The organism is Enterobacter sp. 50793107, from assembly GCF_001463365.1.
GTDB lineage: Bacteria > Pseudomonadota > Gammaproteobacteria > Enterobacterales > Enterobacteriaceae > Enterobacter > Enterobacter cloacae.
This window is the reverse complement of sequence record NZ_LNII01000021.1, coordinates 56086-98399: the sequence shown is the minus strand read 5'-3', so window position 1 is coordinate 98399 and position 42314 is coordinate 56086. Positions and strand designations below refer to the sequence as shown.

Here is a 42314-nt window from a genome sequence, read left to right as displayed (position 1 = left end):
TACTCGGCGGGTGCGATAAACCCAAAATTGATTCTTCAACTGATGCTGCAATGAAATCCTCGATAGCCAAAGTCAGAGATTCACTTCCGGAAAATAAACGGGAGGAATTCGATAACGCCTTAAAGGTTGTGGCATTCAGTAACATCAATATGGCTGACCTGATGCGTTCCACTTCAAATAATGATAACGAAGAGATAAGCAAAAAGATGCGCGAAAGCCTGTCTGGTAAGACGGGTGAAGAAATAATCTCTTACGCACAGCAAGTCACTGCTGAGAGAGAGATGAAGTTAAAAGAAAAGATGACTCAGGAAATCAAAGCGCTGGAACAGAAAAAAGCTGACGCCGACGTGGCTAAAAAAGAGTTAATGAAAATCCAGGTTTTATCATCCAGATTTACCATGGAGCCTGAGCAAGACGGTAAGCCACAACCCGTAATTAGACTGGTTGTTAAAAATAATACTGATACCGTTATCTCCAGAGCGTACCTGCACGGAGTGATGGCAAGCGAGGGATACTCAGTACCATGGCTGGTAAGTAATTTTTTCTATGATATTCCTGAGGGGCTTAAGCCAAATGAAGAAGCCACATGGGCTATTGCCCCCCCTAAGAATTCTGAATGGGGTGTACTTTATGCCCCAAAAGACGCTGTTTTGACTGTGACACTCGTAAGAGTGGACGGTACTGATAATCAGATGTTGTATGATGCAACAATTTTCACTGAGGAAGATAACAGCAGGCTTGAAGAGTTGAAGAGAAAAATCTCTGATCTTTAAAGACTAACCGACCCGCCAACCGGCGGGTTTTTTATGCGTTGAGGAAAGGTGGCGTTGCAAACGGCGCATCGGTGTGGGCATCGGCTTCGCTGATAACTATGACTTTATGTTTCCGAGGGGCATAAAATCGTTTTAAACAGCCTAATTAAAGATATCTATTTTTTTTGACTTGAACACAAACACAATATTCATCAGTTTCGCTAACCCCTTATTAAACATTCTTATTATTGCAAAAACGAGTAAAATAAAGAATGACGCGCGGGATTTAACGGGTTATAAACTTTACCTCTCTTAACACTTTTGTAACGTCATTGAGGTAAACCCGTGAAGCAGGTTGGCATTGTTGGTTGGCGCGGTATGGTTGGGTCAGTATTGCTGCAACGCATGGTCGAAGAAAATGATTTTAATGATATTGCAGCCAGTTTTTTTAGTACGTCTTCTGTTGGGGCACCTGGGCCTGTCATTAATGGTGTCCGTTCGGTACTTAAAGATGCGTATTCCCTGGATGCGCTGGCGGAAATGGATATCATCATTACCTGCCAGGGCGGTGAATATACAAAATCGATGTATCAATCATTAATTGATCATGGTTGGGAAGGTTACTGGATCGATGCCGCATCAGCGCTGCGAATGGACGAAAGAGCCTGTATCATCCTGGATCCTGTGAACCGTGAAAATATCGATGATTCCATCAAAAAGGGCGGTAAACTTTTTGTAGGCGGAAACTGTTCAATCACCTTAAGCCTGATGGGGCTCGCCGGTTTGATCAAGGCCGATCTCATTGAATGGATGAGCGTGATGACCTATCAGTCAGCTTCGGGGGCGGGTGCAAAGCATGTCCGCGAGTTGATCGCCCAAAGTGCATTTGTCACCCGAAATTTAACCCCCGATGAGCTGGAAAACGCAGGCTCGGTGCTTCCTCTGGTCAATAAAGTCAGCGAACTGATTAACAGCAGTGACTTGCCTGTTGAGAATTTTGGCGCGCCGCTGATGGGGAGCATCATTCCCTGGATTGATAGCGACCTGGGAGATGGCAATAGCCGCGAAGAGTGGAAGGGTGAAGCAGAAACAAATAAAATCCTTGGCCTGAAAAAAGGCACCATCCCGGTTAATGGTCTGTGCATTCGTGTTGGTGTAATCAGGTGCCATAGTGCGGCCATTACAATGAAACTCAAACGCGAAGTGGATGAAGTTGAATTTGCTAAAAGGGTAAGTGACGCTCATCCCTGGGTAAAATACGTCCCTAATAATAAAGAGGCCAGCGTCAGCCAGCTTACTCCCGCACATATTAGCGGCACGCTTAAGGTTGGCGTAGGGCGTTATAAAAAAATGGCGCTAAATAATGAACCTGTTTATTCGGTATTGACCGTTGGGGATCAACTATTATGGGGGGCAGCGGAACCATTACGCCGCATGCTTAATATTTTGCTTAACAGAATATAATGGGTTTAGACCTGTTATTCATTATTAGCTGAAAACAGAACCGGGCGGGCAGTCCGGTTTTTTATGCGCGTTAATGCGGAATAATTTGATCTGGGTTAAAAAAATAAACAATGTTTTGCTTAAGGAGGCTTCGCTATAAAAATTTGTGTTTTTTTGCCGATAACTGTGGATAGCACAAAAATGACGTAATAGCAGTTAAGAAGGCGAAGAATGACCATACCTCAGAAGACCCCTGGCTTTACGGATAGCGAGCATTCTAAAGGACTGATAAATAAAACGTTTACCTATATTGTTACCTTGTTGATAGGTATTTTTATCGCAGCGATAGTGTCATTGCTGATCATTAAAAACAATGTTAATAAAATCAGCGATAAACATGACGAGTTTTTGTTAAGGCAAGCATTAGACGCCCGCCAGGAAAACATGCGCAGCCATTTGAAAGACAATGCTGAGTGGGGAGATGCTTACAAACATCTTCATCAAAAAACTGACCTGAACTGGGCATGGGATAAGCAGAATCTGGGCAAGTCTCTGTATGATAACTTTGGCTACGAAGGCGTGTTTGTGCTGTCCCCGGAGGAAACCACCCGTTACAGCGTGCTTGACGGGAAACTGAAGCACGAAGAGCTGGAACGCTGGTTAGATCAATCCACCATAGACCATTTACTCAGTGAGACGGGCAGTAAAAATGGACTGCCGGTCTCCATGCTCACGCTTATCCATTCCGTCCCCGCCATAGTTTCTGCGGCATGGATAACGACGGGAGATGATACCAGCGTGCAGCCGTTGCCCGGTAAGCCATCAACCATGTTGTTTATCGACACCTTAACGGCTAAGAAACTGCTTGCGATTGGGCACGATGCAGGGATCGAAAACGTCCGCGCGGTCTCTTCTGACGCCCTTGTTGAGACAGACAGTCTGACAGCATTAACGTTACGTACCCAGAATGGCCCAGTCCACATTGTCTGGGACACAGAAAACCCTGGCCAGGCATTGATCATTTATTTTTTACCCTTGCTCATTCTGTCTGTCCTTCTGACCCTCGTGCTGACGGTGATCCTGATGCGTCATATTTTGCATAAGGCAAAAATTCATGACGAAAATATCTTTCTCCTTGAGCAGGCTCGGTTAAATCTGATTACCAGTGAAAAACGCTTCAGGGATGTCAGTGAAACAACCAGTGACTGGTTCTGGGAAACGGATTTATCGTTAACGATCACCTGGCTATCAGGGCGTTTTACGACTGTCACGGGCTATGACGAGAGTCAATGGCTGGGACGCAAGCTGGATGCGCTTTTTCCTTCGACAAACGGTTTATTAAATACGTGCGTCAGGCGGCGTGAGTTATCGGGGCGCTTTGAATTTAAGAACTGCCCGTACACTAACGCTCAACGGTCAACCTCGTACTGCACACTTCTGGCAAAATTCTCTGCTCAGCCTGATGGCACGGTGGTTTTACGGGGGGCGGCATCGGATGTTTCTCTGGAAGTGGAAGCCACCAAACGTGTTGAATTTCTGTCACGCCATGACGAATTAACGGGCCTTCCCAACCGGTATCATATTAAGGAGTTCCTCACAGGACAGTTGGCTAAAGAGGATATCCACAATTCTCCCTTTGCCATGATTTGCCTTGATTTGGACAAGTTTAAACCCGTGAATGATATTTTCGGCCACTCAACGGGCGATGCCCTGCTTGGCGAGGTTGCCTTACGGCTTAAACAATGTGTTCGTCGCGGTGATTTTGTCGCACGACAGGGCGGGGACGAATTTATGCTGCTTCTCGACAACACCCGGCACCTGGACCACATAGAAGAAGTGTGTTATCGCATCGTGCAAGAACTCAACCGCCCGTTCACCATTGATGGCAATGATGTGACCATCGGCGTCAGCATGGGCATTGCTCTGGCTCCCCAGGACAGTACCAGTGCAAACGACCTTTTACGCTATGCTGATATTGCGCTTTATCAGGCTAAACAATCCGGTCGAAACCGATGGGTCTATTATCGTCAGGATATGTCGGAAAAGCTGACCGAGCGCAGAAAGCTGGAATTAGCGCTGAAGACCGCAATTCGGGAAGACCAGCTCTATCTGGTTTATCAGCCGCGTTATAACCTCAGACATTCACGCATCGACGCCGTAGAAGCCCTGGTTCGCTGGCAGCATCCTGAACGCGGAAACATGATGCCCGATAAGTTTATTCCACTCGCTGAAGAAACGGGGCTCATCATCAACCTCAGCAACTGGGTCATTCGTAAGGCCTGTACAGAGACGCATGAAAAACTGCCGGGGCTTTCGGTTTCAGTCAATATTTCAGCCATTGAATTCCAGGCAAGCGATCTCGCCGAAAGAATAAAAGCTATTCTTGATGAAACCGGGCTTGAGCCTACCCGGCTGGAAATAGAGGTGACTGAAAATGTCACGCTCTCTAATCCAGAGAAAACGTTGCAGACCATGATGGCCCTGAAAAAAATGGGGGTGCGTATTCTGATTGATGATTTCGGTACCGGCTATGCCTCTCTGAGCTATCTGCGGAAGTTCCAGTTTGATGGCTTAAAGCTCGATAAAAGCTTTATTTTTTCTTTAGGGGATTCGACACAGAACCAGTCGGTGGTCGAGAAGATCATCGATCTGGGTAAAGCCTATTCCATGGAGGTCACCGCAGAAGGTGTCGAAACCGTAGAACAATTGTCGTTCCTGAAGAAAAATAAGTGTGACGAAGTCCAGGGATATTTACTCGGCAAACCGGCGGCGATTGCAGATTTAAATCTAAAAACCAACCACGTAATTTATTAAGGGTACATGCTGCTTGCCTGGGCCTGCTGATCCGGTAGGCCGGGTAAGCGCAGCGTTACCCGGCGTGCCTATAATCAAATCGCGTAGTTTTCGCTCTGACGTCTGGCTGATAAACTCGGCTCAACGTTTTGATTTCCGGGCGAACTTGAGATTCAGGCCGCCGCTAACCGAGCCAGCCATCCCGACAAAAGGCAGGAAGTATGTCTCTTCGTTCACTGCGGGCGTTGTGCCTGACGAGTTTTTTTATCGCTGACGTCCGTGACGGTCTCGGTCCTTTTCTCGGTATCTTCCTGACGCAGCGGCACTGGACGCCGGATGACATCGGCTTGCTGATGACCGCCGGAGGTCTGGCAGGACTTCTGGCCACGCTGCCGGCGGGGTTCATCACCGACACCACCAAAAACAAACGTTCCGTTCTGGCGCTGCTCTGTTTACTGATCACCCTGAGTACGCTGCTGCTCTGGTTTAGCCAGCAGAGTGGCGTTGTCGCGCTCTCGCAAATTGTCACCGGGATCTGCGCGGCGTTCGTGGGGCCACTTATCACCGGGATCACTCTGGGGCTGACGGGGCAGAGCGGGTTTAGCGCGCAGATGGGCAAAAATGAGGCGTTCAATCACGGTGGGAATTTCCTCACGGCACTGATCGCCGGGGGCATTGCGTGGTACTGGGGCATTGGGGGCATCTTCCTGCTGATGACCTGTACAACGCTGTTAACGCTCTGTTCGCTGCTGGCGATACGCAACAAGGATATCGACAACGAGGCGGCGCGTGGCCTGAACGCGTCAGAACATCAGCCGGTGCCGGGTTTTGCGGTACTGATGAAAAACAGAGCCCTGTTCGTGACCGGGCTGACGCTGCTGTTGTTCCATCTGGCGAATGCGGCCCTGTTGCCGATGCTCAGCATGCGGGTCGCTGCCGCACCGGCCAGCGTTAATCCCGGCGTGTTTGCTGCGGCGACGGTGATTATTTCGCAGGCGGTGATGATCCCGGTGGCTATCCTGGCCTCCAGGCGAATCGAACGCGATGGTTACTGGCGTTTAATCATGCTGGCGCTGTTAATCATGCCGGTACGCGCGGCGCTGGCTGCGTCTACCGATGCACCGTTTATGATGATCCCGGTACAAATTCTTGATGGTCTTGCCGCCGGGATCCTGGGCGTGGTGGTGCCGTCATTTATCGTGGTGCTTTTGCGTGGGAGCGGGCACGTTAATGCCGGGCAGAGCGTGGTCATGCTGATGCAGGGGGTTGGCGCATCGATGAGCCCTGCGTTAACCGGGACGATCGCCGGACACTACTCTTTTGCGACGGCCTTCAGTGTGCTGAGCGCCATTGCCCTGGCGGCGGTCCTGCTCTGGTGGCGTTTCCCGAACCGGACCGGGCAGACCGATAACGCCCCGGACGGGGCGTAGCGTATGTGCCGGGCGCAACCGCCACCCGGCATGCCAGGCTTAGACTATCTCGTTAGGACACGCTTCGCCGTTTTCCAGTTGCTGTAAATTCCCCAGCGTGGTTTCGGAAATGCTGATCAGCGCCTCTGCGGTCAGGAACGCCTGGTGCCCGGTAAACAGTACGTTATGGCAGGCTGACAGGCGACGGAACACGTCGTCCTGAATGACGTCGTTAGACTTGTCTTCAAAGAACAGATCGCGTTCGTTCTCATACACGTCCATCCCCAGCGCGCCAATTTTCTGGGTTTTCAGCGCTTCAATTGCCGCCTGAGAGTCAATCAGCCCGCCGCGGCTGGTGTTAATGATCATCACGCCGTCTTTCATCTGCTCAAACGCGGTCTGATTCAACAGGTGGTAGTTTTCCGGTGTGAGCGGGCAGTGCAGGGAGATCACGTCAGACTGGGAGAACAGGGTCGGGAGATCGACATATTCCACGCCCAGCTCCAGCGCGGCGGCGCTTGGGTACGGGTCAAACGCCAGCAGGCGCATACCAAAGCCTTTCAGAATGCGCAGGGCGGCCACGCCGATTTTACCGGTACCGATCACGCCTGCGGTTTTACCGTACATGGTAAAGCCGGTCAGTCCTTCCAGCGAGAAGTTCGCATCTCGGGTACGCTGATAAGCGCGGTGAATACGACGGTTCAGGGACATCATCATACCCACAGCATGTTCCGCGACCGCTTCCGGGGAGTAGGCCGGAACGCGAACCACCTTCAGCCCCAGCTCTTTCGCCGCATCAAGATCGACGTTATTGAAACCCGCGCAGCGCAGGGCGATATACTTTACGCCGTGCTTTTTCAGCTCTTCCAGTACCGGACGACTACCGTCATCGTTCACGAAGATGCAGACGCCTTCACAGCCGTGCGCCGTTTTAGCGGTTTTTTCGGTCAGCAGAAAGTCGAAAAATTCAAGATCGAACCCGTAAGCCTCGTTAACATGTTGCAGATACTTTTTGTCGTACTGCTTTGTGCTATATACCGCGAGTTTCATAAGACTTTCTCCAGTGATTTTACATCCACGTTAGCATGATTAAAATAATCTTACAATTTATAAAATATTATTTAAATCAATAAGTTCTATCAATTATTTTAGAACATGTGAGGTTGCTAACTCCATGATATTCTTACTCCCGGACGTTACTAGGGTAAATGTAGCCAGGGACAACCAAAGGAAAAATACATGGAGTTTGGCACTGCACACGATCGGGTCTTATGGATAAAGGATGGCAACAGGCTTCTAAAACAGCAATAACCCGTTGCAGTATGACAGGTTGGCAGATGTATCAGATAGCAGAAGGGAATTGATTATGTCGCAAGAATTTGAGTTGCCATTAACCCCACCCGTTTGGCCTGCCTTATGCTATTTCATTGTATCAATAGTCGTTTTCCTGTTGCTGTATGTGGGGAAGCTGAAGGTGAATGGACTTGGTAAATACCCACTGTTCATTGTTTATACGTTGTTCGTGATCGGCATGGCCGCAGTACAAATAAACATCTTTGCGAATGGTTATGAGTTTGTGCACGGATTTTTACGTATCGATTTTGATCCTTATCGGTATGACTCGGTCTACTGGGGTTCGCTGATTTTCTCGCTCCTGTATTTGCTGGCTCTGCCACGTAACCGCTACTAACAGGGTTCACTTACTCTGAAATTTTGTCTCGCCTGATGCGTAACCTCTTGAATCTCATTTGACTTCTTCAGGTTGCGCAAAATGAAAAATTTCCCCCAGCGGGGCAGTGCATCTATCCTTATATCGGGCATTTACTTCAACTCACTTGCTAAACATGCGACAATGATCGGCACTGTCGGCTTAATTCTCTCGCTAAATCAGGATATTAACTGCCCATGAAGGGTAAATACAAAGCCGCGATTGCGCTCTTATTGCTGTTGATTTTATTGCCGCTGACGCTGCTGATGACGCTCGCCCAGTGGGTACCGACCCTCGCGGGTATCTGGTTGCCTGTCGGTACACGTATCGCCTTTGAGGAAAGCCCCAAACTGACCCGTCACGCGCTGGTGATCCCCAATCTGCGCTATCTGGTTGAGGATTGCGAGATTGCCAGGGTTGAAAACGCCACGCTGTCGCACCCCAGCCGCTGGAATCTGGATATTGGTGCGCTTGAACTTAACACGGTGTGCCTCAGTAAAATTCCCCAGTCAGCCCCCTCAACCGTTGCGCCAAAAACCCTGGCACAGTGGCAGTCGGTGCTGCCTAATACCTGGCTCACTATCCGCCGTCTTACCCTGTCTCCCTGGCAACAGTGGGAAGGGGAACTGCATGCCTCACTGACGCCTGCGGTACAGGCGGTGACCTACAACGGCGAGCAGGTCAGTTTCAAAGGGCAGTTACGCGGCCAGACTCTCTCGGTCAGTCAGCTTGATGTACAACTCCCCGGCCAGGTGCCGCCCGTAAAGCTGGTGGGTGAGTTTACCCTGCCGCTGGTGCCGGATGGCGTGCCGGTGAAAGGCCATGCGGTCGCGACTTTTAACGTGCCACAGCTCACCTCGCTGGTCGATGCCGATCTGGACTGGGAGGAGAATCAGGGGCAACTGCTGGTGATGGCGCGGGATAACCCCGATCCGCTGCTCGATTTACCGTGGCAGATCACGGCACAACAGCTGAATATCAGCGACGGGCGCTGGAACTGGAACCTGTCCGGCATGCCGATGAGCGGCCGCGTGGGTCTCAGGGTGGATAACTGGCAGCAGGGGCTGGAAAAAGCCACCTTCACCGGACGCCTCAACGTTCTGACTCAGGGCGATGCCGGGAAAGGTAACGCCGTGCTGAATCTCGGGCCGGGCAGGCTCAGCCTGGAAAACAGCGACATGCCGCTTCACCTGAGCGGCGAGGCCAAACAGGACGATCTGGTGCTTTACGCCAGACTCCCGGCCAGACTGACCGGCAGCCTGAACGATCCGCAGCTTGCCTTTGAGCCGGGTGCGCTGCTGCGTTCGCGCGGGCGCATTATTGATTCGCTGGATATCGACGAAATTCGCTGGCCGCTGGCGGGCGTGAAGCTCACGCAAAAGGGCGTGGATGGTCGTCTGCAGGCGATTCTGCGCGCCCATGAGAACGAGATGGGGGATTTTGAACTCCACCTGGACGGCCAGGCCAACGACTTTTTACCCGATAACGGCCTCTGGCAGTGGCGTTACTGGGGCAAAGGTGGCTTTACGCCAATGAACGCGCGCTGGGATGTGGCCGGAAAAGGCGAATGGCGCGACAAACTCATCGAGCTGACCGCGCTCTCAACCGGCTTTGACAAGCTGCAGTACGGCACCATGGAAGTCAGTAAACCGCGTCTGGTACTGGATAAACCGGTACGCTGGGTTCGTGACCCTGTCACGCCGACATTTAGCGGTGCGCTGTCGCTCAATGCCGGAGAGACCCGTTTTGCGGGCGGCAGCGTGTTGCCCCCGTCGGTGCTGACCTTCAGCGTTGACGGAACAGACCCGACGATATTCCAGTTTAAAGGCGATCTGCATGCCGAGGCCATCGGCCCGGTGCAGGTCAACGGTCGCTGGGACGGGGAACGCCTTCGCGGTCAGGCCTGGTGGCCAAAACAATCCCTTACCGTGTTCCAGCCACTGATCCCGCCAGACTGGAAAATGACGCTGCGCGACGGTGAGCTTTATGCGCAGGTGGCCTTCTCTGCCGCTGCCGATCAGGGCTTTGAGGCTGGCGGCCACGGTGTACTGAAATCCGGTAGCGCCTGGATGCCAGACAACCAGATCAACGGTGTGGATTTTGTGCTGCCGTTCCGTTTTAGCGAGGGTACCTGGTCGTTGGGCACGCGCGGCCCCGTCACGCTGCGCATTGGCGAAGTGGAAAACCTGGTGACCGCGCGCAACATCACCGCAGACCTGCAGGGTGACTATCCGTGGAGCGAGGAAAACCCGCTGCTGCTGACCAACGTCAAGGTGGAGACCCTCGGCGGGAAAATCACCATGCAGCAGCTCAGAATGCCGCAGCATGACCCGGCGCTGCTGCGCGTGGACAATATCTCCTCCAGCGAGCTGATCAGCGCCATTAATCCTAAGCAGTTTGCCCTGTCTGGCCCGATAAGCGGGGCGCTACCGTTCTGGCTGGACAATGAAAAATGGATCATTAAAGATGGCTGGCTAACCAACCCGGGGCCGATGACGCTGCGTATTGATAAAGACACCGCTGATGCCATCGTTAACGATAATATGGTTGCAGGGGCAGCGATTAACTGGCTCCGCTATATGGAAATTTCACAGTCGTGGACAAGACTCAATTTAGATAATCTGGGTGAATTAACCATGCAGGCGACCCTCAAAGGCACCAGCCGGGTTGATGGCAAAAGCAGTTCCGTAAATCTTAACTACACCCATGACGAGAACGTCTTTACTCTCTGGCGTAGCCTGCGCTTTGGAGACAATCTACAAACCTGGTTTGAGCAACACGCGGCGCTACCTGGTATCCGCAGTTCGACTGGCAAGGAAAGTGAGGAACAACAATGAAAATGAGGGCTGGTGTACTCACCGTCGCCGTTGCCGCGCTCTTGACCGGCTGTACGCCGCGCATTGAAGTCGCTGCGCCGAAGGAGCCGATCACCATCAATATGAACGTCAAAATCGAACATGAGATCCACATTAAAGTTGATAAAGACGTTGAAACCCTGCTGAAATCGCGCAGCGATCTATTCTGAGGACGCCATGAAACGATTAGCTCTGATGTTACTGGCGCTGGGCATGAACGTGCAGGCGGCAACCCTGACCTTAAACGAGGCCCGGGCGCAGGGGCGTGTCGGGGAAACCCTGAGCGGGTATCTTGCCCCGGTGAAACAAGACCCCGAAACGCTGGCGCTGGTGAGCCGCATCAACGCGGCGCGTACGGAAAGCTACCAGAAGCTGGCGGACAGCAATAACCTGCCGGTTGATGAAGTGGCGAAGATGGCCGGGCAAAAGCTGGTGGCCCGCGCGCAGCCGGGAGAATACGTGAAGGGCATTAACGGAAAATGGCTGAAGAAGTAATCAGCGAAAGCGCTTGCGGTACTCGCCCGGTGAGACGCCAAAACGCTGCTTAAACGCCGTTGAAAAATGGCTATGGTCGGCAAACCCCCAGCTGTAGCCAATTCCCGCCAGCTTTTCCTCGTCGCTGGCGGAGCGCAACACCTGCGCGCACAGATCCAGCCGACGATTTTTGATGTACTGCGCTACCACCAGCCCCTTATCGGCAAACATGCGGTACAGGCTGCGCACCGACATGCCGCTCTCTGCGGCAATCCATTCCGGACGCAGGGATTCCGACTGAATATGGTCATCAATCAGCGACAGAACGTTCCTGAACTGGCGCTCCTTACGCGGCTGCACCGCATCGCGCTGCTGAAACGCCGGGCGGAGCAGGCAGATCATCGCTTCCAGCGCGGCTTCGCTCTCCCGGTCGCTCAGGTTGGCATTTCCCATGCTCTCCAGTAGCAGGCGATGGCTTAGCTGTACGGTTGGCAACGAGCGGGAGAGCGCGAGGGCGCAGCTTACCTCCTGAAAACGACACTGCTGCTCAATAATCTGACGGGGAACCAGCAGGGAAATCTGACGGGATTTTTGCTGCCAGTTGATGGAGCAGGGACGAGCGGCATCAAGAAGCGTAATATCGCCGGCGTTCAGCACCGCGCGGCGATCGTCCTGCTCAATCTGCGCGCTGCCTTCAAGCTGGAACACGGTATAAAACCAGGCATCATTGCTCTGAGCGATCTCCTGACGGGAGCGGAACAGGTTAACCCCGCCTGCGGTGACGGTGCTTAACTTCAGGCTTCGGGCGTAGCTGGTTTCCAGCTCGCCGAAGAATTCCCCCTCTAAAGGACGCGCGTTAAAGCGCCCGCAGACATGGTTAATTTGCGCCAGCCACTGCTGATACCGTTCCTGTTCGCTTACACATGCCATCGTTTATCTCGCTGCGCCATCAATGTTTTCACATTGTTGCATTTGTGTTGCGTTTTGTCAGAGCCATGAGGCTGACTATAGGAAAGAACACTCACCGGTAACAGCGTTATAAGGCGGAATTATCACGAATTGCGGCACCTGTCACAGGTGGCAAAGCGAATGTCACACAGACAAAAGCGGGAATGCGAAAGGCCTCTTAGACTGCAGTAACACCCTGCGAATAATAACGAAGGAGTACCCTATGTCTGAATCACAGGTCGCCATCCAGCCAGGCGTACAGCAGTTTCTGGACCGACATCACGGGCTGTGGATTGAGGGGCGGCAGGCCGCGTCGGAGAGTGAAAAACGGTTGAATATTTATAACCCGGCCACCGGGGAGGTTATCGCCTCTACGGCAGATGCCAGCATCGATGATGTCGACCGCGCGGTGATGTCCGGCTGGCGAGCCTTTGTCGCCCGCACCTGGGCCGGGAAATTACCGGCAGAGCGCGAGCGCATCCTGCTGCGCTTTGCCGACCTGGTGGAGCAGCACAGCGAGGAGCTGGCCCAGATTGAAACGCTGGAGCAGGGGAAATCCATCAATATTTCCCGTCTCTTTGAAGTGGGTTGCACCCTGAACTGGATGCGCTATACCGCCGGGTTGACCACCAAAATAACCGGCAAAACGCTCGATCTCTCCATTCCCTTGCCGCAAGGCGCACGCTATCAGGCGTGGACGCGTAAAGAGCCGGTGGGCGTGGTGGCCGGGATTGTGCCGTGGAACTTCCCGCTGATGATCGGCATGTGGAAGGTGATGCCTGCGCTGGCAGCGGGTTGCTCTATCGTCATTAAGCCGTCAGAAACCACGCCGTTGACCATGCTGCGGGTGGCGGAACTGGCGAGCGAAGCCGGTATCCCTGACGGTGTGTTTAACGTGGTGACCGGAAGCGGCGCGGTGTGCGGTGCAGCGCTGACCTCGCATCCGCATATTGCCAAAGTGAGCTTCACCGGCTCCACGGCGACGGGGAAACAGATTGCCCGCGCGGCGGCGGACACGCTGACCGGCGTGACGCTGGAGCTGGGCGGCAAAAACCCGGCCATCGTGCTGAAAGACGCCGATCCGGCGTGGGTGATTGAGGGGCTGATGACCGGCAGCTTCCTTAATCAGGGCCAGGTCTGCGCCGCGAGCTCGCGTATCTATATAGAAGCGCCGCTTTTTGACACGCTGGTCAGCGGGTTTGAGCAGGCGGTGAAATCCCTGAGCGTGGGGCCGGGCATGTCGCCGGAGGCGTTTATCAACCCGCTGGTGTCCCGCGCTCACTGCGACAAGGTGCAGACCTTCCTGGATGAAGCAAAATCGCGCAATGCAGAGCTGATCACCGGTAACCGTGGCCCGGACGGAAAAGGGTATTACATCTCGCCGACGCTGGTGGTCAACCCGGATCCGGGACTCCGGCTGACCCGCGAAGAGGTATTCGGCCCGGTGGTCAACCTGGTACGCGTAGCCGATGGCGAAGAGGCGCTAACCCTTGCCAACGATACCGAATATGGCCTGACCGCCAGCGTCTGGACGCAGAATATCAGTAAGGCGCTGGAGTATACCGACAGATTGCAGGCGGGCACCGTCTGGGTGAACAGCCATACGCTGATTGACGCCAACCTGCCGTTCGGCGGCATGAAGCAATCCGGCACCGGACGCGACTTCGGCCCGGACTGGCTGGACGGCTGGTGTGAAACCAAATCGGTGTGCGTGCGCTATTAAAAACAAGCCGGGTGGCGCTGCGCTTACCCGGCCTACGGGATCGAGGAACAGGTCGGTTTTGTAGGTCGGGTAAGGCGTAGCCGCCACCCGACATTTACAACGACCACCGATCCCGCCCGGCCTCTTTCGCGCGGTACAGCGCCGCATCGGCGCGGGCGATCAGTTCCGGGCCCGCCAGGCCCGGTGCAATTCCTGCAATCCCCATGCTGACGGTCACATGCTCACTCACTTTGGATGCACCGTGCGGTATCGCCGCCGCGCGCAGGCCGTCCTGAATGCGGCGGGCAACCTGCTGTGCAACGTTCTCCGGGCAATTAAACAGGATCACCACAAATTCTTCTCCGCCGTAGCGTGACACCACATCGTCCGGGGTGCGCACGGCCTGCTTCAGCACCTGCGCCACGCGTGTCAGACAGTCGTCACCGGCCTGATGTCCGTAGGTATCGTTGTAAAGCTTGAAATAATCGATATCCAGCATGATCAGCGAGAAGGCTTTATTCTGCTCAACGGCATTCTCCAGCACCACTTCCATCATCCGGCGATTGGCGGTTTTGGTGAGGGGATCCTGGTGCGCCAGCGCATCGAGCCTGGAGATTAACAGCTGGTTTTGCTGATTCCGCCGCCAGGCCTCGTCAAACCAGCTTAACAGGATAAACCGCCCGCAAAGCATAATCAGCGTGAATACGCTCCAGATGGTGACAAAGCGAAGATTAAGGCCATCATTCAGCACCCAGCTGGCGATCGGCAGGGTGAGCCAGAGCGGGAGCACAAACGAGAGTAATCCCTCCGGGTAAAAATAGAGCGCCGTCAAACCGGAGAGCAATAAAATCACGCACAGCGGCCAGACGTGGGGAAGGTGCAGGGCGGTAATGAACCAGTAACTGCACATCGACCAGAAGGCACTGCAGACAAACAGCACTACGCTTATCCCGGCGATGCGGCGCCAGGCCATCAGGATTAATGCAGCGGACAGTATAATAATGCCCAGCATCGAGGCATCGACAATCCGGGTCAGGTGTTGTGAACCGGGGTACAGCACCGCGCTGTTTTCCAGCAGGATGTGGCGCAGCAGGATCATCAGGGCAAAGCTGACGTTTACAAAGGCCAGCCAGGGCAGGTTCATCGCCAGCCCGTGATGCACCATGGCCTGACGTGTAGGCCAGGTGGCTCGTTCGGGGGGGAGGTTTTTTCTTTTTTCCATTTATGATGTTTACCCCGTCCAGGGAGAAAGAGAAATAAAAGCGGGCGGGTAAACCGCCCGTAAATCCGCGATGTTACGGCGTCACAATATTAAACCAGAAATCAAATTTATCCATGTAGCCAAGCATGGCATCAAGTTTGGCACTGTCGCCGCTGATTTTGACATCGCCACTGTCCTGCGCCTGTTTCAGCGTGATCTCTTTGAGGATGATTTTGTTAAGCGTGTCCCGGTTCAGCGTGAGCGTCGCATCGGCGTCTTTCGCTTCGGCATTGGCCGTGTGATTCAACACGCCGTTTTCCAGCTCAAGCTTATATTTACCGCCATCGCTGCCAAGATCGATATTAAATACCGATTTTGCGTCCCCGGCTTTTTGACCATTAATATGCACGGCCAGATAGTCGAAGAACATTTCCGGCGTCATCGCCCGAACGGTATCAGGGCTTGCCGTGTTTGGCGTTGGGCCTTTCACGACGCCGTTACGCAGCTCCTGCGCACCGGTCAGGTAGAAGTTACGCCACGGCCCGGATTCAGCCTGGTAGCCGAGCTGCTCCAGCGCATCCGCTTCCAGGTTACGCGCGGCCTGGTTGTTCGGATCGGCAAAGACCACTTTACTGACCACCTGTGCCACCCAGCGGTAGTTGCCCTGGTCGTAGTCGGTTTTAGCTTTGCTCAGAATGGCGTCAGCGCCCCCCATGTACTCCACGAATTTTTTCGCGGCATCAACAGGAGGAAGCTCATCAAGCGTTGCCGGGTTGCCGTCAAACCAGCCCAGATAAAGGACATAGGTGGCTTTTACGTCGTGACTGACTGAACCATAGTAGCCCCGGTTAGCCCAGGTATGGGCCAGCGAGTCAGGGAGCGTGAAATTCGCGGCAATTTCATCGCGCGTCAGACCTTCGTTCGCCATGCGCAGCGTCTGATCGTTGATGTAACGGTAAAGATCGCGCTGGCTCTTCAGCAGCTTGACCACATTATCGTTGCCCCAGGTTGGCCAGTGGTGCTGTGCCATGATGATCTCTGCTTTGTCACCCCAGCGGACAATTGCCTGGTTGATATACTTCGACCAGGGCAGCGGCTCACGGATTTTTGCGCCGCGCAGCGAATAGGTATTATGCAGCGTGTGAGTGACATCCTCGGCAGATTCAATGACCTTTTTCTCTTCGATATACCAGAGCATCTCTGAAGGCGCTTCTGAGCCCGGTGCCAGCATAAAATCATAGGTCAGCCCGTCGATAACCTCTTTCTGACCATCTTTCTCAATGATGTTGGTCGGTGCGATCAGGGTAACGGTACCGGCAGAGGTCGTGGTACCCAGCCCCGCACCCACCTGTCCTTTGGCATCGGGTTTCAGCAGGTTGCCGTACATGTAACTGGCGCGACGGCTCATGACGTTGCCCGCCATGATATTTTCAGCCACAGCGGCTTCCATAAACCCGGACGGGGCATAGACTTTCACTTTTCCGGATTTCACGTCAGCTTCATCCACCACGCCGCGAACGCCGCCGTAATGATCCACATGGCTGTGGGTATAGATGATGGCGACCACCGGCTTTTTACCCCGGTTTTTGTAATACAGATCCATGCCGACTTTTGCGGTTTCTGCTGATACCAGCGGATCGACCACGGTAATTCCTTCTTTACCTTCGATAATCGTCATATTCGACAGATCGAGGTTGCGGATCTGATATACCCCGTCGGTCACTTCGAACAGACCACTGATATTAATCAGCTGAGATTGACGCCATAAACTGGGATTAACGGAATCCGGTGCTTTATCACCCTCTTTAATAAAGGCGTACTGTTGCGGATCCCAGATAACATTCCCTTGCTCCCCTTTGATAATCTCCTGCGGCAGTGGGGCAATAAACCCTTTATGTGCATTGGTGAAGTCGGTGTTATCGGAGAAAGGAAGTTGGTTGAAAAGGGCATTATTCGCCTGTTGCGTCGCCGCGGTCGCGTCCTTTGGGGCTTCGGCGGAATAAGAGGGACTGACGGAAACGAGAAGCCCAGCCAGAGCAAGACTTCTGACAATCAAATTCAATTTCATCTAAAACCTCTCAGAGAAAGTACTACGTTACGGTGATTAAACGTCGTGTCCTGGCTGAAAATGTTTGAAAAGATGTCATTAGAATGAGTGGTTAAATAACTATAATCAGGCTGAGAGATTCGGCAAATAAATGAATAAAAAACCGGGCATTACGCCCGGTCGGTGATTATTTCTGTTCGTCTTTTTTTCTGCCAAGCGTTGGCGTTTCGTCAAAGAAGTTCCACGGTTTAAGCAACGTATGCACCCATTCCGTTGGCATTATGGGCCACTCTTCCGCGCGGGCAACGTGCGTGGTTCCGGTGGTCATCCAGACCACATCGTCCTGATTAGTGAGTGACTCATTGTCTTTGCTGTACTGACCCAGCCCCGTATCGTGCGTGGAGCGGTTCGGGAATTTCCCTTCCGGGTACATTTCGTCAGGATGGTAACGCGTCACCCACAGCTGTTTATCCATAAAGCTCAGGCGATGGTAGATCCACTCGTCCGGTGCAAACTTCGCGCCCGTGGCTACCGGGTGCGTGCCACCCGCGTAAGGGATGATCTGGTACGAGACCGGGTTCCCCATACGGTTCTCTTTGCGGGTGTTGCTCAGCAGGCGAATGGTACCCGGATCGAATTTCTGCGCCGCCTGCTGTTCGCTATCGATATCGTACTGATTGACCTGCATGGTACTGGTACGCGGGCCGCCAGCCGTGTTCGGTTTCACCTGCGGATCCATCGCCACCAGTTTGTTGTTGATGCCATCCACATCCATATCGAGACGGAAGTTATAGATGTGCTGGTGGGTGGTACCGACGATGTTGTGATCGATTAAGGTGCCGTATCGGGTGTCGTCTTTGGCGCTGGCGTCATGCATCGTTTTGGCCTGCACGCCTTTCACGGCTTCAATCCCGGTGGCTCCGGCATCAATGCCGATGGTGCCGTTTTCGTGGAATACCCAGTCGAAGATGTAATCGTAGTTGCCAACGGTGCTTACCCAGCGCACCACCAGCTCGCGGCGTTCGGTGCTGACGTTTGGTTTGCCCATCTCCTGATGCTTATATTCAGGCCCGGCGTAGCGCTCGAAAATGGCGATGGCACGTGGGATCTCCATCGGCGTACCGGTGTAATCCGGGATGGTTTCATTGAGCATCACGGCGTTGGACGGCGCATCTTTGCCGCGCACCAGCGGGGAGGTCAGGGTGCCCATGCCGTAGTCGCCCGAATCGAGATAGGCTTTAAAGTACCAGCCCACATCCGGATCGCCGTAAGGGACGATCATCCCGCCCAGGGAGCCCTGATACATGACCTGGCGTTTCTTACCGTTGTCGTTGTACGTGACGGTCGAGATCATCGGCCCCACGCGGGAGTCCAGACTCAGGTGGAAATCCCAGTTCTGCCAGTGCACCATGTCGCCGGTAATGGTGTAGTTCTTGCCTTCCGGTTCGATGATCTCAAGCGGTTTTTTCGGCGTTTCGATGCGGTCACGGCCATCATACGGACGCGGAGTCATGGGCACCGGAACAACCGCGCCCTCTTCAATTTTCTGGATCTTCTTCTGTTCGAGATCAACCACCGCCACCAGATTCTCAATCGGGTGTGCCCAGTAGTTACCGTCGCCCACATCCAGATAGCTCACCACCTTCAGCAGACGGTCTTCCTGCTTCAGGCCGTCTTTGCCGTCAAAATAGCCGACGGTCAGCGGGGTCGTGATCACGTTCTTCGTATCGCTGATGCCGCGTTTTTTCAGCACCTCAGCAAATTCCGGGCTCTCGTTGATGATTTGCTGCACGGTGGCGAAATCATCCAGCAGCACCATGCCGTGCGCATCCTTTACGGCCTCCCAGCGCAGGATTTTCTTATCCTTCAGATCCACACGACTTTCGATGACGTGTTTGCCGTCCAGCATGGTGATATTCGCCTGACGCGGGGCATCCACCGCCGTTCCGTTCAGCACAAAGTCCCACACTTTGGCTTTCTCGGGCTCGGCCAGGGCAATCTGGGTGAAGCGGGTGTTCGGTTTAAACTCCTTTGAGGCTTTGACGATCGCCACGGCTTGCTTAATCTCATCCGCCGTTAATGCATTAAGCGGATGGGGGCGTTTCTCAACCTGGAACGTCTGGTCGAGGCCGGACTGGAAGACATCATTGATAAAGGTGTCCGAGATAAAGGCCTTGTTGTCTTTCATCACCACCGGCACCGACAGCGCAAGGGGTTTGCCATTAACGATGGCGGTGTTAGCGCCTGGCTTAACCTTTACGAACGCACCGTCTTTCGCAATGGTGAACATCTGTGCGTAATCATCCCATTGTACCTCTGCGCCAAAATCTGCCAGCGTTTTGTCCATTGGGACCATATGCGCCTCACTGCCGTGAGCGAAAACGGGAGATTGCCAGGCACAGCAGAGCGCAACGGCCAGAGCCAGTGCCGTTCTACGGGCAGAAAATGAAGAATTGCTTCTCATCGTAGACCTCATCTTGTTGTGTTTATTGTGTTGTGAGTCTTATCCTGACAGGCGCGTGAAAAAAGCGTTTGCCTGCATCTGCCAGGTTATTTGTCAGTCTTGCCAGGTTAAAAAAGTGCGGGGATAAATCACATCCCCGGTAAATAGCGTTGATGATCAGTAGGGTGATCTATCGAGATGTATATGTACGTCGTACCCAACCGTGTTGAACGAGTAAACATTGCCACGAACTTGGAGATAAATTTCACCGTCTTTTACGGTCGCGGTGGCTTTATCATCATTGGTGACCATAACAGGCTTAATGTCCTTAATATGAGACATAAACGCTTCGGGGCTTTTTCTCGCATCATAGAGATAAAAGTGAAACGTATCTTTGGATAATGAACTTGCCTCTACCCGCGTGATATACAAATTTAATTGCTCATTAACCCTCATTTTTCCCTGCAGGTTTTCATACACGGTGAAAAGATCGCGAAAAGGGTACAAGATGAAGCCCAGGAGAATGACAACCATCACCCCGACTCGCCAGTTAAAAACCCGACCGTCGCGCATAATCTATTCCTGCTCTTATCCATAATTGGTCAACCGGGTCATCACCATATGCAAAGGCATCCTGGTATTTGGCAAATTCTACCGGATCGCTTGTTCCAGCAAGGATCTGCGCAGCACCTGCACCCCTAAGTAACACACCATCAGGTATGCCCGCTGCCGCGCCCACGGCACCGAAATGGAAATTTCCAAAGTTGGCATACTGGGCACGGCCTTGCTTAAAATCCCATGGACCATGGTTTCTCACCATTTGATAAAACCATACGTAAGTCATCAATGAGGCACCGCCATGAAATCGGGCTATTACCATATGGCTTACAACATCAACCCCTGGTGGTGAAAAAGAAGAGATATCGTACGGCGTGGAATATAAAGGAGTACGCATAATTAACGCTCTGCCCAGCTATCTGCGAAACGCAAATTACCGTCGCAATACGTCCAGGTAATCTTGTCGTAGCGCAGCTCCACAACTTCAAGATGATTGTGTTTTTCTTTCGTTTGATCCTTCGTGTCATGCATTAAGGGCGTAACGGAAACGACGCGAATATTATCGAGATGCATATTGTAATATTCCACTTCCTGTCCGGCATCGTTTATGCGATACCATTTGAATTCCGCCGTTTTTAGTGTTTGCCCAGTCGCAACAGCTTTCATCAGATAAGGGGAAGAGGAATCAATCTCCTTTTGAAAAACGATGGGGGCATGGTTACGTTTACCGGTGATTTTTCCCGTTAAAGCATCTGTTGGCAGCCGGAGGTTATGCGTAAAGCCAGTAACTTCTATGCTCCCTTCACGATCATGAACATCTACCGAGCCGGTGATTTTTGCACCGCCGTCGTCAGTTAAGAAAAGATATACAGGAATTGCCATAGTCTACTCATCATCCATGTAATTTAGTTGGGGGAAAATTCCCGCAAGGGATAATAACCATGCTAAGTATGTGGTCAATTTTCTTAATGTTTCTGGATGTAAATTAGCCAGGCTATGCGGACTGGATGATGTGTTACCCAAAGCCATCCAGTCCGTGTTTTCCCCTCTTTTTTAGTGTGATTAACTGATTAAACCCGCACGGGTAACAGCCTTAAAAATCACCCTGCTGGCGAGCCACCAGCGTCAGAATGGAGTACAGCGCTACCGCCTGCTGGTGCTGATTGAAAATCTCAACCGCCCATTCGACCACGCCGGTGGGTTTTTCATCCGCCGTACGCTGTTTCTTCAGGGTTTTACGTTTGCAGGTCAGGCGCACCTGAATGGTATCGCCCGGTTTCACCGGCTCGATAAAGCGCAGGTTTTCCATGCCGTAGTTGGCGATCACCGGCCCCACACCTGCATCAACAAACAGCCCGGCGGCAGCGGAAATCAGGAAGTAACCGTGTACCACCCGCTCGCCAAAGATCGACTCCGCTGCGCCAATTTTGTCCATGTGAGCATAGAAATGATCCCCGCTCAGGCAGGCAAAGTTAACGATATCGGCTTCCGTCAGGGTTCGGCGCGGCGTCAGCAGGCTGTCGCCCGGCTGCAATTCCTCGAAGTATTTGCGGAACGGATGAACGCGATCTTCATGCACCGTCGCGCCGCGTACCCACTGTTTGCCGATGGCGGCCAGCATGGTCGGGCTGCCCTGAATGGCGGTGCGCTGCATATAGTGATTGACCGCACGCAGGCCACCCAGCTCCTCGCCGCCGCCTGCACGTCCGGGACCGCCGTGCACGAGCTGCGGAAGCGGAGAACCGTGGCCGGTAGACTCTTTTGCTGACTCTTCATTGAGGATCTGAATGCGACCGTGTGCCCGCGCTGCACCAGAAATAAACTGGCGGGCGAGCGCGGGATCCGCCGTGACCAGCGTCCCGGCCAGGCTACCGCCGCCCGCGCGGGCAAGCTGCATCGCATGGTCTGCGTGGCGATATGGCATAAGAGTCGCCACCGGCCCGAACGCTTCGGTGGCGTGCACCGCCGGGGTCTCATCCGGCTGCGGGCAAAAGAGCAGGGTTGGCGGGTAAAACGCTCCGGCGGCCTGCAGGTCGGCTTTTCCGCCCAGGCGAACCTGGCAGCCTGCGGCCACAAGCTGATCCACCTTCTCCTGCACGTCCGCACGCTGTTCGCTATTGACCAGGGAACCCATTTTCACGCCTTCCTGCGCCGGGTCGCCCACCACCACCTTTTCCAGCCGGGCGATCAGCGCCTGACTTACCGCGTCAATCTGGTGTTGCGGCACGATAATGCGGCGGATGGCGGTACATTTCTGTCCGGCCTTGGCGGTCATCTCACGTACAACCTCGCGAATGAACAGGGCGAACTCGGGCTGTTCCGGCGTCACGTCTTCTCCCAGCACGCAGCAGTTCAGGGAGTCGGCTTCCATGGTGAACGGGATCGCGTTTGCCACAATATTCGGGTGAACACGCAGGGTCTGGCCGGTGCTGGCGGAGCCGGTAAACGTCACCACATCCTGGCTGTCGAGATGGTCCAGCAGATCGCCCGCGCCGCCGCAGATCAGGCTGATGGCGCCGTCCGGCACCAGACCGCTCTCCACGATCGCTTTCACCATCGCCTGCGTCACCTGCGCGGTGGCGGTAGCGGGTTTGATGATCGCCGGCATCCCGGCAAGCCACGTGGGGGCGAGTTTTTCCAGCATTCCCCAGCAGGGGAAGTTGAAGGCGTTAATATGCACCGCCACGCCCGATTTCGACGTCAGCACATGGCGCGCCGCAAAGCCGCCTTCTTTCGACAGCGGGATCAGTTCGTCCTCGGGCCACAGCGTGTCGTCCGGTAATTCACGGCTCCCCAGACTGGCATAGGTGAACAGCGTGCCAATCCCACCTTCAATATCTACCCAGCTGTCGGCCTTTGTCGCGCCGGTCTGGGCTGAGAGAGCATAAAACGTCTCTTTCAGGCTGAGCAGGTGCTTCGCCACCGCTTTCAGCATCGCCGCGCGTTCGATAAAGGTCATGGCGTGGAGCGCTTCACCGCCATGCGTAATGGCATAGCGACGTGCCGCCGCCATGTCCAGCCCTTCGCTGGTCACGCTCCAGAGCGCTTCACCGCTGATGGCGTGATGAATAGTACGTTCGCGGCCCCGGCCAGACTGCCAGACACCGGACAAGAAACTGGCTAACTGCTGCATCTCTTATCTCCACATGTTTCGTTATTTCACTATCAATAGTTTGATCATGAATCATAAAAATCAAGCTGAGTTTTAATGAATTGTTAACAATGTGATCTCGGGGGAAGGTGTGCGGCGATTGCAGCCCTTATCTGGCGGCCTTTGCGCAAAAGCCCTGCGAGCGACATCACAAAATCAGGAAACATTTCTTGGGGGTATATTTAACCTTTGTGTAACTTTTAAAAAACAAAGTGATTCACAATTACGCTTTAAGTTGCAAACTAACGAATCATAAAGGTGATGACGTGACGCAAGAACAACGCTTTGAGCAGCGCATAGCGCAGGAGACGGCGATTGAGCCTCAGGACTGGATGCCGGAAGCCTATCGCAAGACGTTGATCCGCCAGATTGGTCAGCACGCCCACTCTGAAATTGTCGGCATGCTGCCGGAAGGGAACTGGATCACCCGCGCCCCGACGCTACGCCGCAAAGCGATCCTGCTGGCGAAAGTGCAGGACGAAGCCGGGCACGGGCTCTATCTCTACAGCGCGGCTGAAACGCTGGGCTGCGCGCGGGAAGACATCTACCAGAAAATGCTCGACGGCAAGATGAAATACTCCTCCATCTTTAACTATCCGACGCTGAGCTGGGCCGATATCGGCGTAATCGGCTGGCTGGTGGACGGTGCCGCCATCGTCAATCAGGTGGCGCTGTGCCGGACCTCTTACGGGCCGTACGCCCGCGCGATGGTGAAAATCTGTAAAGAAGAGAGCTTCCACCAGCGTCAGGGGTTTGAAGCCTGCATGGCGCTGGCGCAGGGAAGCGACGCCCAGCGGCAGATGCTGCAGGATGCCATCAACCGTTTCTGGTGGCCCGCCCTGATGATGTTCGGACCAAACGACGACAACTCGCCGAACAGCGCCCGCAGTCTCGCCTGGAAAATTAAACGCTTTGGCAATGACGAACTGCGTCAGCGCTTCGTCGACAACACCATCCCGCAGGTGGAGATGCTGGGGATGACGGTACCCGATCCCGACCTGCGCTTTGACGAGGAAACCGGCCACTACCGCTTCGGTGAGATTGACTGGCAGGAGTTTGACGAGGTGATCAACGGACGCGGGATCTGCAACCACGAACGCCTGGCCGCCAAGCGCAAAGCCTGGGAAGAGGGGGCGTGGGTGCGTGAAGCCGCACTGGCGCATGCAGAAAAACAACGCGCCCGTCAGGCCGCATAAGAGGAAATCACGATGAGCAATGTCTACTGGCCGCTGTACGAAGTTTTCGTACGCAGCAAACAAGGGTTATCCCACCGCCATGTTGGCAGTCTGCATGCCGCTGACGATCGCATGGCGCTGGAAAACGCGCGGGACGCCTATACCCGCCGCAGCGAAGGTTGCTCGATCTGGGTGGTGAAGGCGAGCGAGATCGTTGCCTCTCAGCCGGAAGAGAGCGGCGAGTTCTTCGACCCGGCGGAAAGCAAGGTCTATCGCCACCCGACGTTTTACACCATCCCTGATGGCATCGAGCATATGTGAGGTCAGGGATGAAAACAGTATCTGCATACGCCCTGCGTCTGGGCGACAACGGTCTGGTGCTCTCGCAGCGCCTGGGAGCCTGGTGCGGACACGCGCCGGAGCTGGAAATCGACCTTGCGCTCGCCAACATCGGTCTCGATCTGCTGGGGCAGGCGCGCAACTTCCTCGCCTGCGCGGCAGAGCGGGAAGGTCAGGGCGATGAAGACACCCTGGCCTTCGGCCGCGATGAGCGTCAGTTTCACAATTTACTGTTGGCAGAACAGCCGAACGGCAACTTCGCCGACACGATCGCCCGCCAGTATCTGATGGACGCGTGGAATGTTGCCCTCTACGAACGGCTGATCCACAGCAGCGACAGTCAGCTTGCCGCCATCGCCGCCAAGGCGATTAAAGAGGCGCGTTATCACCTGCGCTTTAGCCGCGGCTGGCTGGTGCGCCTGGGAGACGGCACCGAAATCTCGTCGCAAAAAATGCAGCAGGCCATCGACAACCTGTGGCGCTTTACGGCCGAGTTGTTCGAGGCGGATGACGTTGAGCTTGAACTGATTGAGTCCGGCGTTGCGGTTGATCCGCGCACCCTGCGCCAGCCGTGGGAACACGAAGTGTTTGCCGGACTGCGGGAAGCCACCCTGCGCGTGCCCGATGAGGCGGCCTATCGCACCGGCGGAAAACGCGGGCTGCATACCGAGCATCTGGGCCCGATGCTGGCAGAGATGCAGTATCTCCAGCGCGCGTATCCCGGTCAGCAGTGGTAAAGGAGAACGCCATGCAACGTCTTGTCGACATCGCACCCCCACAGGTTCCGCACATCTGGTCCCTGTTAAGCCAGATCCCGGACCCGGAAGTGCCGGTGCTCACCATCACCGATTTAGGCATGGTGCGTAGCGTCACCGCGCAGGGCGAAGGCTGGGTGATTGGCTTTACGCCAACCTATTCAGGCTGCCCGGCGACGGAACACCTGCTTGGCGCCATCCGCGACACCCTGACGGCGCACGGTTATACGCCGGTGCACATTGTGCTGCAGCTGGAACCCGCCTGGACGACCGACTGGATGACCGCCGATGCGCGTGAACGTCTGCGCGCGTATGGCATCAGCCCACCCGTGGGGCACAGCTGTCATATCCACGTTCCCGCTGAGGTGAGCTGCCCGCGCTGCGCCAGCACCGACACCTCGCTTATCAGTGAGTTTGGTTCTACGGCCTGTAAGGCGCTGTATCGCTGTAATACCTGCCGCGAACCCTTCGACTATTTCAAATGTATTTGAGGTTGCCATGACAACGTTTCATTCATTAACAGTGGCAAAAGTAGAACCCGAAACCCGCGATGCGGTGACCATCACCTTCTCGGTTCCGCAGGCGTTGCAGGAGGCTTACCGCTTTCGTCCCGGCCAACACCTGACCCTGAAAACCAGACTGGGTGCAGACGAATTGCGCCGCTGTTACTCCATCTGCCGGAGTAGCGCGCCGGGGGAGATCAGCGTCGCGGTTAAAGCCATTGAAGGCGGGCGTTTCTCCCGTTACGCCCGGGATGAGATCAAACCTGGCATGACGCTGGAGGTGATGGTTCCCCAGGGGCATTTTGGCTATCAGCCGCAGCCTGAACGGGAAGGTCACTATCTGGCGATTGCCGCGGGCTCCGGCATCACCCCGATGCTGGCGATTTTATCCGCCACGCTGGCCGCCGAACCGAACAGCCACTTCACCCTGATCTACGGCAACCGCAGCAGCCAGAGCATGATGTTCCGTCAGGCGCTGGCGGACCTGAAGGATAAATACCCGCAGCGGTTGCAGCTGGTTGCCATCTTCAGCCAGGAGCGGCTGGACAGCGACCTGCTTTACGGCCGTATCGACGGTGAAAAGCTGCAGGCGCTGGCAAAAACGCTGATCAACTTCCGCCAGTACGACGAGGCCTTTATCTGCGGCCCGGCCGCGATGATGGACGAGGCTGAAGCGACCTTAAAAGCGCTGGGAATGGCGGAAAAATCCATTCATCTTGAGCGGTTCAATACGCCGGGCACGGCCGTTAAGCGCGCGGTGAGCGTGCAGGCGGAAGGCCAGAAGGTGATCGTGCGCCAGGACGGACGTGACCGCGAGATCGTCCTCACGGCGGACGACGAGAGCATTCTTGATGCCGCCCTGCGCCAGGGGGCGGATCTGCCGTATGCCTGCAAGGGAGGCGTCTGCGCCACCTGTAAATGCAAAGTGCTGCGCGGCAAGGTGGACATGGCGACCAACTATAGCCTGGAGCCGGACGAACTGGCCGCCGGGTATGTGCTGAGCTGTCAGGCGCTGCCGCTAACCGCCGACGTGGTCGTCGACTTTGACGCTAAGGGGATGGCATGAGCGAACTTCTGGTCACCCGTTATGACCGCGTGCTGCAACTCACGCTCAACCGGCCGGCGGCACGCAACGCCCTTAACAATGCGCTGCTGACACAGCTTGCAGAACAGCTGGAGGCGGCGGCAAGCGATAACACCCTCTCTGCCTGTGTGATTTACGGCAGCGAGCGCTGCTTTGCGGCCGGAGCCGATCTCAACGAAATGGCAGAAAAAGATCTGCCTGCCACCCTGAACGATAGTCGTCCTCAGCTGTGGAAGCGGATTGACGCCTTCAATAAACCGCTGATTGCCGCCGTGAACGGTTTTGCACTCGGGGCTGGCTGCGAGCTGGCCCTGCTGTGCGACGTAGTGATTGCCGGTGACAACGCCCGCTTCGGACTGCCGGAAATTACGCTTGGGATCATGCCTGGTGCGGGCGGTACGCAGCGCCTGATCCGCTGCGTGGGTAAATCGCTCGCCAGCAAAATGGTACTGACCGGGGAAAGCATTACGGCGCAGCAGGCCCAGCGTGCCGGTCTGGTCAGCGACGTTTTCCCGGCCTCGCTGACGCTGGAATACGCCCTGAAACAGGCAGCGCTGATGGCGCGCCACTCGCCGCTGGCGCTACAGGCGGCTAAACAGGCGCTGCGCCAGTCACAGGAGGTGCCACTGCAGGCGGGGCTGGCCCAGGAGCGCCAACTGTTCACGCTGCTCTCGGCCACGGAAGACAGGCGAGAAGGCATCGACGCCTTCTTACAGAAACGTACTCCCGACTTTAAAGGACGCTAATTGTGGAATTTATTCTCAGTCATGTAGAGCAAGGCGTAATGACCCTGACGCTGAACCGTCCGGAGCGTCTGAACAGCTTTAACGATGTGATGCACCAGCAGCTTGCAGAATGCCTGAAGCAGGCCGAGCGCGATGAGACTATCCGCTGTCTGCTGATCACCGGCGCAGGGCGCGGCTTCTGTGCCGGTCAGGATCTGAACGACCGTAATGTCGACCCGAACGGTCCGGCGCCGGATCTGGGGATGTCCGTCGAGACCTTTTATAACCCGCTGGTGCGTCGTCTGGCTGCGCTGCCAAAACCGGTGATTTGCGCGGTCAACGGCGTGGCGGCCGGAGCAGGGGCCACGCTGGCGCTGGGGTGCGACATGGTGATTGCCGCGCGTTCCGCCACCTTTGTGATGGCCTTCAGCAAGCTGGGGTTAGTCCCGGACTGCGGCGGGACCTGGTTCCTGCCGCGCGTGGCCGGACGTGCCCGCGCCATGGGGCTGGCGCTGCTTGGCGACAAACTGAGCGCCGAACAGGCGCACGCCTGGGGAATGATCTGGCAGGTGGTGGATGACGACCAGCTCTCCAGCACGGCGCAGCAGTTGGCGCTGCATTTTGCCTCGCAGCCCACCTTTGGGCTGGGGCTGATCAAACAGGCGATTAACGCCGCGGAAACCAATACCCTGGACGCACAGCTTGACCTGGAGCGCGATTATCAACGGCTGGCCGGACGCAGCGACGATTACCGTGAGGGCGTGAGCGCCTTTCTGGCGAAGCGCGCACCGAATTTTACGGGGAAGTAAGATGCTGAACATTCGTACTGTCGCCGTCATTGGAAGCGGCACGATGGGCGCCGGAATAGCCGAAGTCGCGGCAAGCCATGGGCATCAGGTGATGATGTACGACATTGCCTCAGACGCCATTTCTCGCGCCATTGACGGCATTCGCCAGCGCCTGGCCTCCCGGGTGACGCGGGGCAAACTCACTGAGGAGGCCTGTGGTCAGATCCTCGCCCGGCTGACCCCGGTCACGGATATCAGTGCGCTAACCGCGGCGGACCTGGTGATAGAAGCCGCCTCCGAGCGCCTTGAGGTGAAAAAAGCGCTGTTTGCCAAACTGGCGGAGATCTGCCCGCCGCAGACCCTGCTTACCAGCAACACATCTTCTATCTCGATCACGGCGATTGCGGCGGATATCCGTCATCCAGAGCGAGTGGCAGGCCTGCATTTCTTTAACCCGGCACCGGTGATGAAGCTGGTGGAGGTGGTTAGCGGGCTGGCGACCTCGCCGGAAGTGGCCGACGCGCTGTGCGAGCTGGCGCTGAACTGGGGGAAACAGCCAGTGCGCTGCCAGTCAACGCCGGGCTTCATCGTAAACCGCGTGGCGCGTCCCTTCTATTCCGAAGCCTGGCGCGCGCTGGAGGAACAGGTTGCAGCCCCTGAAGTGATTGATGCTGCCCTGCGCGAAGGCGGCGGTTTCCCGATGGGGCCGCTGGAACTGACCGATCTGATTGGGCAGGACGTTAACTTCGCCGTGACCTGTTCGGTGTTTAACGCATTCTGGCAGGAGCGGCGTTTTCTCCCTTCACTGGTGCAGCAGGAGCTGGTGCTGGCGGGGCGACTGGGCAAAAAAAGCGGGAAGGGCGTTTACGACTGGCGCGGCGAATCGCCACAGGTGCCATGGCTCGACGCGGTCAACGACAGCTTTAGCCCAATGCGGGTTGAACGAAAACGTGACGGTGTCACGGAAATCGATGATGTGTTGCTGATTGAAACGCAGGGCGAAACCGCTCAGGCGCTGGCGCTGCGCCTCAACTGCCCGGTGGTGGTGGTTGATCGCATTGAGCGCGACGTGGCGGTGATTACGTCGGCGGCCAGCAACCCGCATACCGCGACGCAAAAAGTCATCCGCTACCTGCAACAGCAGGGAAAGCGGGTGGTGCAGATTGCCGATTACCCTGGCCTGCTGGTCTGGCGCACGGTGGCGATGATTGCCAACGAAGCGCTGGATGCGCTGCAAAAAGGGGTCGCCAGCGAAAAAGATATCGATACCGCCATGCGTCTGGGCGTGAACTACCCGTCCGGGCCGATTGCCTGGGGCGAGCGGCTGGGCTGGCAACGTCTGTTAACGCTGCTGGAAAACCTGCAGCGTCATTACGGTGAAGAACGTTATCGCCCCTGTTCACTGCTGCGCCAGCGTGCGCTTCTGGAGAGTAGCTATGAGTCATAACGCCTGGCATAACGCCCGCACCATGTACGAACAGGATGCCTGCGCGCAGGCAATGGGGATGGACATTATCGACATGGACGAAGGTTACGCAGTGGTGACCATGACCATCACCCCGCAGATGCTTAACGGCCATAAAACCTGCCACGGCGGACAGATCTTCTCGCTGGCCGACACCGCGTTTGCCTACGCCTGCAACAGCCAGGGGCTGGCGGCGGTGGCCTCTGGCTGCACAATCGATTTCCTTCGACCGGGCTTTGTCGGAGACAAGCTGACCGCCACCGCGCGGGTTAAGCATCAGGGCAAACTGACCGGCGTATATGACATCGAAATTCAGAACCAACAACAGAAAACCGTCGCTCTCTTTCGCGGAAAATCCCACCGCATCGGCGGCAATGTGACAGGAGAAGCCTGATGCGTGACGCATTTATTTGTGATGGGGTGCGAACCCCGGTGGGGCGGTACGGCGGGGCGTTATCCGCGGTACGCGCGGACGATCTGGGCGCCATACCGCTGCGTGCCTTGCTGGAGCGCTATCCGCAGCTCGACCCGGAGCGGATTGATGATGTGATCTTCGGCTGCGCCAACCAGGCGGGGGAAGACAACCGCAACGTGGCGCGTATGGCGTCGCTGCTGGCCGGGCTGCCGCAGACCGTCTCCGGCACGACGATCAACCGCCTGTGCGGCTCGGGGCTGGATGCGGTTGGCTTTGCTGCACGCGCCATAAAATCCGGTGATGGCGATCTGCTGATTGCCGGTGGCGTGGAGTCAATGTCCCGCGCGCCGTTTGTGATGGCGAAAGCCACCGCGGCGTTTCAGCGCCAGGCGGAGATCTTCGATACCACCCTTGGCTGGCGATTTGTGAATCCGCTCATGCATCAGACGTTCGGAACTGACAGCATGCCGGAAACGGCAGAGAATGTAGCTGAATTGTTAAATATCAGCCGTGCCGATCAGGATGCGTTCGCGCTGCGCAGCCAGCAGCGTACCGCCCGGGCGCAGCAAAACGGCATTCTGGCGCAAGAGATTGTGCCGGTGCTGGTGCCGGGGAAAAAAGGGGCCGTTACGGAGGTCTCTGTTGATGAGCACCCGCGCGCCGACACCACGCTGGAGCAACTTGCCGCCCTGAAAGCGCCGTTTCGCAAAAATGGCGTCGTTACCGCAGGTAACGCCTCTGGGGTGAACGATGGCGCCGCTGCACTGATTATCGCCAGCGAGCAGATGGCGCTCGCACAGGGGCTTGTGCCGCGCACGCGGATTGTGGCCATGGCCACCGCAGGCGTGGAGCCACGTCTGATGGGGCTAGGGCCGGTGCCCGCCACCCGTAAAGTGCTGGAGCGAGCGGGGCTCAGTATTAACGAGATGGATGTGATTGAGCTGAACGAAGCCTTCGCCTCGCAGGCGCTGGGCGTGCTGCGTCAGCTGGGTTTGCCGGACGATGCCGCACACGTCAATCCGAACGGAGGGGCCATTGCGTTAGGCCATCCGCTGGGAATGAGCGGTGCCAGGCTGGTGCTGGCCGCGAGCAATGAATTGCATCGACGCCACGGGCGCTACGCGCTATGTACGATGTGCATCGGTGTGGGTCAGGGCATTGCCATGATCCTTGAGCGTGTTTGAGCGAACAATAATGTGAGTACCCTGCGATGATAAATACAACAAAGCTTGATCCGATCGAAACCGCGTCCATTGACGAATTACAGGCGTTGCAGACCCAACGTCTGAAATGGACGCTGAACCACGCCTATAACAACGTGCCGATGTACAAACGTAAGTTTGATGCCGCGGGCGTTCACCCTGACGATTTCCGCGAACTGGCCGATATTCGCAAGTTCCCGTGCACCACCAAGCAGGATCTGCGCGATAACTATCCGTTCGATACCTTCGCCGTACCGATGGAGCATGTGGTACGTATTCATGCCTCCTCCGGCACAACCGGGAAACCGACCGTCGTGGGCTATACCCAGGGCGACATTGACAACTGGGCCAATCTGGTGGCCCGCTCCCTGCGTGCCGCCGGGGGCAGCGCGAAGGACAAAATCCATGTGGCCTATGGTTATGGTCTGTTTACCGGCGGGCTGGGCGCTCACTACGGTGCCGAGCGTTTAGGGGCCACGGTGATCCCGATGTCCGGCGGCCAGACCGAGAAGCAGGCGCAGCTGATCCGCGATTTTAAGCCGGATATGATCATGGTGACGCCTTCCTACTGCCTCAACCTGATTGAAGAGCTGGAGCGCCAGATGGGCGGCGATGCCAGCGCCTGCTCCCTGCGCGTGGGCGTGTTCGGTGCCGAGCCGTGGACCCAGGCGATGCGTCATGAGATCGAAAAACGGTTAGGCATTACGGCGCTGGATATCTACGGCCTTTCGGAAGTGATGGGGCCGGGCGTGGCGATGGAGTGTCTCGAAACCGCCGACGGCCCGACCATCTGGGAAGATCACTTCTACCCGGAGATCGTCAACCCGAACGACGGCACCCCGCTTAATGACGGCGAGCAGGGCGAACTGCTGTTCACCACGCTGACCAAAGAGGCGCTGCCGGTGATCCGCTATCGCACCCGCGACCTGACCCGTCTGCTGCCGGGTACCGCCCGCACCATGCGCCGCATGGACAGGATCAGCGGTCGCAGCGATGACATGCTCATTATCCGCGGTGTGAACGTCTTCCCGTCGCAGCTGGAAGAGGAGATTGTGAAGTTTGAGCATCTCTCTCCGCATTACCAGCTGGAGGTAAACCGTCGGGGGCATCTTGATTCACTTTCTGTAAAAGTGGAGCTGAAAGAGAGCAGTCTTTCGCTGACCCACGAACAGCGCTGTCAGGTCTGCCATCAGCTGCGTCATCGCATAAAATCGATGGTCGGGATTTCCACGGACGTCATGATCGTTAACTGCGGCAGCATCCCGCGCTCGGAGGGGAAAGCCTGCCGGGTGTTTGACCTGCGTAAAGTGGCGGCCAACGGTTGAATTATCCTCATTCTACGTTCCCTCTCCCACAGGGAGAGGGTGTATTGAGTTCCCTCTCCCAGTGGGAGAGAGTTAGTGTGAGGGTCTATCCAGGATTCGTATGCTATGATTCATCCAGGACAAAAACACCAACAGAATGAATCATATGAAACTCGACGCCTTTATTCAGCATGCGGTCAGTTCGGTTCCCATCAGCGGGACGTCGCTAATCTCCTCGTTATACGGTGACGCGCTTTCCCATCGCGGCGGCGAGATTTGGCTTGGCAGCCTGGCCGCGTTGCTCGAAGGGATGGGCTTTGGCGAGCGCTTCGTGCGAACCGCGCTGTTTCGCCTCAACAAAGAGGGTTGGCTGGATGTCTCCCGCATCGGGCGTCGCAGCTATTACCGCCTGAGCGACAAAGGGCTGCGTTTAACCCGCAGGGCGGAGAATAAGATCTACCGCGCGGAGTTGCCCGCCTGGGATGGTAAATGGCTGCTGCTGCTCTCCGAAGGTCTCGATAAAACCACGCTTGCCGATGTGAAAAAACAGCTAATCTGGCAAGGGTTTGGCACGCTGGCGCCCAGCCTGATGGCTTCGCCCTCGCAGCATCTGGCGGATGTGCAGTCGCTGCTTCATGACGCGGGCGTGGCGGAAAATGTCATCTTCTTCGAAGCCCATTCACCGCTGGCACTTTCCCGCGCGGCGCTGCGTTCCCGCGTTGAGGAGTGCTGGCAGCTGACCGAACAGAACGCGATGTACGAGACGTTTATTCAGTCGTTCCGTCCGCTGCTGCCGCTGCTGAAAGAGGCTACGCCGGAAGAGCTTACGCCAGAGCGTTGCTTCCACATCCAGCTGTTACTGATCCACTTTTATCGTCGCGTGGTGCTGAAAGATCCGCTGCTACCAGAGGAGCTACTGCCTGCGCACTGGGCGGGTCAAAGCGCACGACAGCTTTGCATCAACATCTATCAGCGTGTGGCACCGGGAGCGCTGGCGTTTGTCAGCGAGAAAGGCGAAACCTCGGTGGGTGAACTGCCCGTGCCCGGCACGCTTTATTATCAACGCTTTGGTGGTCTTGCGACCGCATAAGGAGTGAGGATGCCTGTTTATCAAATTGACGGTCTGACGCCGGTGGTGCCAGACGAGAGCTATGTCCACCCGACAGCGGTGCTCATTGGCGATGTGATCCTGGGGAAAGGTGTGTATGTCGGCCCCAATGCCAGCCTGCGCGGCGACTTTGGCCGTATTGTGGTGAAAGATGGCGCGAACATTCAGGATAACTGCGTGATGCACGGCTTCCCGCAGCAAGATACGGTGGTGGAAGAGGACGGCCATATCGGCCACAGCGCCATTCTGCACGGCTGTATTATCCGCCGCAACGCCCTGGTAGGGATGAACGCGGTGGTGATGGATGGTGCGGTGATTGGCGAAAACAGCATCGTCGGCGCGGCGGCGTTTGTGAAGGCGAAAGCCGAGATGCCCGCTAACCATTTGATTATCGGCAGTCCGGCGAAAGCGATTCGTGAGCTGAGCGAACAGGAACTGGCCTGGAAGAAGCAGGGCACGCGCGAGTATCAGGTGCTGGTGGAGCGCTGTAAGCTGACGATGCATCAGGTGGAGCCGCTGCGCGAAGAAGAGCCGGGACGCAAACGACTGACGTTTGATGAGAATTTACGGCCGAAATCGGCGGTGTGAGCGGGGGGAATGTATATTACCGGGCAAGGGAGCATCCTGTGACGTTACTTTTACGACAAGCAACATCAGCAGATTCAGTATTACTCAAGGAACTTGGCAATCGCATCTATCCCGCGCACTTTAAGCCTCTGTGGAAGTCGGAATCAGAGCTGAGCGATTTTCTGGAATCCGAATATTCCGTTGCAGCGATAGAACAGAGTCTGAGAGACAGCGGAACAAGCTGGTATGTGGCGGACCTTGATCAACCGATTGGCTTTATGAAACTGACATGGGAAGCCACAATCCCTGATACCGACATCAGCGGTGTGCTTCTTAATAAACTCTATCTTGATCCGACTAAGACGAGTAATCACTACGGTCAGAGCATGTTTAGCCGCGTCATCGAACTTACCCGCAGTCATGGCAAAAAATTTCTGTGGCTCGAGGTGCTTGAACAGAATGAACGTGCCCGGCGATTTTATGAAAAGCAGGGGATGCGGTTTATCAAGGATACGGTCTTCGAAACAGCGTCGCAGCGGAGTGTATTGAAGATCATGGGAATGGAGTTATAGCTTTCCTTTGCTTATAGGGGGCTTTTCGTCTTCGTCAGACAGGGATTATTGGTTTAGAAAGAGGGATGGGGGAGATCTGGCTATGCGGGCTCATCAACAGCACAAGTCACGTAAATTGTATCGTAGCGTCAACACGACGACACGACACTATTCTAACAACCCTGGCGCTGAGTATCGCTGGGAACGTAATCGTAAAAAATCCGGGGATGAGCTGCTGGTAACACGTGAACCCATGCACAGTGGACAAAAGCGAGGACGTGACTACACGCCATTGTTTTACTTTTTGCTCAAACAGATTGGCAAGCCGTGGGATGACGTTTTCAGTGAAGTTTGTGGACGTCTTGATACTACCGAACCTGTGTTCTGGTTAGTCGCGTTGCATGAGCATCAGCAAAGGGATTTAGTCTGTATTGGCGATAGCAGCTTTTATCCGGGCCTATTTGTTGACGAGAATGGCATTTTACAACAGGTTAACCCATCGATTAGTGCCAGGGACGTAAAGGTGACTTGCCGCTGCTGTACGCACACCTTTATTGGTGAGCCTGTGCCCTGGAGGGAGGAGTGAAATATGGGGCTGTTGCGCTACAGGTGTAGCGTTCCGTTCGCGATGAGAGTGATTGCAAAAATGACGGTGAATAGTCTGTGAGATGATCCATTCCTCTGTCTGTTTGGTGCCAGGAGCGGACATGCATAGGAGAAATAAGAGATCAGTTCTTAAATTCGTTTTAATTTTTTGATTTTTTTGTGTTCGCAAAGGGATTTGTGTTGGTTGTATAATTACCTAATATTCATACTGTTGAATGGGAGATGTGGGATGAAGTTCTCGCACAGACATGGTTTTGATCCTGAGTATAGTAAAAAGCCGATACGGGAAGATGCTCCAGAGTGGCTTCGTTCTTTATTTTTTGTAACTGTCCTCGATAATTTTTTGTACATTGATGGTGATAGCCGCATTGCGAATGATGAGAACAAGCCTCTGGGTATTAAGGCTTTGATCGAGCGACTTTGCGCAGAGAATGGTCAAGAAACAGATCAAGAGGATTTCGATTCATGGTACTGCCACGATGCTTTGAAAACCCGTTTGCATCATATGCGTTGGTTTCAATTTTACGATGCTGTTGAGATCATTGGAGATCTATTAAGAAAAAGAGATGTAGAGAGAGGCCATGTTTGGGGTAGTAAGGTATTAGAAGACATTACTTTTACATCATATCGTCAGAAATTGAACGAGTTATTCGTATCTCGGAATATTGACTGGAAAATGAATTCTGCAGGTAGGTTAGAAACACCATTACCAAATGAACTAGAACAAAAAATCGATGAAACTAATAACTTATTGCAAGACCAGTTTGAACCTGCAAGGAGGCACTATGTGAAAGCCCGGGCTTTTGCATTAGGTGCGCATAAGGATCCAGAAAATTCTATAAAAGAATCGATAAGTGCAATAGAAAGCATGTGTCGGACTTATTATTCGGCAGCCTCAACTTTGGGCGAGGTATTAAAACTGATGAGAAAAGAAAACACTATCTCACCTATGTTATTAACTGTAATAGAAAAATTTTACGCATATACAAATGCAGAGCCAGCAGTAAGACATGGTAGCAATAAGGTTTCTTCTGTTGAATTCGTGTTGCATATTTCAGCAGCATTTATTAGAACAATAATACAAAGAAAGGCTGTTTTGGATAACTAAGCCAGACTTACAGCCAACTGACCGTCTCTTATTATTAAAACATAATAATATTAGGCCCGCTTCTTGCTCAAAGCGACCATATCAAATAAGCGTATGGCGGATTGGTTAACTGGGTTTAGGGCAACAAGTAGAGGAGGGTTAAGCATGCGTTCCCGTAAACCACGGGCCCCTCTACGAAGAATTCACTTATGTGGATGATGCGTTTGAAATGCAGTGTGAACCACAGCATGGCCTGCCATAGTATACGGGCTTATTTGAAAACGACTTTATCTGTCTCGACTTGGCGAAACAGGGCGGAATGACGTTGTGGAAAGGACGATTTCATGCCCTGAGACAGCGGCAGACTAACAATGCTGCGAGTGTAACCGAATGATTCTTCAGCGTTTCTTCGTTATAGTGCCATGATCCGCGTCTGGCGTGTGTTGATCATCATATGGTTGTCTTGCCAAGAAAAGCGATAAGTAATTCTCGTTTCTGGCGGCATGAAACGTGTAAAAATAACTTTTGCTGAATGAGAGTTAGCGCGAGTCTGCGCAGAGGTCAGTGAAGCGCTGATTAATCCGCTCAGTAAGATTGTGATTATTTATCTGATTTGACATAAATAAGGAAACAACCATGTTCAGATTCTTTAGAAAGAAAAAACCTGACGCTGCGCCCGGGCAAGGCCCCCGTCTTACGGCAAACCAGTTTATCGCTTTGACGCTGAGTGATGAAAAGCTGTCTACGCCCGTGTACCTGCCGGGGATCAGCAGTGAAGCCGAATGTGACGATCTGGGGTTATGGCCACTCATCTACATCTGGAATGTGAATCGTACTGCTGGCACGTTCAGCCTTTCTGTTAATGGTAAGGCCATTGCCCACCTCCTTGAGCCTTTTGTGGCCCGTGAAGACCCTGCGTATGTCGAAATTCGTGATGAGGCGATGAAGGTCATCTCCGAATCTTCAACACGGTCCGTACTGGCAACCATAGAGAAAACCGGCCTCATGCCCGATGTTTTGTTCGCGTACCTCGCTGAGGATGTACAGCATGAGCAGGGCTAACCGTCAGGGAGTGCTTGAGATTGCGCCAGGGATTTTATTAGTAAGTCCTGTCATCCTAATGCTAAATATTCGTCAAGAAATGCTTCAGGTTGCCGAAATATACGATAAGCGTTATTCATGAACATAACCAAAAGGAAGGATCCGTATGAAGAAACTCCTGCTTCTTGTTCCGCTCGTGTTTGCTGCTCCGGTACTGGCTTCTGAAGTGACGGTGGGTCAGGTTTGTAAGGCTGCTTCAGCGGCGATGTTCGGCCGTGACCACAAAATCATGCAGCTGGACAAAGTCGAGTCAGGTATTGCCTATGTACATTATATCCGACAGAACGATGGCACACGCTGGGCCATCAAGTGCAAACTTATCGGCAATCAAGTGATGTGGGCGTCTGACAACCCTGACAGCACCGGTCGCTGGCGGGATGATCCTGCAGACAGCACGGTCAAATATGTTGTTGAGGGTAAAAAAATCATTATTACTGAGGCCTACAGCGACGGTTCGAGTAGCTCCAATTCTTATCCATTGAAGCAACTACAGTGATTTAAACAATACATTATTACTCGTAGGTGCTTGGCTGATACGGTTCATTTCATAGGGGAATGATAATATGTTTGGGAGCAGAACAAATTTAGTAACCAAGTGGTTTACAGTTTTCGAGGCAAAGAAAACCCCCGACAGAATCTCTCTTTCACGCGCCTCCATGCAAGACGCCGACATGTATGAAGTCTATCTACGTAAAGAAGGAAAAGACAATGGCTACTTGTTCGATAGGAAGGATGGCAACAAGCTTGAAGTCAAAGAATATTGCGAGGAAAGAGATGCATTCTGTATCCCAACTATCCTTTACCTTTCAGAAATCACGCCTGAACAAGTATATGGTACACATTACTTTCAGGGTTACCGAATTGATTTTAACGATCTCAATCATCTTGAAAAATTCGCCAGCCGAAAGTTCCTCAATGATATAAGGAAAGACCGCAAGAAGGAAGAGAAGCAACAGAAAAGGTATAACGACCAAGAACGACGTGTTAACGATCGCATGGATGTGCTCAATGCTGTAATTGAGCTGTATATGAAAGACGGAAGTCACCATGGCCTACCAAAAATTGCAACCCGTATCCATAGTTTCCGCTGGGAGCTGCATCCGAGGAAAGGTGAAATGAAGCGTGAGCTCGAGCTTGTACTCGAATCCTTTGTATTGGATGGAGAGCTGAAAAAAGATGAACAAGGTGGCTATAGACCGACAGGTAAAGCTTTTACAACACTCGGCGAATACTCAACACAGTCACGAAGGCATGCAGAAATCAGCAAGCTCCAATCTGGTACAGTTAGGGCTACAGCATTAGCTGCGATAGCAGCAATTGCTAGCGCAACGCCTGTCATAATGCTCTACCTGGCAAAACTATTTAATACAATTAAGGCGCTACTTTAATAATCTCACGTCTTTACTATAGTAGATTTGTTTTCAAAAAATTAGATGTCACACTTCAGAGAAACAACGCATGTAACTATAGATACCGCAGTCTCTTGGCATACACCATATCTAGCTTTTCGAGTTTAATATCATGGCACTTTCAATTCTAACGCAATTTTTCACTCTGAGTAGAAAGGTTAATAACAACTGGCTTTTATCAGAACATACAGGTTTATACGATGAGTATGAGGCAGAAAGGGTATCCAAAGGGTCCTCTGGTCAGAGCAATATGGGACTGTTGCGATGAGCTATATGAGCGATTAGGCCGCGTTCCTGAAAGACAGGAACTCTTGCATGAGATGAAGCTACGGGAACCCGAAAGGGCAGGTCTAAGTACTTATGGAAGACAGAGAATTGAATGGAAGCTATACCACGGTTTTGAAAGCACGGAGAAAGCAGATAGTTGCCTTAATATTATACCCGAGGAATTTTTAGAGCCACAGCTACGCCGAGTTGTTTATGCCGTTACACAACTGGGTGAAGTTTCGATTCCACAGGTCATTGAATGGCTTGATTTTAGCAACGCCCCGCTAAAGTTGAATGAAATTCGATCACAATTCCAGGCGCTCACTGTCAATGATAAGCAGCGTGCCCGATATCGTGCATCGCGTACCTGCATGGTTAGCGATCAGGGGCATTATATGGACAAGCTTTTTCGCACCGGAAAAGGGAGGGCGACCCGCTATGTTCTGTATGATCCAAATATACATGGTGTCTGGGATATTGGCGATGACGGAAAAACGCCAGTAGAGATTGTAAAATCTACTTCCCTGGAGAGGTTAAGGAGTTTGCATGAATGTACTGATTGTCCTGAGCTAAAACTGGAGGATATGCGTGCAAGAGTGCTGAGGGAAATTGTGGATCGTGAAGGTCAGCCTATCTTTCGCAAAAGACTACTGGATGCTTACAATCGAGCATGTGCAGTTACCGACTGTGCGATCGCTGAGTTACTTGAAGCCGCTCATATAATTCCTTATTCAGGGGCCCAGCACTGTAAGGCCATGCACGGAATACTTCTCAGGACCGATATACATACGCTATTTGACAAAGGGCTACTTTGGATTGATGAGAACTTTAGGGTTACCCTCGACCCTAGGTTGCTCAATAGCGAGTACGGTCATTTACAGGGTAAACTAATGAGATTGCCGGAGGAAAGAATGGATCGCCCGCTTAAGGCTCATCTTGCCTATCATCGTGCGCTTTTTGTAAATAAATTATGATGTTACATCGAATGTTCGCAAGCAAGTTTGACTTGCATCCCGTTGATTAATAATTCAGTGGTGTGAGTCATATCTTCATCAGCAGCGTGAGGTCACCCTCGACAGAAGAAAAGTTCATTTGAAGCCACTATCAACCCTTGAGGCAAGAAATTTCGCGGCAAGGCTAAATCTGGTCGAGAGGAGCGAATTAGTTTAGAACCAGATTAAAACGTATCGCTTTTTGAGGACGATAATTCGATCTAGCTGGCGATGAGCGTATTTGTACCAGCGTAAGCAGACCTACATTAGTCTCCGGTACATCTAGGGAGACGATGAGGCAAGCAGACCAGCCCCGGTAAACACTTACTGCATCGGAAGACTCTATCTGCGTCTCACGTTACCTCCGTATGACATAGTGAGGTGCGATCCCGCAGTTTTTGCGGAGGAGATGATAAGCGTTGTCTGATGTATTCAACCGCTGAAGCATATGGATGCACGAGCGAATCGCTCCTGGCCATATGCCTGTTACTCAGATAGGTGAACGCGGCTTTACCCCGTTTAATCACCTCGAAACTCTTCGTATAATGAGCTGAAACGCGCCGCCGTAAAAGGATTTCTTCATGGAGTTATTTCCTGATATTGAACAAGCTGTGCCCTTACCCCGTGAAGAAGTGCTCCGTTACCTGGTTTGTAAAATCCGTGATAACCGGTCGGAAGAGTGGCCTGCAGAGATGTGCAGGAAAAACAACCTTTCGGATGTCTGTCAGGATTATCTTCACAAGGGAGTGCTGAAGGCACTGGAGGGAGAACCTGATGTGAGCTTTTACCCGCCAAGACTCACAATTGAGCTGGTGCCCCAGACATACTGGTTCGATAACGTCAGAAGTGCGGTATCTTCATCGTACTGGAAACGGTTATGGTATCAGCGGCGTAACAGGAGTTTTCATCACTGCTGGTTGCATAATGTATCTTGCCACACTGGTTATTGGCCTAAAAGTGAAGGTCGCGATGAACTGAATATTTCCAATCTGATCACGCTTTAAATACTGGCCAGCAGAATCCGATGGCTGGCCTGAATAGATGTCTTAAGATTGCCTACTCCTTTCTGCTCATTTATATGGCCGCTTCTTGCGCAAAGCCGACGCTCACGCAGGAACAGAATGGCGTATTGGTACACATGCCAGCCTGCAATCATGACCTGTCAACCTGACGCGATACGTTCCTTACCCCTATCAAGTGCCGCCCCGTCATCTAACACGGGGCGGGTTTTGGCGTTCCATCCAAATAAATCAGAAACTATACGTAACCTTCAAACTTCCCGTCGGCGAGGTTTTTCGCTGAACAATCGGGCTGTCGGCTGCATCTCCCATCAGCTGCGTAACGCCTGCGCCAGCAACCACGCTCCAGCGTTGGGTGAGCTTATGCG

The 42314-nt window shown here is 53.9% G+C and carries 40 protein-coding genes (1 of these 40 running past the window's edge); 30 read left to right on the top strand and 10 right to left on the bottom strand.

Annotated elements, in window-relative coordinates; all coding sequences use genetic code 11:
* From APU11_RS04290 to APU11_RS04275, 4 genes are all read left to right on the top strand, one after another.
* The coding region (locus tag APU11_RS04290; RefSeq protein WP_060578326.1) for a DUF6694 family lipoprotein at positions 1–773 on the top strand (773 nt) is incomplete at its 5' end.
* A 324-nt stretch (positions 774–1097) separates the two neighbouring features.
* Positions 1098–2216: an aspartate-semialdehyde dehydrogenase gene (gene asd / locus APU11_RS04285; protein WP_058650370.1), complete on the top strand. Its 1119-nt coding sequence runs from the start codon at positions 1098–1100 to the stop codon at positions 2214–2216.
* A gap of 210 nt (positions 2217–2426) precedes the next feature.
* Complete coding sequence (locus APU11_RS04280; protein WP_060578325.1) at positions 2427–5009, top strand: EAL domain-containing protein; 2583 nt, start codon at positions 2427–2429, stop codon at positions 5007–5009.
* A 200-nt stretch (positions 5010–5209) separates the two neighbouring features.
* A complete protein-coding gene (locus tag APU11_RS04275; protein ID WP_038980498.1) occupies positions 5210–6418 on the top strand; it encodes an MFS transporter in 1209 nt (402 codons plus the stop codon).
* A gap of 39 nt (positions 6419–6457) precedes the next feature.
* Here the strand turns inward: APU11_RS04275 and APU11_RS04270 are convergent, their stop codons facing one another.
* On the bottom strand, positions 6458–7447 hold the full coding sequence (locus APU11_RS04270) for a 2-hydroxyacid dehydrogenase (protein ID WP_013096773.1): 990 nt from the start codon (positions 7445–7447) through the stop codon (positions 6458–6460).
* A 316-nt stretch (positions 7448–7763) separates the two neighbouring features.
* Here APU11_RS04270 and APU11_RS04265 point away from each other — a divergent pair, with 316 nt between their 5' ends.
* From APU11_RS04265 to APU11_RS04250, 4 genes are all read left to right on the top strand, one after another.
* Complete coding sequence (locus APU11_RS04265; RefSeq protein ID WP_045901071.1) at positions 7764–8087, top strand: hypothetical protein; 324 nt, start codon at positions 7764–7766, stop codon at positions 8085–8087.
* A gap of 215 nt (positions 8088–8302) precedes the next feature.
* Complete coding sequence (locus APU11_RS04260) at positions 8303–10942, top strand: YdbH family protein (RefSeq protein WP_058650368.1); 2640 nt, start codon at positions 8303–8305, stop codon at positions 10940–10942.
* Entirely contained in the window at positions 10939–11130 is a 192-nt protein-coding gene (locus APU11_RS04255) for a YnbE family lipoprotein (RefSeq protein WP_020688201.1), read from the top strand. Before APU11_RS04260 ends, APU11_RS04255 begins: the two co-directional genes overlap by 4 nt.
* A gap of 7 nt (positions 11131–11137) precedes the next feature.
* On the top strand, positions 11138–11455 hold the full coding sequence (locus APU11_RS04250; RefSeq protein WP_028028066.1) for a YdbL family protein: 318 nt from the start codon (positions 11138–11140) through the stop codon (positions 11453–11455).
* On the opposite strand, the gene feaR is transcribed toward APU11_RS04250, so the two are convergent.
* Entirely contained in the window at positions 11456–12364 is a 909-nt protein-coding gene (gene feaR, locus APU11_RS04245; protein WP_029882835.1) for a transcriptional regulator FeaR, read from the bottom strand.
* Positions 12365–12605: 241 nt separating this feature from the next.
* On the opposite strand from feaR, the gene APU11_RS04240 reads away from it, so the two are divergent.
* A complete protein-coding gene (locus APU11_RS04240; protein WP_058650367.1) occupies positions 12606–14105 on the top strand; it encodes an aldehyde dehydrogenase family protein in 1500 nt (499 codons plus the stop codon).
* Positions 14106–14199: 94 nt separating this feature from the next.
* On the opposite strand, the gene APU11_RS04235 is transcribed toward APU11_RS04240, so the two are convergent.
* From APU11_RS04235 to paaZ, 7 genes are all read right to left on the bottom strand, one after another.
* Complete coding sequence (locus APU11_RS04235) at positions 14200–15306, bottom strand: GGDEF domain-containing protein (protein ID WP_038980508.1); 1107 nt, start codon at positions 15304–15306, stop codon at positions 14200–14202.
* Between the two features lie 73 nt (positions 15307–15379).
* Positions 15380–17353 carry an alkyl sulfatase dimerization domain-containing protein gene (locus APU11_RS04230; protein ID WP_029882838.1) on the bottom strand — a complete coding sequence of 658 codons (1974 nt, stop codon included), beginning with the start codon at positions 17351–17353 and terminating at the stop codon, positions 15380–15382.
* Positions 17354–17519: 166 nt separating this feature from the next.
* Positions 17520–19796, bottom strand: coding sequence for a primary-amine oxidase (gene tynA / locus APU11_RS04225; protein ID WP_058650366.1), 2277 nt, complete (start codon positions 19794–19796; stop codon positions 17520–17522).
* A 156-nt stretch (positions 19797–19952) separates the two neighbouring features.
* The gene (locus APU11_RS04220; RefSeq protein WP_048972402.1) at positions 19953–20348 is read right to left on the bottom strand and encodes a hypothetical protein; all 396 of its coding nucleotides are present in this window, start codon (positions 20346–20348) and stop codon (positions 19953–19955) included.
* A complete protein-coding gene (locus APU11_RS04215; protein WP_072036484.1) occupies positions 20326–20730 on the bottom strand; it encodes a polymorphic toxin type 44 domain-containing protein in 405 nt (134 codons plus the stop codon). Before APU11_RS04215 ends, APU11_RS04220 begins: the two co-directional genes overlap by 23 nt.
* A gap of 2 nt (positions 20731–20732) precedes the next feature.
* Entirely contained in the window at positions 20733–21215 is a 483-nt protein-coding gene (locus APU11_RS04210) for an Hcp family type VI secretion system effector (protein ID WP_013096763.1), read from the bottom strand.
* Between the two features lie 211 nt (positions 21216–21426).
* On the bottom strand, positions 21427–23466 hold the full coding sequence (gene paaZ, locus APU11_RS04205) for a phenylacetic acid degradation bifunctional protein PaaZ (protein ID WP_058650365.1): 2040 nt from the start codon (positions 23464–23466) through the stop codon (positions 21427–21429).
* Positions 23467–23750: 284 nt separating this feature from the next.
* On the opposite strand from paaZ, the gene paaA reads away from it, so the two are divergent.
* The 21 genes from paaA (at position 23751) to APU11_RS28460 (ending at position 41931) form a co-directional block, all read left to right on the top strand.
* A complete protein-coding gene (gene paaA, locus APU11_RS04200) occupies positions 23751–24680 on the top strand; it encodes a 1,2-phenylacetyl-CoA epoxidase subunit PaaA (RefSeq protein ID WP_013096761.1) in 930 nt (309 codons plus the stop codon).
* Between the two features lie 12 nt (positions 24681–24692).
* Positions 24693–24980 (top strand): 1,2-phenylacetyl-CoA epoxidase subunit PaaB, encoded by a 288-nt coding sequence (paaB, locus tag APU11_RS04195; RefSeq protein ID WP_003857353.1) that lies wholly within the window; start codon positions 24693–24695, stop codon positions 24978–24980.
* An 8-nt stretch (positions 24981–24988) separates the two neighbouring features.
* Positions 24989–25735 (top strand): 1,2-phenylacetyl-CoA epoxidase subunit PaaC, encoded by a 747-nt coding sequence (gene paaC / locus APU11_RS04190; RefSeq protein WP_058650364.1) that lies wholly within the window; start codon positions 24989–24991, stop codon positions 25733–25735.
* Positions 25736–25746: 11 nt separating this feature from the next.
* Positions 25747–26244, top strand: a complete 498-nt coding sequence (paaD, locus tag APU11_RS04185; protein WP_038980517.1) for a 1,2-phenylacetyl-CoA epoxidase subunit PaaD — start codon at positions 25747–25749, stop codon at positions 26242–26244.
* Positions 26245–26251: 7 nt separating this feature from the next.
* On the top strand, positions 26252–27322 hold the full coding sequence (gene paaE / locus APU11_RS04180; protein WP_038419322.1) for a 1,2-phenylacetyl-CoA epoxidase subunit PaaE: 1071 nt from the start codon (positions 26252–26254) through the stop codon (positions 27320–27322).
* Positions 27319–28086 (top strand): 2,3-dehydroadipyl-CoA hydratase PaaF, encoded by a 768-nt coding sequence (gene paaF / locus APU11_RS04175; RefSeq protein WP_013096757.1) that lies wholly within the window; start codon positions 27319–27321, stop codon positions 28084–28086. The genes paaE and paaF overlap by 4 nt, the downstream gene beginning before the upstream one ends.
* Positions 28086–28874, top strand: coding sequence for a 2-(1,2-epoxy-1,2-dihydrophenyl)acetyl-CoA isomerase PaaG (gene paaG, locus APU11_RS04170; RefSeq protein WP_086528139.1), 789 nt, complete (start codon positions 28086–28088; stop codon positions 28872–28874). Before paaF ends, paaG begins: the two co-directional genes overlap by 1 nt.
* A 1-nt stretch (position 28875) precedes the next feature.
* Positions 28876–30300: a 3-hydroxyacyl-CoA dehydrogenase PaaH gene (gene paaH / locus APU11_RS04165; protein WP_058650363.1), complete on the top strand. Its 1425-nt coding sequence runs from the start codon at positions 28876–28878 to the stop codon at positions 30298–30300.
* Positions 30290–30712 (top strand): hydroxyphenylacetyl-CoA thioesterase PaaI, encoded by a 423-nt coding sequence (paaI, locus tag APU11_RS04160; protein ID WP_058650362.1) that lies wholly within the window; start codon positions 30290–30292, stop codon positions 30710–30712. Before paaH ends, paaI begins: the two co-directional genes overlap by 11 nt.
* Positions 30712–31917: a 3-oxoadipyl-CoA thiolase gene (gene pcaF / locus APU11_RS04155; protein WP_058650361.1), complete on the top strand. Its 1206-nt coding sequence runs from the start codon at positions 30712–30714 to the stop codon at positions 31915–31917. The genes paaI and pcaF overlap by 1 nt, the downstream gene beginning before the upstream one ends.
* 26 nt (positions 31918–31943) lie before the next feature.
* Positions 31944–33260 carry a phenylacetate--CoA ligase PaaK gene (paaK, locus tag APU11_RS04150; RefSeq protein WP_058650360.1) on the top strand — a complete coding sequence of 439 codons (1317 nt, stop codon included), beginning with the start codon at positions 31944–31946 and terminating at the stop codon, positions 33258–33260.
* 136 nt (positions 33261–33396) lie between these two features.
* Positions 33397–34329 carry a phenylacetic acid degradation operon negative regulatory protein PaaX gene (gene paaX / locus APU11_RS04145; RefSeq protein ID WP_029883661.1) on the top strand — a complete coding sequence of 311 codons (933 nt, stop codon included), beginning with the start codon at positions 33397–33399 and terminating at the stop codon, positions 34327–34329.
* 9 nt (positions 34330–34338) lie between these two features.
* Positions 34339–34935: a phenylacetic acid degradation protein PaaY gene (gene paaY, locus APU11_RS04140; RefSeq protein ID WP_058650359.1), complete on the top strand. Its 597-nt coding sequence runs from the start codon at positions 34339–34341 to the stop codon at positions 34933–34935.
* A gap of 38 nt (positions 34936–34973) precedes the next feature.
* A complete protein-coding gene (locus APU11_RS04135; protein ID WP_058650358.1) occupies positions 34974–35486 on the top strand; it encodes a GNAT family N-acetyltransferase in 513 nt (170 codons plus the stop codon).
* Between the two features lie 82 nt (positions 35487–35568).
* Entirely contained in the window at positions 35569–36051 is a 483-nt protein-coding gene (locus tag APU11_RS04130) for a hypothetical protein (protein ID WP_058650357.1), read from the top strand.
* A 249-nt stretch (positions 36052–36300) separates the two neighbouring features.
* Positions 36301–37179 (top strand): hypothetical protein, encoded by an 879-nt coding sequence (locus APU11_RS04125; RefSeq protein ID WP_058650356.1) that lies wholly within the window; start codon positions 36301–36303, stop codon positions 37177–37179.
* 615 nt (positions 37180–37794) lie between these two features.
* Positions 37795–38220 carry a hypothetical protein gene (locus tag APU11_RS04120; RefSeq protein ID WP_058650355.1) on the top strand — a complete coding sequence of 142 codons (426 nt, stop codon included), beginning with the start codon at positions 37795–37797 and terminating at the stop codon, positions 38218–38220.
* A 145-nt stretch (positions 38221–38365) separates the two neighbouring features.
* The gene (locus tag APU11_RS04115; RefSeq protein WP_058650354.1) at positions 38366–38755 is read left to right on the top strand and encodes a hypothetical protein; all 390 of its coding nucleotides are present in this window, start codon (positions 38366–38368) and stop codon (positions 38753–38755) included.
* 67 nt (positions 38756–38822) lie between these two features.
* The gene (locus APU11_RS04110; protein WP_058650353.1) at positions 38823–39647 is read left to right on the top strand and encodes a hypothetical protein; all 825 of its coding nucleotides are present in this window, start codon (positions 38823–38825) and stop codon (positions 39645–39647) included.
* Positions 39648–39988: 341 nt separating this feature from the next.
* Positions 39989–40909 (top strand): HNH endonuclease, encoded by a 921-nt coding sequence (locus tag APU11_RS04105; RefSeq protein ID WP_230963129.1) that lies wholly within the window; start codon positions 39989–39991, stop codon positions 40907–40909.
* A gap of 599 nt (positions 40910–41508) precedes the next feature.
* Positions 41509–41931, top strand: a complete 423-nt coding sequence (locus APU11_RS28460; RefSeq protein ID WP_157849605.1) for a hypothetical protein — start codon at positions 41509–41511, stop codon at positions 41929–41931.
* 246 nt (positions 41932–42177) lie between these two features.
* Here the strand turns inward: APU11_RS28460 and APU11_RS04095 are convergent, their stop codons facing one another.
* Positions 42178–42314, bottom strand: partial view of a MipA/OmpV family protein gene (locus APU11_RS04095; RefSeq protein WP_058650351.1) — the final stretch only. Its footprint extends 697 nt past the window's final position; 137 of the gene's 834 nt are visible here — the last part of the coding sequence; the start codon falls outside the window, past its right edge — the gene reads right to left on this strand; it ends in the stop codon at positions 42178–42180.

Coding starts and splice junctions, on each gene's coding strand:
- APU11_RS04280 (WP_060578325.1), top strand. CDS start 2,427: ATGACCATACCTCAGAAGACCCCTGGCTTTACGGATAGCGAGCATTCT.
- APU11_RS04275 (WP_038980498.1), top strand. CDS start 5,210: ATGTCTCTTCGTTCACTGCGGGCGTTGTGCCTGACGAGTTTTTTTATC.
- APU11_RS04270 (WP_013096773.1), bottom strand. CDS start 7,447: ATGAAACTCGCGGTATATAGCACAAAGCAGTACGACAAAAAGTATCTG.
- APU11_RS04265 (WP_045901071.1), top strand. CDS start 7,764: ATGTCGCAAGAATTTGAGTTGCCATTAACCCCACCCGTTTGGCCTGCC.
- APU11_RS04260 (WP_058650368.1), top strand. CDS start 8,303: ATGAAGGGTAAATACAAAGCCGCGATTGCGCTCTTATTGCTGTTGATT.
- APU11_RS04255 (WP_020688201.1), top strand. CDS start 10,939: ATGAAAATGAGGGCTGGTGTACTCACCGTCGCCGTTGCCGCGCTCTTG.
- APU11_RS04250 (WP_028028066.1), top strand. CDS start 11,138: ATGAAACGATTAGCTCTGATGTTACTGGCGCTGGGCATGAACGTGCAG.
- feaR (WP_029882835.1), bottom strand. CDS start 12,364: ATGGCATGTGTAAGCGAACAGGAACGGTATCAGCAGTGGCTGGCGCAA.
- APU11_RS04240 (WP_058650367.1), top strand. CDS start 12,606: ATGTCTGAATCACAGGTCGCCATCCAGCCAGGCGTACAGCAGTTTCTG.
- APU11_RS04235 (WP_038980508.1), bottom strand. CDS start 15,306: ATGGAAAAAAGAAAAAACCTCCCCCCCGAACGAGCCACCTGGCCTACA.
- APU11_RS04230 (WP_029882838.1), bottom strand. CDS start 17,353: ATGAAATTGAATTTGATTGTCAGAAGTCTTGCTCTGGCTGGGCTTCTC.
- tynA (WP_058650366.1), bottom strand. CDS start 19,796: ATGAGAAGCAATTCTTCATTTTCTGCCCGTAGAACGGCACTGGCTCTG.
- APU11_RS04220 (WP_048972402.1), bottom strand. CDS start 20,348: ATGCGCGACGGTCGGGTTTTTAACTGGCGAGTCGGGGTGATGGTTGTC.
- APU11_RS04215 (WP_072036484.1), bottom strand. CDS start 20,730: ATGCGTACTCCTTTATATTCCACGCCGTACGATATCTCTTCTTTTTCA.
- APU11_RS04210 (WP_013096763.1), bottom strand. CDS start 21,215: ATGGCAATTCCTGTATATCTTTTCTTAACTGACGACGGCGGTGCAAAA.
- paaZ (WP_058650365.1), bottom strand. CDS start 23,466: ATGCAGCAGTTAGCCAGTTTCTTGTCCGGTGTCTGGCAGTCTGGCCGG.
- paaB (WP_003857353.1), top strand. CDS start 24,693: ATGAGCAATGTCTACTGGCCGCTGTACGAAGTTTTCGTACGCAGCAAA.
- paaC (WP_058650364.1), top strand. CDS start 24,989: ATGAAAACAGTATCTGCATACGCCCTGCGTCTGGGCGACAACGGTCTG.
- paaD (WP_038980517.1), top strand. CDS start 25,747: ATGCAACGTCTTGTCGACATCGCACCCCCACAGGTTCCGCACATCTGG.
- paaE (WP_038419322.1), top strand. CDS start 26,252: ATGACAACGTTTCATTCATTAACAGTGGCAAAAGTAGAACCCGAAACC.
- paaF (WP_013096757.1), top strand. CDS start 27,319: ATGAGCGAACTTCTGGTCACCCGTTATGACCGCGTGCTGCAACTCACG.
- paaH (WP_058650363.1), top strand. CDS start 28,876: ATGCTGAACATTCGTACTGTCGCCGTCATTGGAAGCGGCACGATGGGC.
- paaI (WP_058650362.1), top strand. CDS start 30,290: ATGAGTCATAACGCCTGGCATAACGCCCGCACCATGTACGAACAGGAT.
- pcaF (WP_058650361.1), top strand. CDS start 30,712: ATGCGTGACGCATTTATTTGTGATGGGGTGCGAACCCCGGTGGGGCGG.
- paaK (WP_058650360.1), top strand. CDS start 31,944: ATGATAAATACAACAAAGCTTGATCCGATCGAAACCGCGTCCATTGAC.
- paaX (WP_029883661.1), top strand. CDS start 33,397: ATGAATCATATGAAACTCGACGCCTTTATTCAGCATGCGGTCAGTTCG.
- paaY (WP_058650359.1), top strand. CDS start 34,339: ATGCCTGTTTATCAAATTGACGGTCTGACGCCGGTGGTGCCAGACGAG.
- APU11_RS04130 (WP_058650357.1), top strand. CDS start 35,569: ATGCGGGCTCATCAACAGCACAAGTCACGTAAATTGTATCGTAGCGTC.
- APU11_RS04125 (WP_058650356.1), top strand. CDS start 36,301: ATGAAGTTCTCGCACAGACATGGTTTTGATCCTGAGTATAGTAAAAAG.
- APU11_RS04120 (WP_058650355.1), top strand. CDS start 37,795: ATGTTCAGATTCTTTAGAAAGAAAAAACCTGACGCTGCGCCCGGGCAA.
- APU11_RS04115 (WP_058650354.1), top strand. CDS start 38,366: ATGAAGAAACTCCTGCTTCTTGTTCCGCTCGTGTTTGCTGCTCCGGTA.
- APU11_RS04110 (WP_058650353.1), top strand. CDS start 38,823: ATGTTTGGGAGCAGAACAAATTTAGTAACCAAGTGGTTTACAGTTTTC.
- APU11_RS04105 (WP_230963129.1), top strand. CDS start 39,989: ATGAAGCTACGGGAACCCGAAAGGGCAGGTCTAAGTACTTATGGAAGA.
- APU11_RS28460 (WP_157849605.1), top strand. CDS start 41,509: ATGGAGTTATTTCCTGATATTGAACAAGCTGTGCCCTTACCCCGTGAA.